Below are 57671 nucleotides of genomic sequence, written 5' to 3' on the forward strand. Positions count from 1 at the left end.
TGCACGTAGTTCCTGAGGAAGCAAAGGTAAATGAGCCATCGACAGAATCTGTCCAGCCGGTCTTCGTTTGCCCTGATTGTGGTGCGCCGATGATCATTGTCGAAATCCTGGCACGCAAACCGTTGATTCGCGCACCACCCCAGCAACGAGGTGCATCATGAACTTCAGCGTCTTTCGATATGCAAAGCATTCGCCAACGCTTCATCGGCCAGAGTCGATGCGGGAAGGCTTTGTCTGGTGGCGTAAAATCCCCTGTTTGTGCACGCCACTACAACGAAAAACCAGAGGCATCTGCTGCGTAATGGCTCGCCTAAACGATCTCATAGTCCATCTACACGGCTTGCTTGGCACGTCAAACACAGATCAAACACTCAAATCTCCATAGTTCATCGCCTGTCCTGACCAGCCTTGTTATATCCCGCGGTTTCCTCCCTCGAGGCTTGTCCGACGCCTGCCCTCAGCGTTCTGCCGACACCTGGCAGGCATGCGATTAAGGGCAGGCATCTGACAACCCTTAACATAAGCCGAAGTTCGGAGTTCGTAATTTGACCTTAAAAATATCAACACACTCAGGGAGGTGCCCGGTATTTAGGCTGGACTTTTTCACTACTAATCGGGGTAGGGCGTGCCGTGCACGCCTTTTTCAAAGAGGTAGGCCTATTTTTTCGGTTCCTAAGAAAGCAGCGAGGTTAATAAAGGCCGCAGATTAGGCAGCTGGCGTTGCCGGGTTAACCGATTGGCGATGATGATGCTTTTTAACTCAGTCAGCGCCAGCGCAAAGTCATCATTAACCACCAGATAATCGAATTCGTCATGATGGCGGATTTCGGTAACCGCATCGCGCATACGGCGGGCGATAATTTGCTCATCATCCTGACCTCGATTTCTAAGCCGTTGCAACAGCACTTCTGTCGATGGCGGCAGGATGAAAATGGACAGGCTGTCGGGCAGTAGTTTTTTGATTTGCTCGGCACCCTGCCAGTCGATCTCAAGAATCACATCCAGTCCCCGACGCAGATTTTCTGCTACTGTCTGCTGAGCCGTGCCGTAAAAATTGTCGAAAACCTGGGCATGTTCAAGAAACGCCTGTTGTGCCTGCATGGCTTGAAAGTCGGCGACAGGGACAAAGTAATAATCCTGGCCGTGTATTTCGCCCGGCCGCATCGGGCGGGTGGTATGGGAGACGGATACGCTCAGTTGGTCAAGGTCGGCAACCAGCTGTTTAACCAGACTGGTTTTACCGGCGCCGGAGGGAGCGGAAATAATATAGAGTTTGCCGATATTCATAAGACTAAGGTGAAAGGTTCAAGGCGAAAGGCGAAAGGCCGGATCTACGGCTTATACGCATCGCTATCAATATAAATATCGACAGGGTTTTCTGGGGTAATGCCGGCAACCGGCAAATCCTGACCTGAGCGCCACTGGTTGACGGCTTCCTGCTTATTTGCGCCGGTGATCAAGAAGATCAGTTCCCGAGTATTGCTTAATGCCTTGGCGCTGATCGAAACGCGTTCCGGCGGCGGTTTGGGCGAATTATAAACGGCATGCACCGGTTCATCTTGCGGGTGTTGATGGCCTGGAAACAGGCTGGCGGTATGGCCGTCCTCACCCATGCCCAGCAACACCATATCGAACATGCCGGCCTCGGCGACGGTTTGCCGATAGCGTTCGGCGGCAACTTCCGGCCCCAGTTCGGCGGGCATGGTAAAAATCTGCTTCGTCGGAATAGCCACTTTATCCAGTAAAACCCGGCTTGCCATCAGGCTGTTGCGGTCTTTATGATCGGCAGGCAAGCAGCGCTCATCACCGTAATAAATATGCCAGTTGGCCCAGTCCGCATTGGACCCGGCTAATAGTCGATAGACTTTTTCCGGGGTGCTGCCTCCGGCCAATACCAGCTTGAATTTGCGGCGTGCGGAAATGGCCGAGTCGGCGGCGTTAAGAATGTGCTGACAGGCAGCAAAAGCTACGTCTTCTGCGGTTTCAAGAGTATGCCAGCGGCTGTTTTGTTGCATTTAGTTACACTCCGGGATTAATGAGCTGCGCCAGGATTGGCTTTCTTTGTCGAATAAGCGGCGGCTGTCTTCGGGGCCCCAGGAACCGGCGGCATAGGTGACAATATGGTCACGTTCTATTGCCCAGGTTTGCAGGATCGGATCGATAATGCGCCACGCATATTCTACTTCATCAAAGCGCAGAAATAACGAGCGATCGCCTTTTAATACGTCCAGTAACAAGTCTTCATAGGCATCGATGGGTTTTTCATTCTCCTGGCGGAAACTGGCATCCAGGCTGGTGGAGCGGGTGCGCATCTCCAGGCCGGGCTCTTTTACGGTCATTTCAATGCGGATGCACTCTTCCGGCTGTATGCCTAGCAGCACCCAGTTGGGGTTCATGCACTGCACCTCGGTGCCGCGAAAAAACTGCAACGGTGGATGGCGGAAACAAATCGATATAGTCGATTGCGCCTTGGCCATGCGCTTGCCGGTGCGCAGGTAAAAAGGCACGCCGCGCCAGCGCCAGTTATCGATATACAGCTTCATCGCGGCATAGGTTTCGGTGATGCTGTTCGGCGGTATGCCGTCTTCCTGTAGATAGCCGTTGACCCGTTCGCCGCCGACGCTGCCTGTGGCATATTGGGCGCGAAAGGCATGGCCGTGCACCGCTTCCCTGGGAATGGGGCGGATGGATTTTAGGACTTTGACTTTTTCGTCGCGTAGCGATTCGGCTTCCATCGAAACCGGCGGTTCCATGGCGACCAGTGTCAGCAATTGCAGCAGATGGCTTTGCAGCATGTCGCGCATGGCTCCGGCCTTATCGTAGTAATCGGCGCGGCTGCCTATGCCCATCTCTTCGGAATGGGTGATCTGGATATGGTCGATATAATTGCGGTTCCATAGCGGCTCCAGCATCACATTGGCAAAACGAAACACCAGCACATTTTGCACCATGCCTTTGCCCAGATAATGATCGATCCGGTAAATCTGTTCTTCCGATAAATAGTGACTGATGCGTTTTTGCAAAGCCTGGGCGCTGTCCAGATCGTAACCGAACGGCTTTTCGATAATCACCCGTCGCCAGCCGTATTGTTCATCGAATAGGCTGGTATTGCTCAGCATCTCCATAACCGTGCCGAAGTCTGAGGGGCTTATCGACAGATAGAAGGCGATGTTTTTAGGAAATTGGTTTTCCCGGTTGAGCGTATCGACTAATTCCGTATAACACTGCGCTTGTTTTATATCGCCTTGATGATAATACAGTCGGGTGCTAAAGCGCTGGAACACGGTTTCATCAAAATCGCCCGGAGCTTTGTCCTCGATCATTTGCTTGACTTCCGCCAGCCATTTTTCCTGATCCCATGGCCTGCGACCGATTGCCAGAATGCGGGTGCCTTCAGGCAATCGGTTTGCGGCGTCCAGATGATACAGCGCGGGCATTAGCTTAATCCGGGACAGGTTTCCGGTGGCGCCAAAAATAACGTAGGTACAGTGTTCGGCTTTCAGCATTGGTAGCGCCTCGTGGTTTTTTAGGAAAGCCGTTAGCGTACCCGAAAAAACTTTATTTAAACAGTATAGGTCGTCGATGCGGTTTTGCCGCCTTGGCCGGTCCAGTCGGTATGGAAGAATTGGCCTCTGGGTTGATCGACCCGCTCATAAGTATGCGCACCGAAATAGTCCCGTTGGGCCTGTAGCAAATTAGCCGGTAATTTTTCACTGCGATAGCCGTCGTAATACGCCAGAGCCGAGGACAATGCCGGGGTCGGAATGCTGAGCTCGATGCCTAAAATAACGGCTCTACGCCAGCCTTCATCGGCTTGTTTCATCGCATCGACAAAGAAATCGGCCAGCAGCAGATTTTCCAAATCCGGGTTCGCATCATAAGCCTGTTTGATGTCGTTTAAAAACCGGCTGCGAATAATGCAGCCGCCGCGCCACATCAGCGCAATATCGCCATAATTGAGCGCCATGCCATATTCTTTCGAGGCTTCGCGCATCAAGCGAAAACCTTGTGCATAAGAAATAATCTTGGCCGCATACAACGCATCGCCAATGGCAGTAATCATGGCTTTCTTGTTGCCGATAAATTTCAGTGGCCGTTTAGGCAGTACCGATGCCGCTTTAAGCCGTTCCTCTTTTTGGGCGGATAAACAGCGGGCAAATACCGATTCGCCAATCAAGGTTAACGGGATACCCAAGTCCAGGGCATTGATACCGGTCCATTTACCGGTGCCTTTTTGCCCGGCAGTGTCGAGAATTTTTTTCAGCAACGGCTGACCATCGTTATCTTTGTAGGCCAAAATAGCGGCGGTAATTTCAATCAGATAGGAGCTTAAAGGCCCCCGATTCCACTCGGCGAATATCGACTGAATTTCATGAGTACTTAAGCCCAAGCCGTCGGACATCAGTTGATAGGCTTCGCAGATCAATTGCATGTCACCGTATTCAATACCGTTATGCACCATCTTGACGTAATGTCCGGCGCCGTTATCGCCAACCCATTCGCAGCAAGGCTCGCCATCAACCTGTGCACTGATGGACTGGAAAATGGTTTTAACGATAGGCCATGCGTCCTTGTTTCCGCCGGGCATGATGGACGGCCCGTGTCTTGCGCCTTCCTCGCCGCCGGAAACGCCGGCACCTATGTAAAGAAGTTTTTGTTCTTGCAGGGCAAGAGTACGACGTTGGGTGTCGGTAAACAGCGAATTGCCGCCGTCAACAATAATATCGCCGGGTGACAACAGCGGCGCTAACTTGTCGATAGTCTGATCGACCACCTCACCTGCTTTGACCATCAACATGATGATGCGCGGCGATTCCAGATTGTCGACCAATGCTTCCAGCGAGTGCGTGCCGATAATCTGTGTGTTTTTGCCTGGGCCAGCCAGGAATTCATCAACTGTGCTGGTCGTGCGATTAAATACCGCCACTTTAAAACCATGGTCGTTCATATTAAGTACCAGATTTTGTCCCATGACCCCGAGGCCGATTAAGCCGATGTTTGCTTTCATATTTGTCCTCTTAGAGAGTAATTTAGATTTGTCCACGAAAGACACGAAAAGCACGAAAAATCAGTATAATAACGCCGGACGGGTATTTACCCCGTCCGAAACGTTTTTAATTGCCGCCTCTTTGCAACGAACATAACAAACGTATGTGACGGGGTTGAAAACCCCGTCACGCTGGGAGTATGTTTTTTGTTCCAACGTAGCGAGTTGGAACGAGGACTCCGTTTAAATATTTTCGTGCTTTTCGTGTTTTTCGTGGACAATTGATTTTTCCAGGTTTAATCAATGCTTGCCCGGCTCCAGTTTTACTCCCGGTCTTTCATAAGTCACATAGGCCTGTAGCGCAGTCATTTTGGGATCGTCGGCGGCTAGCGGTTGCCCTTCCAGCGGATTTTTAAGGCACCAGTTGATCATTTGCCAAAGCGGGACGACTTTGCCTAGCTGTTTTTGAAATTTCGGATAGGTTTCCGGATGGGTATTGGCCGCATTGGGATGGCATTGGGCGCAGGCAACGCCGTGGGTGCCCAGCTTGGGGCTGATCCATAACTCGCGGCCTTCAGAGGCAACATCCATAAACTGCTGCTGCCAGCGTTGTATATCGGCATCGGTAAATTCATCCGCCAGCGCTGATCCGGTGGTCGCAAATGCCAAACACAATGCTAGGGTTATTTTTTGATAAGTCGATATGATCTTGCTCCGGTACGGTGGCTAATAGTGTGTTTGCGGAATAATCCGCGCTTTTTCGTCCTGATAGACAGCATCTTCCGGGCGTTTTTGTTTCTCGTTATAGCGGACAACCCGGCTGGTGTTGTCATACAGCGTAAAGTTCATATCCGCATTGCCATTGGCCATGTTGATAAATTGCCAGCCGGTGGCGTCGCGCTCGAAAAACGGGTCGGCCCGGTTCATCGGTACCGTCAGTTTCGGCAGGTACTGCTCCGCCTGGGCGTAAGCTTGCGGATAAGGCCACGGCCAGGCGGTCGCCATCACCGAATTGAAGCTGATATTGTCGATCTGGTTGTACTGGATCTGGTGGACGTGACCGTAGATGACCGAAACCTTTTTGAACGGTTCCAGCAAGGCCTGAACCTGATCGGCGTCTTCGGTCCAGAAATTCCAGCCTTTAAATATTTTTTGCAACGGCGAATGGGAGAACACCACCACCGGTGTATCTTTGTCGATTTTATCCAGATCATCTTTCAGCCACAGCCGTTGCTCATCGCCAACCATAAACGGTAAGCTGTTCGGGTTATCGAGTCCGGCCATTTCCAGCATCCGCTGTGCGGCGGTCGGCCAGCGTTTGAACGTCCAGTCGTCATAGGTTTTGATGCTGTTCAGCACCACGAAATGCACGCCTTTATGGTCGAAGCTGTAGTATTGCGGGCCGAATAGCTTCTCCCAATATTCGCCCAGATCCAGGTAATAATCATGCTCACCCATCACATAACGGACATCGCCATGTAATGCCGACAGGATTTGGGCACCATGATCCAGTTCGGCTTTGCTGCCCAGCTGCGCCAGATCGCCGCCAAACACCACAAAATCCGGTTTGGGTACCAGCAGATTGGTTTCTGCGACAGCGCGAATCAAGCCCCGGCCCCAGTTCCTGACGAAGCGATTGTCTTTAATATGCTGGATGTGCGCATCCGAAATATAGGCGAAGCTGAAGTTTTGGCTGCTTTCTGCAAAGGCCAGTTCAACCAGGCTGATCGGTAAGGTGCTGCCGATGGCTAAAGTGCCTGCGCTTTTGATGAAATTACGGCGGCTGTTATTGATGGTGTTCATAGTGAATTCCTCATTCAGTTGGCCGCTTGGGTCGGTGCAGGAATAACTTGTTTTGGGCTGATTCTTGAGCTAGTCAGGGCTTTCATAAAGTCCACTAGGTCATCCAGCTGCGGGTCGCTCAGATCCAGCGGACGAATGCCGCCGCTGAGAAAATCGTTGACCGGTTCGCCCGCTTTGTTCACGCCGCCGTTGTTGTAATGAACCATCACCTTTTTCAGGGTTTTCAGGCTGCCGTCGTGCATATAGGGCGCGGTCAGTTCGACATTGCGCAAGGTAGGCGTTTTGAATGCGCCGATTTGGCTTAATTCATCGGTCACTGCAAAGCGGCCCAATTCCGACGACTTTTTATCGGTCAACACCAGCACATCGACTTGGCCGCCTTTGAGTTTTGCTTCCAGAAAGGCTTCAGTCTGCCTGGGAATATCCTGTTGAATCCGGTTAATGCCGATGCCGATGTTATGAAAACGGCCATCAGTGAAAAGTGCGTGATCCTGCTCAATGGTATGACAGGAAACGCAGCGGCCCTGCCCGATGAACAGCTCGAATCCGCGAATCTGGGCCGCAGTCATCGCATCGGCCTGGTTGTTGAAATGATAACGGTCGAAAGCGGAGTTGCCCGAAACCAGGGTGCGCTCGAAGCTGGCAATCGCCGTGGCGACATGGTCGATGGACAACCTTTTACCGCTCACTTCAAACACGGTTTGGAAGGTAGCAAGATAATCGGGGTCGCTACGGACGATTTCTAGCACCTGTTTATGGTCGGCCAAGCCGTGCTCAACCGGATTGATCAGCGGCTGCTTGGCTTGGCCTTCCAGATCAGGTTCGCGCCCGTCCCAAAATTGCGACTGGTTGAATGCGGCGTTGAGTACGGTGGGGGCGTTGCGGGTTCCGGTCAGCCCGTGATGCCCGACCGAGACCGGCAGGCCGTCGGTAAATGCTTGTTTTTCGTCGTGGCAATTTGCGCAACTGACCGTGCCATCGACAGAAAAGCGTTTGTCATGAAACAGTTTATCGCCCAAGGTAATTTTTGCCGGGATGGGGACCGGCGGCAAACCTGACAGATCATTTTCGTCAGCCTGACTTTTTGCGTCGCCCGGTTGATCATTGACGGCGGCTGATACAGTCATGGGGTTGGTGCTGATCTGCTTATAGGCGAACAAAGCGGCAGGATAAGGGCTAGCAATACTGCATGTCGCATGACAGGCCTCCTGATGAATCGTAGAGAAGAGGACGTTGTTGTTATCATCCAACCCTGACTCCGGCGGCATGATAACAACAGCTAAACTTTGAGATTAGATGAAGCGTGTCATTCGTGCAATAAGTAGAATCACTTAATTTGATGGTTGGTAAGTCTTGAGATATGCATGACTTACCTTGATTGATCTGGGTGTGGCGGTATTAGCGCTTTTTAATCTACAGCGCGAATAAATTCACGCCCACATTATTATTCGGGGCTGGGATTATTCATCCGAACTCTGGCGCGTACCAAGGCGATAATCACCACTATCAACAACGCCGCCAGCGAAAGTTCCAGTACTGCGAACGCGGCAATTTTAAACCAGGCAAAGAGCGGATCGACAAACCTGACCAACCAGCCGCCGGCTTCATCGGCCAATGCGCCTCCGTAAGTCAAACAGCTCAGCCAGATCTTTAACCGTATCGAGAACTCGGTCATCAGCATTAAGTGAGTTAAGGTCAGCACCAGCATGCCCATTGAGAATAGATGAAAATGCGAGACTTCGAGCATGCCCTGATAGCTGCGCGGCTGGGTAAACTGTTGTTCTGAGCCCAGATAATAAGCAATCACCGAATCCGGCGTTAAGTCCATATGATTGAAATACATCATGCCGTTACTAAACCATAACAACGCTATGTACACTAAAAACATTAACACCAGCGTGTTTAACAAGGATTTACGATGCTGTTCTCCGGTAACAAAATAACGCATTAATTTTTACCCTGATCTTTGACCAGTACCTGAAAAATCGCCATCACTTTGCGGACACTGCTGACTGCTGCTCTGGTGCTTAGAGTCGCGCCGCTGATGCCGTCGATACCTTTATTAAAATCCATGTCGGCTAAAGGCCGTTTATATAATTGTTCAAACCAGCGTTGCGGCGGCATATATTCCGGCGGCTCATGAAAGGCGAGGGTAGTGACGTTACGCAATTCGCCATCCGGGCTCAGCACAATCATTAAAGTTTCCGGTTTAGTTCTGACTGTACCGGTTTCAATAGCGCCGTAACCGAGTACTTTGCCCTGATTTTTACTGACATAAAAAGTAAACAGGCCGGAATCGAGTTTAACCTTGGCCAGCTGCTCTATTTTGGCGACTTGTTGTTCATCAGGGAATAACGCTAACTGCTCGACTTGCGCATCTTTGCCGAACGCCAGTTCCAGCGCTTCATTCTTGCTGTAAAAAATGGTGGCGTAGCTCGGAGTTACTGCGCTGAGCAGCCATAAGAAGAGCATAAAAAAGCCCCCTTGCCTGATTGTTTTCATAGTGTGTCTCGTATGCGGAATTGATTAAACTTAAGAGGATGAAAAACAAATAGTTTAACACTACCTATAAACAGGCTACCAATTTAAGGTAACACAAATCAGGCCTACAGGCTTTGCCCGTTCGCAAGCACAAAGCTAAGGTATGAACAGGATTGTGGGGGCGACTTTAGTCGCCCAGTCAGCGTTCGATCGGCGACTCAAGTCGCCGCCATATCAGCCATTAAGTAGGTAGCCAAAAAAATTTTAACAAATTGAAAAGAATTTTTTACCACGAAGAACACGAAGAAAAATAATGACCTTCGTGTCCTTCGTGGTGAATAAAAGCGACTACTTATTGTTAGGGCGAAACTAGAAGATAAAACCGAAGCCCAGGTTGAAATCGTCCGGCACGCTGCCCCGTTTCGCGGTGAAATTGCGATAATCCGCTTTGATCACGACATTGGGAATGGGCTTGTATTGCAAGCCGAACTGGTAAATTTTTCTATCTTTGGTTTCATCGTCAGAAAAACCGACCGGTGCGCTGGCAACCGTATCCATTTGTTCATAACGGAAGAACGGGGCGAGATATTGCGTGGTGTTTTTAAACATTAACGGCAATACGTCATAACCGAGTTCTGAATACCAGCCGTAGTTTTCTTCGCCAATGGTTTGACCTTTGGCCGCACTAAGCACACCTGCATCGTCGATATGCCCCCACGAACCTAAGGTACGGAATTCCAGCCCTCGATATTTCCATTGCACATGGGCTTCATAAAGCTGGGTGAAGACATCGACTTGTTGATTTGCAAAAGTCTGATTTTGACCGGAGTTACCCAAATAGGCTGAGCCTCCAACGGTTACGCCCGGCAATGCCGTGGGCGTGTAATCCAACCGTCCGACAAAAGCCAAATCTTCAGCATAGGCTTGAGCGCCTTTTTGTCTGCCCGAGCGTATACCTGCACTACTAAAATCAGCTGCGTCCATGCCATTGACGACATAAGTCGTATAAGTCAATTCAGGTGTGATTGCACCGAACAGACCGACACCAATTTCACGCCAGGTGCTGGGAATAATCTGGCGTTCCACTTCAGGGCGATTGTTACCGAAATAAAATGGCGGTTCGTGTATCTGGTTGAGGAAGCCCATCGGCAATAGAACCATACCGGCACGGACATTAGCTATCGGATCAATAAAGAAATCCAGTGCCGCAAACTCAACCGACACATCACCATTGCCATTACCACTGCCTTCTACCGAGGCGTGTTCAAATTCAATCTCGCTGTTGAACAGGATATTGTCGGTAAATTTATAGCCCACATACAGAACTAAACGTTCCAGGTCGGCGTTGTCTGGATTTTTTAACTTGCCCTTGTTATCCCTTCCGCCTTGGTCATCAACACGAGCCTGATAATTAGCCTCGCCATAACCACCTATCGACAGACCTTTACCTACCTGATAGACCTTGGATGCCGCAGGCCCCAGGCCATACGCGCTTTTATACTGCACCTCGTCAGGAATACTCAGATTGGTACGCAGCTTTTCAACTTCCTGGCTTAACACATCGGTTTTTCGTTCTAAAGTTTTTACGTCGGCACCGGCAGTTTTGACTGGAGCCGTCGGCATTCCTGATTTCATTTCGTCAATTTGCTTTTGCTGCGCCTGAATTATTTTCCACATATCTTCCATAGTCTGCGGTTTTTCCAATGCGCTGACAGGCGCACTCAAAGCGGTCAGCGCTGTCAGTATGGCACCTTTTAATAAGGTTTTATTGTTGTTCATTGATACGATCTCTCACAAATAAGGGGTAAGAGAAGTATAAATCAAATAGACGCGCTAATACAAATGATTCTTATTTAAGGCTTAAAATAGGGTTTTGTTGCGTGGTTTTTTATGACGCCGCTATTGGATAAAAAGAGTGAGCAAGAAAACCGCAAATGTGGTCACACGAAGTATAGTGTGGGGGGAATTGAGTTGCCCTCAGTCAGGTGGACTTGATGGTTTGTAAAAACCGAAAACTTAAATGCTTTCTGGAGTCCAAAGCCAGCTTTGGACAGTTCAAAGTCGGTTTTATGATTTAATAAGGCACTGCCAGATTATGGTGGCAATGGGCGACCGCGGAAACTGCTCCTGCGTTGCTCTACCTCGTGCATAATCCACAGGGGTGTGGTGAATGCAGATATTGCAGGAGCAAATATCTGTCCGTGCAGTCGTGCTGGATTGCCCTATCCTTTATCCTAGAAAAATCATTTGATCCGCGAAAAACACAAAAAGCACGAAAATATTCAAAGAGATTCCAAGTTGTATATCGTCACCCAAAGGGTGAATGGCTGCGTAATACAATATACTGATTTCTTTCGTGTCTTTCGTGCTTTTCGCGGACTAACTGCGGTTTTCAGGTTTATCGCGACAACGGGCAAATAACTTGTGTAGATAGCTATGCCCTAACAGGAAACAACCTTGTTTTGTAACTGCGAGACCAGGCGCTTAATCGCCGGTTCCTGCGCGATGATGCTCTCGCATAAGCGGAATTGGCCGGCAGCGCGCTGTAAGTTTTGCTCGGGTTCGGCCACCTTGAAATACCGGTTCCCTTGCAGATAATCGGTATAAAAGCGGAGGCCTAATTCGAAAGGGATCAGACGGATGGCGGGGTACAAATAGTGATAATCGTGTTCGGTAAAGAATGCGCCGGCCTCGCTTAGGTAGCTTTTTAACAGCGCGGCGCAAATAGCCAGATCAAACCCGACCGGATCGGCGCTGTAGCAGCAAGAGCGCAGACAATCGCCAATATCGTAATGAACCAGTCCCGGTTTGACGGTGTCCAGATCGATAATGCTGATGACCTTTTTGCTGTGTTTATCAAACAGGAAATTGTTTAATTTGGGGTCGCCATGAATAACCCGCAAAGACAGCAAACCCTGCTGTTTTGCAGCTTCCAGATCATCGGCGATAGGCTGTAACCGGGTGATAAATTCGGCGCAATAACGGTTTTTGGGCTGATCCGATAACGGTAAAACCTGATGATAATGCTTCAAATATTGAGGCGTTATATGAAAGCCGGGCAGGGTATCATGCAAAAGCACAGGATCAAGGTCGCTGACTAAGCGATGAAAATGCCCCAGCGCAAATCCGGCCTGCTCCGCATCGCTGATAGTGCCTATGGTCTCTACACTTTCGCTATCGCTTATAAAGCTCAGCGCCCGCCAGCAGTCGCCGTTTTGATCCTGATAAAACGTGCGGTTATCGAGGGGTTTTAAAATTTCCGGGATTTGCAGCTTAACCGACGTGCCGGTTTTTTGCGCTATATGCCGATTAAGCGTTATCAGGTTGGCCATGATTTGCTCAGGCGCAGCAAAAACCGTGCGGTTTATGCGTTGCAGAACAAACGGAACTGATGGCGTTGCGACCAGGTAGGTATCATTGATCAGGCCATTGCCGAGCGGGGTTATTTCGGTAACGGTGCTGGCGAATTGCTTGGCGACGGGGAGTAATGTATTCATCAACTTAAAAAATTATTTGGCTTTGATTAATGCCGTTAAATGCCCCAAAGCCTGACCTCGGTGACTCAGCGTATTTTTAACCGCCGCCGGTAATTCTGCCGATGTGCAATTATGGCTGGGCACCCAGAATACCGGATCATAACCGAAACCGTTTTCGCCGACAGCATGATCCAAAATCCGGCCTTCCCAAACGCCTTGGGCGATCACAGGGCAGGGATCATTAGCGTGCTCCATAAACACCATCACACAGATAAATCGCGCGGTACGCAGTTCAGCAGGTACGCTTTCCAGCTCGCGCAACAGCTTGTTCAGATTGTCCCGGTCGCTGGCAAGCGCGCCGGCATACCGGGCGGAAATCACGCCGGGCGCACCGTTCAACGCATCAACCACCAGCCCCGAATCATCGGCTATCGCCGGCAGCTTGCAATGCAGCGCCGCATTTCTGGCTTTCAGAATGGCATTTTCTACAAAGGTAGCGCCGGTTTCTTCCGCGTCGACAACATTAAATGTAGATTGCGGAATAATGGGGTGTTCCGCAAGTATCGCCTGAATTTCCCTGATCTTGCCGGGATTGCCGCTGGCCAGGACGATTTTATTTAGGGTTGAAAAGGTCATTTATGATTTTCTATCGCGATGCGTTGTTTTTCCAGCAATTGCTTGATGCCTAAACCCGCCAGTTCCAGCATGGCATCCAGTTCTTCTTTTCTGAACGCATGACCCTCAGCTGTACCCTGCACTTCAATAAACGCAGCCGCATCGTTCATCACCACATTCATATCGGTTTCCGCATTGCTGTCTTCGGCATAATCCAGATCCAGCACCGGCACACCGTTATAAATACCCACGGAAACCGAGGCAACCTGGCCATGTAGCGGATTGGTCTTGATTTGTTTGCGTCTGAGCATCTTTTGCACCGCCAGCGACAGCGCGACAAAACCGCCGGTAATCGCCGCAGTACGGGTCCCGCCATCCGCCTGCAATACATCGCAATCGATCATGATGGTATGTTCGCCTAGCGCCTTTAAATCAATTGCTGCCCGTAAGGATCGGCCGATCAAACGCTGAATTTCCTGGGTGCGTCCGCCCTGTTTGCCGTTACTGGCTTCGCGTCCCATCCGGGTATGGGTCGAACGCGGCAACATGCCGTATTCGGCGGTAATCCAGCCTTCGCCTTTGCCTTTAAGAAAGCGCGGTACACTCCGGTCGACACTGGCAGTGCAAAGCACCCGGGTATCGCCGAATTCAACCAGGACAGAGCCTTCTGCGTGTTTGGTAAAACCGCAGGTGAATTTTATGTCTCTCAGTTGATCCGGGTTACGTCCGCTTGGTCTCATAGTTGTTCCGCTAAATTGAAAAACCGAACAGTATACCTGAACAGCGCGCTGCTCGGATTTTCAATTCACCAACGTCACTATTCAGACATCAATATAATAGAAATACTAGGGGGTGCTTATGCGTAACAATGCCTCATTGATCCTTTATCCAGTTTATAATTTTTTTTATTACCATGAAGTACATGAAGATAATGAAGAAAAACGCAGGGAGTAAATACAGTAAATTCTTCATGCCCTTCATGGTAAAAATAAATGGCATTCCCTGAAATCAATACCCCATTTTTCTAACGGCTGAGTCGTTATCAACCATCAGCAAGAGCTTGCTGCAACTCGGCAACCGATTGCGGACGATTTTCCGGCTGTAACTCCATAGCCCAGTCGATGGCTTTTAACAGATGTTCCGGAAATTTTCGCTTAAGCGCCTGGACTGCGGGAGTCAGCGTGTCCTGTCGCGCTCTATCCAATGCGGGAACCGGCGTTTTATGCTCCAGGCAATTGCGCATACTCGCACCCACTGCATAAATATCCGTCCACGGGCCTAGCTCGGAGCTCAGGTCATGCTGCTCTATCGGCGAGTAGCCTTTCGTCAAAACCTTGCTTTGCTTGTTAAGGGATGATTTCGGAAAGCCCTGAATCGCGCCAAAATCCAGCAATAACGCATCATTGCCGGGCCGCACCAGAATGTTGGCGGGTTTAATGTCCAGATGAATAAACTGATGACGATGAATATGGCTTAATCCTGCCAATAAGGTGTTGAACACGCTCAAGAAAAAATCTTCGGAAACAGGCAGTATTTTATTGCTTAGCAGCTTGTCCAGCGTCACCCCGTAGTCATAAGTCATGACCATATATACGGTAGAATGGGCTTTAAAAAAACCGATAACCTCGACAATATTGGGATGTTTTAAGGTCGACAACACCTTGGCTTCTTCAAAAAATAAAACCCTGCCGCGGGTGAATAAAGCCGCGGTTTCTTCGCTGTTGGCGACAACGGCATTGTTCCAGGTTCGGTGGGCAAACTTTCGAGGCAGATATTCTTTAATGGCAACCTGAATCTGATCGGCTGTTTGTCTGGCCAGATAAACGGAACTGAAACCGCCGTGCGCCAACTCCCTCTCAATGACATACTGGTCTATAATAGTGCCGGTTTGCAGGTAGTTCCATTCTTTGGGATAAGTATTCGGATCGTAATATTCAGCCATTGTGTTGTTTGTTGGTACCAGAATCCATCAATTATAGGTGAAAAATGATCAAAAGCATGACCGCATTTGCCGGCAATGAGATAGAAATCGGCGACTTAACCCTCAGCTGTGAATTGCGCTCAGTCAATCACCGCTATTGCGACATTAGCTTGAGACTGCCGGAGCGCCTGCGTTTTGTTGAAGCCGAGCTGCGTTCAGCCATCGCCGCAAAGATCAGTCGAGGTAAAGTTGAATGCTCATTGAGCTACAAAAAACAGGCTAAAAACGGCCCTAGCTTCATCATTAATATGGATGCGGTAGCCACACTACTTGCTGCGACCAATGCTATTGAGGAGCAAATTCTGGGTACTTTGTCATTTTCGGCGCTGGAGGTACTGGCATTCCCCGGCATCCAGCAGGAACCGGATATTGACAAAGAGCAGCTCGGTCTGGGTATCATCGCCCTGGTCGACCAAACACTGGCTCAACTGCTGGAAGCGCGGGAACGAGAAGGCGCTCAACTTAAAATTCTGCTCGAAGAGCGTTGTACCAAAATGCTGGGGTTTGTCGACTTAGCGGGCAAACGCATGCCGGAAGTCTTATTGCTGATTCGCAATAAACTCAAAGACCGGATCACCGAACTGGTCGCCGAGCCCGATTTTGACCGTCTGGAACAGGAACTGGTGCTGCTGGCTCAAAAACTGGATATTACCGAAGAACTCGACAGACTGGAAACCCATATCAATGAGGTGTTGCGGGTACTCAAGCAAAAAGATCCGGTCGGCAGGCGCCTGGACTTTTTAATGCAGGAATTGAACCGCGAAGCCAATACCCTGGGATCCAAATCGGCCGACAAGGAAATGACCCGGATAGCGATAGAACTTAAAGTGCTGATCGAGCAAATGCGCGAGCAGGTGCAAAATATAGAGTAGTGTTTCAACAAAAGGCCACTGAAGTGGTAGAGCGAGCCGATAGCGCTCTGCGCCGCCAAGGTCTTCACGGTTGAACTGATTGCGAAACCTTCGCAATATGACAGGTTGCATTGCAATTAATAGATTCTTTATGACGATTCACGAGAAACGAAGCGGCAAAGACATAATGACGCCTCCCAACAACTTGTCTCGATTTTCGCGCAGCCTCTGGCTGGCAGTGGGAATGTTTGTCGTTTTCGCCATGCTTTTTGTCATCTATGTCCGTTCGGAAAAGCAGATTAATCGTGCCAATGAGTTGCGGTTTCAATCCCGCTTGCTGGCTGACGAATTACGTCAGTCATCAGATGATCTTACCCGTATGGTGCGCAGTTATGTCGTCACCGGCAATCCTGTCTATAAACAACACTTTCAGAACATTCTCGATATCCGCGACGGCAAGATGTCCCGCCCGGTCAATTATCACGATATCTATTGGGATCTGGTACCGGCTGATGACCGGAGTCCGGACAGCGGGAAAAAGATTGCCTTGCTGGATCTGATGCGGCAAGCCGGTTTTACCGGGGAAGAATTTGCCAGACTGGCACAAGCCAAGACCAATTCGGATGGACTCACCGGCACTGAATTCGCCGCGATGAAGCTGGTCGAATCCACGGCCACACCTACCGGGGCCAACCGTCTGAAGGCAAGCCTGATGTTGCAAGACGCAGCCTATCATCAGGCCAAGGCCGACATCATGCAACCGATCAGCGAGGTCTACCGGCTGATGAATCAACGCACCCTGGATGGCGTCCACGCTGCGGAGCATGCGGCCACGCTTTTGCGTATGGTGTTCGCCTCATCCGGCTTGCTGTTGATATTGATGTTATGGCGCGCTTATCGGGCTTTGTATGTCACACTGGGTTCATCGGTGGGTGAGTTGTATCGGCGTATCGCCTGCATAGGGAGCGGAGATTTTTTATCCGCCATTCCTGTCGCAGCAGGCATGGAAAACAGTGTACTGGGCTGGCTGTCGGCAACGCAGGTCAACCTTGCCCGCTTTGATGCTCAGCGCAACGAGGCCGAAGCGAGAAATCAGCGCATGACCCAGCTTTATGCCGCTTTGAGCCAGTGCAACCAGGCCATTGTGCGCTGCACTAATGAAGAAGAGCTGTTTTCGCAAATTTGTTGCAATGCGGTAACTTTCGGCGGGATGAAGATGGCGTGGATAGGCTTGTTGGACGAACTAAGCCGGCAGCTTAAGCCGGTTGCGTCTTATGGCGGCGGCACGGAATATCTGGACGGGATTCAAATCTCGGTTGATGAAAACGAGCCAGCCGGGCGAGGTCCAACCGGAACAGCCATACGTGAAGATCAGCCTTTCTGGTGTCAGGATTTTCAGCATGATCCCGCCGCCGCACTATGGCACGAGCGCAGTGCAAAGTTCGGTTGGAGGGCTTCAGCCGCGCTGCCCTTGCACAGAAACGGCGTGGTCATCGGGGTTTTCACGCTATACGCCGCCGAAATCAATGCCTTTGATCAAGCTGCACGTGACCTGCTGGTGGAAATGGCGATGGACATCGACTATGCGCTGAACAGCTTTGAGCGCGAGGCGCAGCGCAGGCATGCCGAGAGTTCGCTGGCAGATTCACATCATCTGCTTAAAATGATCATCGACACGGCGCCTATACGTATTTTCTGGAAAGATCAGGAGCTACGTTATTTGGGTTGTAATCCCGCTTTTGCCAGGGATGCCGGAGAAGTCTCGGCGCAGGATATCATCGGCAAAGACGATTATCAGTTGGCCTGGAAAGAGCAGGCGGAACATTATCGGGCCGATGACCGGCGGGTAATGGATTCAAATATGCCTAAACTTGCCTTTGAAGAGCAGCAAACCACGCCTGATGGAACCAACATCTGGCTGCGTACCTCTAAAGTGCCGCTTCAGAATGAGGCTAACGAAACTATCGGTGTGCTGGGTATTTACGAAGATATAACCGAGCAAAAGCGTATCGAGGAACATATTCATTATCTGGCTAATTTCGATTCGCTGACCGGATTGCCGAACCGCACCCAGCTGGATGATCATCTTAAATACGCCCTCAGTTTGGCGAAGCGCAGCAACGGACACTTGGCATTGATGTTCCTCGATCTCGACCATTTCAAAGATATCAATGACTCGCTCGGCCATAGCATCGGTGATGCCTTGTTGATTGAACTGGCAAAACGCCTGCGCCTGGTGCTGCGAACAGAAGATACGGTGACGCGCATGGGTGGGGACGAATTCATTTTGTTATTGCCCGGCGTCGATGCCATCGGCGCCGCGCACGTGGCGCAAAAGTTACTGGATGCCATTGCGGAGTCTTATTGGATCGAGTTCTATGACCTGGCCTTGACCGCATCAATCGGTATTGCGCTCTATCCGGCAGATGGCGTGGATCTGGAAGCACTCTCCAAGAGCGCAGATGCCGCCATGTATCGTGCCAAACAGGAAGGACGCCATTGCTATCGTTTCTTTACCCAGGAAATGCAGGCGCGTTCGGCTCGCAATCTGCAATTGGTCAATGCGCTGCATCACGCGCTGGAACGCAAGCAATTACAGGTCTATTACCAGCCGCAAGTTTCGATGCGAGATGGGCGCATGATCGGAGCGGAGGCTTTGTTGCGCTGGCAGCATCCTGAATTGGGGATGGTGTCTCCGGCAGAATTCATTCCTGTCGCGGAAGGCAGCGGGCTGATCCTGCCGATCGGCGAGTGGGTATTAAGGTGTGCCGTGCGGCAGGCAAAAGTCTGGATGGAGGATGACTTAGGCCCGCTGATTATGGCAGTGAACCTGTCAGCGGTGCAGTTTCGTCATCCCGATTTGCCCGAACTGGTCACGCGCATACTCGACGAAGAAGGCTTGCCGCCCGAGTATCTGGAACTGGAGTTGACCGAAGGTGTGGCGATGCACAACCCGCAAGGCGCCATCGCGGTGATGAACAATCTGCACGAGCGCGGTATTCGTATGTCGATCGATGACTTCGGTACCGGCTATTCTTCATTGAGCTATCTGAAGAAATTCAAGGTGTACAAACTCAAGATCGACCAATCCTTTGTCCGTGACATCAGTACCGACCCGGAAGACAAGGCTATTGTCAGCGCCATTATCAACCTGGCGAAGAGCCTTGGCCTGCAAACCATTGCCGAAGGCGTGGAAACGCCAGGACAACTGGCGTTCCTCCGCGAACAGGGTTGTGATGAGATGCAGGGTTATCTGTTCAGCAAGCCGTTACCGATTGAGCAGTTTGAAGCATTATTGAAGCGGGACTTTGTTTTCTGAGGGGATGTCCTTCATCCTGAAAACCGCAGTTAGTCCACGAAAAGCACGAAAGCCAAAAGTAGGCGCCTCTAGGCGACACGAAAGAAACCAGTATGTTGTATTACGCAGTCATTCACCCTTTGGGTGACGATCTATAACTGGGTATCTCTTTGAATATTTTCGTGCTTTTTGTGTTTTTCGTGGATCAAATGATTTTTCTAGGTTCATAGTCATAAAAATAAGTTATAAACCGGATAAAGGATTATTAGACATTGTTACTCATCGCCCCTCTACATATCAACGCTACGCAGAGCAGGCGACAATATTATGTTGATCGCTAACCGACATGAAACCGCTGTAAGTGTGTTTTGCAGTTGCTTTGAAAGGATACTGAAAGGTTGCAATGGTAAACTGGCCGGTCGAAACCCTTTTGACGCGCGGGTGAAATAACAGCGTTAGTTTGCAAGGTTAATGCTTGCACTGCCTCGGCCTTAACGTACAATTGCTAACCCTTGAAACTACCAGACAACAGAGCATAAGGAAGACTAAAATCATGGGGATACTCAGTATACTGCTCTGGACTCCGGCTGCCGGGGTCTTGCTTCTGACCTTGACTCCCGGGCAGAACATTCAGCTAATCCGCTATATCGCGAACCTGTTTACCACTATCGCCTTTTTATTGGTCTGCTGGCTGCTTAGCATTTATAACGCGCACGATGCGGATTTACAGTTTAATGAATATTTCCCGCTTAACCCTAAGTTAGGCAGCGCTTATGCGTTGGGCATAGACGGTTTGTCGATGCCGATGTTGGTATTGGCGACATTGCTTACCTCGATAGCATTGCTGGCCTCATTCACCGTATCCAGCAGCGTTAAGGGCTATCACATTTGTATCTTGTTGCTTGAATTCGGTATGTTGGGTGTGTTTCTGGCTCAGGATTGGGCGTTGTTCTATATCTTTTGGGAAGTGACCTTAATCCCGCTGTTCTTCCTGATTGGCCGCTGGGGCGGCAAACGGAGACACACCGCCAGTCTTAACTTCGTGCTGTATACGATGGGCGGCTCGATTTTTATGCTGATCAGCTTGTTGGCGATCAGTCAGTACGATCTTGAACACGGCGGCTCTTTAATGTCCTCCATGCACCAGGCGGCACAAGACATGCCCAGGGTTGAGCAGGTCTTGGTGCTGCTCGGTTTTGTGATCGGCTTCGGCGTTAAGATGCCGATTTTCCCGCTGCACGGCTGGTTGCCGCTGGCGCATGTTGAAGCGCCCAGTCCGGTGAGTATTTTGCTGTCCGGTATTTTGCTGAAAATGGGCGCTTACGGCTTGATCAGGGCGGTAGTGATGCTGCCGGAAGCCGCCTTACTATTGCAACCCTTGTTGGTTTTTCTGGGGCTGTTCGGTATGCTTTACGGCGGACTGCTGGCCTGGCGGCAAAGCGATCTTAAAGCCATGGTGGCTTATTCGTCAGTCAGCCACATGGGTATAGTCTTGTTGGGTATCGCAACCTTGAACGAGGCGGGCATTACCGGCGCGGTGTTGCAAATGAGCGCTCACGGCCTGATTGCCGGTGCGTTGTTTCTGCTGGTCGGCCTGCTGTATGAGCGCACTCATACCCGCAATATTCAGGATTACAGTTCGCTGATTCGAGTGATGCCGCGTTTTACCTTGTTTATGACCTTAACCTTGTTGGCGGCGATGGGGCTGCCCGGTTCGGTTGGCTTTGTTGCCGAACTGCATACCTTGATCGGCGGTTTCAGCTTGTTCTCAAGTGTCGGCATGGGGTTGGGCTTGATGGTATTTTTCAGCATCAGCATATTAATCGGAGCCGCCTACGCGCTACGTACCATCAGCCTGTTATTTGCCGGCCCGGTAAAGTCGTCGATGCAGCAGCTTGAAGACTTGAGAACGCCGGAGTTATTGGCTGCCGGAATACTGGTGGCGGGTATTGTGTTGTTCGGTCTGCTGCCCGCGCCGCTGCTTGATTTGTCCGCAGCCACCATCAGCCAGATGAACGGCCTAATCAGTCAACGGATTTTGTAGGAATAACGATGCAAGACACGCCTTTAAAATTGCGCGATCAAATCATTACCGCGTTAAATCATTTGGATCACGTGTTGCCTGGGCAGGCGCCGATACTTGATTTTGTGCATCACAACACCTTGCATGGCTTCCAGCATCTGCCGTTTTCTCAGGCTTTAGCCGAGTTCGAAGCCTTGACCGGTATCGGCGGTTATGTCCCCGAAACGAAAAACCGCGATTTTTACCGGCAGGGGCGTATCAATGACGGCGATTTGTCCGCTGCATTTGCCCGGTGCCCGAATTTGCAGGCAGAACAAAGCGTTTTTAGCTTAAAAGATAAGGCCATTACCCGGCAGGCTATTTACCGGATAGCGCTGTTATTCGATCTACAGGCGGTCAGCGTCAGCCAGTTGAACTGGCAAATAGAAGAGTTGGGGGCGCTGGATGCGGTGCAAGCCGATGTGCCTGAGCCTATTCGCCAGCAATTGCTTGCAGCCGATGGCAAGGTTATCCGGCCTTTATGGGAAAGTATTTTAACCAAGCTCGGACTGGAGCAGGCGGCTTTGCATCCGGAAGCTATGCTGGATTTGTCGGTGGAACAGGCTGAAGAATGGCTGGAGCAAGTCAGCATTCCCACGCAGGAGCATGGGAACGAGACCAGTGGAACCGGAAGCACTCTGACAACGCACCAGCAAATGCAGCAACAGGCAGGCGCGGCATTGGAGCAGCTGCTGGACGAAATAGGCAATAACATCAGTTTGCGCGGTGTCATCCTGGCATTGAGCGGCATAGACATCCTCGATTCGGTTAGGCCCCAGCTGATACGTTTTTGCGCATCAGGCCTGGATGAAGGCGTAGCGGCATGGCAGTTGCCTGAGCGCAGCCGCTTAGGTCTTTATGCCGCCTGGCGGGCAACGGCTCAGTATGACGCCAATCCGTTTTTGCATGAGTTGCTTGACTGGCAACAGATTATCGCCGAATTGCCTGAAGATGCGGTCGATACCATCATCCTGCAACTGACTCATCTGGAAATACCGCAAAGCCAATGGAACCCCTATCTTCGCCGACTGGCGCTGGAAATACCCGGCTGGTCGGGCCTGATCAACTGGCGGCAGCAGCACCCCAATTATCAGTCCGCCAATGACGCCGCACCGACGTTGGCCGATTATCTGGCGATACGCCTGACCCTGGATCGACTGTGGTTGAATCAGGTCTGCCGTGATACCTGGAAAATAGAAGCCAAGCTCAGCGCCATACGCGGTTATTTCTGTAAGAACCTGTCGGAATTCATGGTACGCAGCCGCCTGTATCAGGGCGACCTGCCTGAATATCTGGTTCACCGTGCCGAAGCCTTGACCTTACATGCCGGTTCCGAGCGTTACGACCGCAGCGATTGGCAGCAACTCGCCGACCTGATTTGGACTTGGCAATGCAGTCCGGCGGCAACTCATTCGGAACAACATACGGCACACAACAGCGGCTGGCGTTTGTTCCGTTTATGCCAGCATTTGGGGCTTAGCGCTTCCGACATGCAACAGTTGGACACCCAAGATTTACAGGCCATGTTGGCGGTGCTTGATGAGTTCACGCTGTGCGAGCGCAGTAAAGTCTGGCTGATAGCTTACGAGCATCATTATCGGGAAGGCTTTTTCCAGGCGCTGCATGCCAATCATCAGCGTGGCGGTTGGTTCAAGCGCATTAAGCGCTCCGAAGCGCAGATTATCGTCTGCATGGATGAGCGAGAGGAAAGCTTTCGCCGCCATGTGGAAGAGCTGAATCCGGCTATCGAAACCTTGGGGGCAGCCGGATTTTTTGGCGTTGCGATGAATTATAAAGGTCTGGATGACAGCAAGGCGACGTCGTTGTGTCCGGTGGTGGTGACGCCGGCTCATGAGGTTCAGGAACTGCCACAATCCGGTAGCGGACCGGCGTTACTCAAGCATAACCGTGGCCGTAAGTTAAGCCTGTGGCTTGCCAGGCAGGTGCATCAGGACTTGCGCCATAATCTGCTGTTGTCGCATGTGGTGATTGATGCGATTTCGCCGCTTACCTTCGCCGGATTATTGGCTAAATCGCTGTTTCCCAAGCTGCAGAAAAAGCTGATTTCCTCTATCGCTCAGCGGGTTACGCCCGAGGTTAAAACGCAACTGCTGTTTACCGCTACGGATGAGACGGTTGCCGTTCCGGAACGTCCAAAACTGGGATTTACCGATAGCGAACAAGTCGAACGGGTAGCGGCGTTGCTGCGTGTTTTAGGGCTCACCGCCGGTTTTGCGCGGATTGTCGCGTTAGCAGGTCATGGCTCGACCAGTCATAACAACCCGCATGAAGCCGCGCATAATTGCGGCGCCTGCGGCGGTGGCAAGGGCGGACCTAATGCGCGGGTAGTCGCGGCCATGGCCAACCGGCCTGAAGTGCGTGCATCGCTGGCGCTGCAAGGTATTGTTATTCCTGACGACTGCTGGTTCGTTGCTATGCAACACGATACCTGTAGCGATGCCATGATCTGGTACGATCTGGACGCGATACCGGCTTTGCTGCGTGAGGATTTCGAGCGTTTCAGGGACTGTATCAGTCGAGCGCAACAATTATCCGCGCATGAGCGTTGCCGACGATTTTTCTCGGCCGAGCGCTCGGCCTCGCCAGCGGAAGCTTTTCAGCATGTGACGCTGAGAGCGCAAGATTTAAGTCAGGTTCGTCCCGAGTTTGGTCATGCGACCAATGCGGCGGCCGTGATCGGTCGGCGCGCCTTGACCCAGGGATTGTTTCTGGATCGGCGTGTATTCCTGATTTCTTACGATCCGAGTCAAGACCCTGACGGCAGCATCCTCGAGTCGATTTTACTGAGCGCAGGCCCAGTCGGCGCCGGCATCAATCTGGAATATTATTTTTCCTCGATCGACAACGAACGTTTCGGTTGCGGCACCAAAGTACCGCATAACGTAACCGGTTTGTTCGGGGTTATGGAGGGCACTGCCAGTGATTTGCGCACAGGTCTGCCTAAGCAGATGGTTGAAACGCACGAAGCGATGCGCTTGCAGATGCTGGTTGAGGCGAAAACATCGGTGCTGGAACACATTTATCAGCGCCAGCCAAGCATACGGGAGCTGGTAGGAGGCGGCTGGGTGCATCTGAGCGCTCAAGACCCCGATAGCGGTGAGATTTTCTTGTTCCAACCTGGCGAGGGCTTTGTCCGTTGGCAAGCTCAGACAAAGGACTTGCCGGTTGGCGATAACTCCCCGGCTTGTTATCAGGATCAAACGTTACCGATAGCGCCGATGTTGATCAAACAGCCTGAACGCTTTGGAGCTTACTAAATGGATGCATTAGTCATTCTGATTCCCTTAATGCCCTTGTCCGCCGCTGCGGTTGTCGGCTTGGGACATCTATTCGGTTTCATCGACGGCGAAACCGGTGAAAGCCTAACCGCCGATATTGTGGGCTGGGCGATTACCATGTCTTGCCTGTTGGCTTTGGCCTTGCTGGGTGCCGATTTACTGGGTAAAAATACCGGCACATACACGCTGGGACATTGGCTGAACAGCGACACGCTGGACATACCGGTAAACTTTATCACTACCGGTTTTCATGTGCGTTTGGCGGCGCTGTTTGCAGTACTGCTAGCCATTGTCGTTCGTTTTTCAATGAACTACATGCACCGGGAAGTGGGTTATCACCGCTTCTTTTTTATGCTGAGCCTGTTTTCTTCGGCGATGCTGCTGCTGGTGTTATCGGGTAATGCAGTCGGCACTTTTATCGGCTGGGAAATTGCCGGTTTAAGTTCCTATTTTTTGATCGCCTATGCTTACGATCGCCCGGTTGCCGCCGCTAATGCGACGCGTGTTTTCGTGACCAATCGTATCGGCGATGCCGGATTTATTCTGGGGATCGGCTTAACGTATGCCTGGGTTGGCAGCATTAACTGGAATGATTTGAATGCTGCTGCGGCTCAGTTGAGCTCAGGTGAAGTGACCGCGATTGCGCTGTGTTTTTCGGTTGCCGCCTTTGCCAAATCGGCGCAACTGCCTTTCACTTCCTGGCTGGGTCGTGCGATGGAAGGGCCTACGCCGTCGAGTGCGGTATTTTACGGCGCAGTCATGGTGCATGCCGGTGTCTATCTGATTATTTTGTTACGGCCGGTTTTTGAATATTCAACCCTGGCAATGGCGGTGCTCGCTGTCGTAGGTTTGATCACCGCTGTGTACAGTTTTGTGGTTGGGCTGACCCAGACCGACGTTAAAAGTTCGTTAATTTTTGCCACCTCCGGCCAACTGGGCCTGATGTTTCTGGAATGCGGATTGGGGTTTTGGCAACTGGCCGGTTGGCATCTTTGTGCCCATGCGGTGGTGCGTGGTTATCTGTTTCTGACTGCGCCATCGCTGATGCATAATGTGCACGGTCTGAGCGTAGACAGTTCGCCTCGCCTAGATCCTGTAGGCGATACCCCTGCCTGGAGGTATGTGGCCTCGGTGCAGCGTTTCTGGCTGGATCCGATTACCGATTGGGCGCTGGTCAAACCGGTGCGCGGCTTGGCGCATGACCTGAGCTATTTTGACGATCATATCGTTGACCGGATTATGGGCGGAGCTGCTCCCGCCATCCAGGCGATATCGTCACTGGCGCAACTGGAAGAACGGATGATTGGCGCGCAACTGGACAAAGCTTCCGCTCCTGCTCACGCCCCTTACCTACGTCCTGTAGGCAATGACTCCGATAAATTTGCCCGAGGCAGCGGGCTGGCAGGAAAACTCACCGAATGGACGGCAGCAATCCTGCACTGGTTCGAAGACCGTTTTGTGTTGCGCGGCATAGGTAAAGATACGATTAATTATGGCCGCCAGCTTGGACATATCGCCAATAAATTTGAACAATCAGTGCTTAGACCCCGCTATCTGGTGTTGTTTGTGTTTATAACATTGCTAGTTGCATTTTGAGGCGATGTTACGCACCGCCAATAGGGATGATGCGATTCACAAAAAATAGTCCATGAAAAGCACGAAAGAAGGGCGCAGGGCAAAGGACGAAAGGCGAAAGTATGCCCTCCCTCTGATGCACTGCGCCACAGCATTACTTGTATGTTTTTTCGTGTTTTTCGTGCCTTTCGTGGACGATAAATAGCTTCAATCATTAATGAGAATTTAGCTCTGATGGATATTACTGTGACTCCCTGGTCGGAATCTGTGGCCTTTCCGCTGCTCACTACACTGACAGCGGTTCCTCTGCTGGCCATGATTGCTATCCTGTTTTCGCGCTCACCGAGGATTGCGTTGCGTTTTGGTTTTGCCGGAGCGCTGTTGACGGTATTGCTTAGCCTCTATCTGCTGACTGTTTTCGATTCTAGTCTTCCCGGTATTCATCTGGTTGAACAGCTGCATTTTGCCGGTCTCAGTTATCGTGTCGGCGTTGATGGGACCAATATTTTATTTATCCCGCTGACCGCCATTTTAACCTTGCTGGCGTTGATTTATACGCTGATTACCCGTCATGTGACCGACCGGCTGTTTATTGCCTGCCTGCTGGGTTATGAAACGATATTGATCGGCGCTTTTGTCGCGTTGAATGTTTTGCAGTTCTGGTTTTGGTGTGTGCTGGAATTGATTCCCGTAGTGCTGTTGACGGTGCATGCCGGAACCGGACAAAAACGGCGCTGGGTTGTGGTCTTATTGCTGCAATATTGGGTCAGCGGTTTGTTGTTGACCCTGGCCGGTTTTTTGCTGCTGGCTTTCGGCTTAATCGATTCCAGCCATGCATTGACCTTCGACTGGGTGACGCTAAAACAGAATAACGCCTATTTGCATGATGAAGTGTTGATTTTTATCCTGCTGTTTTTCGGCTTTGCGATCCGTATGCCGTTATTTCCGTTTCACGGCTGGTTGCCGGTATTGGCCGAACAAGGCACGGTCGCCAGTGCTGTGGTGTTTCTGGTCGGCTTGAAGCTGGGCATTTATGCAGCCATTCGCTTCATCTTACCGATGGTGCCCGGGGTCGTCGAACAATGGGCCGGATTTGTGGTGACGCTGGGCCTGATCAGCATTTTTTACGGCGCCTTGCTGGCATTGATGCAGATCAATATTCGGCGGTTGCTGGCTTTTGCGGTCATCAGCCAAACAGGGATGCTGGTCATTGGCGCCTTCTGCTTTAATGCGAACGGCCTGGAAGGTAGTCTATTGCTGTCGGTGGCATACGGTCTGGCGATGGCGGGTATGTTGTTCAGCATCGGTCTGATTTACGAGCGTACCCGCACCGCTTTTATTCCTCGACTGGGCGGGTTATTTAACACCAACGGTACGCTGGCCTTGCTGTTTTTGCTGTCCGCACTGAGTACGATGGTGATGCCCGGTACCACCGGTTTTGATGCGGCACATTTGCTCGTTGAAGGCATTATTGAGGAATATGGCTGGTTACTGGCCATTGCTATTTTGGTCGGCAACCTGTTGTCCGCCGCGTTCTTGTTATGGGCTTTTCAGCGAATTTTTATGGCGGCGTCCAAACGTGCTGTACAGCCCTACAGCTGTACGCACCATCCAGTCAAGACCGAGCGCATTATCGCCGCAATGATCTGTCTGCTGCTGATCGGCACCGGATTTTACACGACCCCGTGGCTGAATTTTATCGACCAGGACGCGGCTGAAATCGGCAAGCAATATCCGATGCACGGCGTACCCTCCACCGACGACAACGACCAACATGAATAATGCCAGTTTCCCCCTGTTAAGCCTGCTTATTTTGCTGCCTTTATCAGGCGCGATTGCGGTAACGTTTATTCGCAATAGCCAACTGGCCAAAAATATTGCGTTATGGGTTGCCGTGCTGGAATTGATCGCAACGCTGATGGTGGTGCAGCTGTTTAATGCCGACCTAGGCGATGGTTTCCAACTGGTCGAGCGGTATGCCTGGATACCCGGCCTGAATATTGAATATCTGCTTGGCGTAGACGGCATTTCCGTGCTGTTTTTGCCGATGTCCGCCTTGTTAACCTTCATGGTGATCGTGGCGTCATGGAACTCGGTGCAAACGATGCCCCGACTTCATTTAGCCTTGTTGCTGGCGCTGGAAGGCGTGACTATCGGCGTATTTTCGGCGCTGGATATGGCGCTGTTCTTTTTGTTCTGGGAACTGACCCTGCCGCCTATTTTCTTTTTAATCGGTTTATGGGGCATAGGTTCGGAACGGCGTAGCGCAGCAATCAAATACACGCTGTTTATGCTGTTTGGCGGCGTGCCGTTATTGTTTGCGATTATCATCCTGGCGATGAATCACGCCACGGCGGTGGGCGGCAGTATTCCGCAGGACTTGTCCTTCAGCTTGCCGGTATTGTTGGCAACGGCCTTGCCGGATAACTTGCAGACGCTGGTATTTATTTTATTACTGCTCGGCTTTGCCGTTAAAGCGCCCTTAGTGCCTTTCCATACCTGGCTGCCGACTGTCGCTATGGAAGGTCCGACGCAAATGACAGCCTTATTGATCGGCTTGAAACTCGGCGCTTTCGGCATCATTCGTTTTACCATGCCGCTGGCGCCGTCCGCTGCGGTTGAATACAGCTGGGTGTTGGGCATACTCGGCGCGATTACGCTGGTTTACAGCGCACTGATCGCCCTGCAACAAACCAATTTGCGCCGCTTGCTGGCGTATGCCAGCGTCAGCCATGTGGGACTGGTTATCGTCGGTATTGCCTCCTTGAATATGCAGGGCATACAGGGGGCGATTTTCCAGTTGCTGAATTTCACGATGGTCGCCGGTTCGCTGATGCTGGTGGCCGGTTTTATCCAGCATCGCCTGGGCAGTACCGAGGTTATCCATCTGGGCGGCCTGGCTAAAGTCATGCCCCGACTGACCTGTTTTTATTTTTTATTTGCGCTGGCCAGCATGGGCTTGCCCGGCACCAGCGGTTTTCCGGCCGAATTGTTGCTGATAGTCAGCACCATGCTGGCACATCCCAGCATCAGCATCGCGGCCCTGATCGGCGCGGTGCTCAGCGCGGCTTATATGCTGTCCTTCACCCGTCGCGCCTTCTTCGGTCCGATCACACAGTCTAGCGTCAAGCAGGTGCAGGATTTGCGTCCCCGAGAACTGACATTATTGTGCGTGTCGGCATTGCTGATATTGGGAATTGGCTTCTTTCCGAATAGTGTGCTGAAAATCAATAAAACAACGGCAGAGGCCTGGCTGAGTCGGCTGATGGATCAGTCGGTATTGACAAGCAATGCTGAGCAGGATTAAAAGGCGTGCAGTACTGTGTTGACAGCAGATACTTTTAACATGAAATTAGTTAATTGGCATTAAAAGCTATAAGAACAGAACACACACCCGCAGAAGTAAATATTCACTTGCGCGCGAAAGCACATGACAGGTTGCTTATTGACCAGGCCGCCGAGTTGCTTGGTTCAAATCGTTCGCAATTTATGCTGGCGTCGGCACTCAAGGAAGCCAAGAATGTGATCCTTGACCAAGCCTCTATTTATGTCGACAACAAGAACATTCCAAAACGTACTGGAATGGCTGGACACACCGGTAACACGAGATCAGATCGACGGCATGAACCGATTGCGGACAATCAAATCCCCTTGGTCGGATGAGTGAAAATAAGGAAATTTGTTCGCCTGTTCATTTAACCGTACAGCCTGATACAGAGAGCTTCCGCTCGGGCGAGGAAAAGCTGGATACTTGGTTGCGTAAGCGGGCATTCGCCAATATGAAAGCATCAGCAAGCAGAACTTATATTTGCATTACGGTTTTACCCATCTTCCAATCGAAACACCAACCTACGCCCTAGACCTTATCAAGTTTGCCAAGCTTACAGAATAACCCCGGCAGGTTTGACAGACTGATCTAAGAATGGAAATATGGAGTCTTGTATTGTGAATAATAAGGTATGCACAATGTAAGCCTCCATCCTATGCACTCCCCTCATCCATGTAGATGACCAACCCAGAATCAGAAAGCCGCTCCTTCTTGTCTGTGCGTACAATTGTACATATAATAAAACCATGAAAATTGAATTCGATCCTGCCAAAGCTGCTGCTAATCCTTTGAATCACGAGGGCGTGACCTTTGATGAAGCTCAAGCAGTCTTGCTAGACCCTTATGCCCTGACACGAGAGAATGGTGATGCAGACAATGAGCATCGTTTTATAACGTTGGGCATGGGTGCAAAAGGTCGAATATTAATAGTGGTTTGGACGCAACGCGAAGAGACGGTGCGTCTTATTTCTGCCTGGAAAGCCAACCAACCTCAAAGGAGGCGTTATGAGCAACAATTCTGATCCCCTGTTTGACCGTTATGCCGAGATGGATTTTAACGATGCCAAGCCTGTCGCTGAAATTCCGGCATTGGCAAAACTGCAAGCCGAACACGGCGGCAAGTCGCGGATAACCATGCGTGTAGATAATGACACCTTGGCGATTTTTAAAGCCCGCGCCGAAATGAGCGGCGGCAACTATCAAACCTTGATGAACGAGGCGTTACGGCAGTTTGCCCAAGGCATAACGCTGGCCGATGTCGTGCGCGAGACCATTCGCAAGGAATTGCATCAGGCCTGAGTGGCTGCAATTATTGAGAGGCGGATTGTTGTGTTCGCTGGCTGACAAGCTCCAGCTTCACGAAATTCGCAGTACAGGGAGCTGGGCTTCCAAGACCGCGTTCCCAATCTGGAGATTGGGAATGAGCGTAATTCATGCAGTCCGCGCTACGGAGACTATCCCTAACCAATAGTAGGCGTTTTACAACTGCATGGATGCAGGAGGTAGAGCAATGCAGGAGCAATTTTGCCGAGGTGGCGTAGCGCGTTGATGCTGCATTCTTTCACGGTCTCTTGGAATTACGCAACCTCACGCGCCGCCTCTTCAATAATACTATCCGGCACGCCAAGCTTTTTTAGCGCCGCAATCAACTTGGCTTCCTTACTTAAGGCAAACTGCGCTTCATCGCGGCGCAAGCACTCGCTAATGTACGACTTTAATAAGGCTTGATAGCCGGAAAAACCTTTGCAGGGTGCAATAACCTTCATGGACTCCACCACATCGACCGGTATGCGTAAGGTGATCGAAGTCATGGGACGGTCTTTAGTTAAGCGTTTTTTAACTGTGTCAGAAATCATAAGCATTGCGCTCCGTTAGTGTGGCTTTGCGGGCCGAAATAAGCCGGATAAACTCATCTTCAACCTCAATATGCACAACAAACAGCAACCGGCCTTTTTCATCGTAGCCGATAACCGCATCGCGCGATTCATGATTGCGGCCAGCATCGACCAGCTTCAAAAACGGGTCGAAGAAAGCTTCGGCAGCTTGGTCGAAGGTAATCCCGTCATGTTTGATCGGGTTTGCCGCAGCTTTGCGGGCATTCCAAACAAAGCTGACGCCGTTTTTCTCGTAGTGAATATCCATATAAGCAAGACTAATATAATGTATTGTCTTTGTAAATACAAATGATGGGTGGTTTGCTTGATTTACCGAATTATGGAAATGATGGGATCAACCAAGTCCAGACAATAGCTTTTCGTTATCTGATTCTTTGGTGTTCTGTGATGGGCTGGAATGGGAAAGTTCGGAAGTCATAGCTTTATTGAGGCTTGCAAATGTCAGGCATAAAAAGCATGCCTGACCTACAGGACTACGCTATTTGCATGGGACAGATTTTTAGCCAAGAAGTTATTGGTTCCATGCGCCGGAATATGCCCCGCCAGATTCCAGCGGTAATACTTGGACGCTTAGCCATTGATCAGAGATGGCAAGACCAAGGATTAGGCAAAGCATTACTTCAAGATGCAGTGCAAAGGTCAGCCCGTGCGGCTAAAGAAGTATCCGCCCGTCTTTTGATTGCACATGCCATTTCTCCTGAAGCGGAAGCCTTCTACTTGCATTACGGTTTTACCCGCCTTCCAACCGAAACGCCAACCTACGCCCTAGACCTTATCAAGTTTGCCAGCCTTACAGGATAATCTCCGTTAGTTTGGCTGGCTGATACAAAAATTGACAATGTTTGTATTCTTAGTGCATCCTAAATTCAGGAGGCGTTTCTCATGCATATTTCATTAACACCAGAACTCGAAGCCATCATCAAAGAAAAAGTCACTTCCGGTTTATATAACAATGCCAGCGAAGTTATCCGTGAAGCACTGCGATTTATGAAAACAAACGAAGAGCTGATCAATCAGATGAAGCTGGATCACTTGCGGTCGAAACTGGCGGAGGGTGGGCGGGATCTTGCTGAAGGTCGGTATACCGAACTCAAACCGCAAGAGCTGAGCGATCATTTCCAACGCATAAGAAATCGCGCAATTGACCGCATTAACCAGGACAAGAAAACCTTGTGCTGAAAATCAGATTAACTCAAGCAGCAGAACAGCATCTTGAGGACATCTGGTTTTATACACTCAGCGAATGGAGCGAAGCGCAAGCGGGTCAATATGTCAGCATGATCGAACAGGGCATCATGCAACTACTGGACAATCCCTATATTGGCAAAGCCAGACCAGAGATCAAAAAGGATTTGAGATCACTGCAAATACAGAAACACTTGGTTTTTTATCGTGCCGGTACCGAATACATTGACATTATTGGCATTCTCCACAGCCGCATGGATACCGGAAAGTGGCTAGATGAAAAATAAAAAGGACTAGCGAGAACCTGCTCTCTACTTTACCCGTGTTTCTGTATACAGTGCGATAGGATGGGCTGAGGTACGAAGCCTATCAATCATAGTCCATGATAGATGGGCCGCACGATGTTTGGCCCATCCTATGCACTGACTTGTTAGTCAAAATTAATAATAAGTGAATTATTGTTAATCTCAAGCCACGTATCAACAATTAATGAACTTTCATATCCATGAGCCTGGTCACTGGATAGTGACCAGGCTCCAATTTCTAAATTCTCGCCCATAATCTTTGAAATAGATTGGCACCGAGATAACATGTGATTTGCCTTAGTATTGTTGCCATTAGTTGCGGCAATATCGCCATTTTCTAATTGCTGACTTGTCAATGTGTTGAGAATATCTTTACTAATTCGCCCTTTTTTATTCGCAAAACTCCATTTTTCTGATGGCATAATTAAGGTTGATGCAATTGAAGATACACGAGGAAATCCTGCTGAACTTGCATACCCGTATTCGCTAATGTTCCCTCCACATAGAACTCCACGAAACCACGACAAATCGTTCTGAACACCAGAAGGAGCAATTCTAAAAATTAATGCCTCATCATCATCCAGAATATTAGCTACTGTTATTGGATCCATGAGCTGTGGTTCTAAAGCGTTTACGAAATATAGAGTCTTAACTTCAAGTCCAGTTAATACATTTGGCGCTGCTAGAAAAATACCATCAGAAGTCGCGCAAACTCTTGAAACTATGCCCTGATACCGGACATCGCGACATTCAACTAACTCGACACAAAGTTTATAAAAGCCTGCGATGGTACCTGATGATCCTGCATTTTTAATAATATTTCGTAAATGTACGCCAAGTATAGCTTTGGCCATTGACAAATCCATTCCCATGCGGTCAAAAGAGATAGCACTGCGCTGCAAATTTATTGGGCATATTCCTGATGGATCAAATATTGCCATTGAAGGCCTTTTTATAGAGTAAGTAGGCCCTTTATTAAAGTAATTATCTGACAAATATAGTGATGATGGTCTGCCATAGTTAGTGATCTCCTCAACACGAATACCATTTACAGTCGCTTCATCGTTAGGATAATGTTTCCAAGTTGATCCTCCATTATTCTGTTTCTCTTCAGGAGTATATCTCCAATAAATATCCTTGTAAGGCCCTGGATCGGACAGTCTCTGCCATGAGGATGTTGATGTACCTTGAAAAGGAATTAGTTTATTAACTTTTGGTGAAAATGTGGCTGAAACTCTAAAACGAGAACCAGATGATATATTTGCTCTCATGGTCCAATTAAAGCCATTCCATCTGTACTCTATTCTCGGCTCTGTTTGAACGAACCAATCTACTTCGGGCCACGAATCAAGCAAAATCTCACTATCCCTATCTTTATTGTCCCGCAATTGATATGGGCGAAATGCGTCGAAAACTTTTGAATCAGAAACCCATATTTTTACTGATGTGCCGACTGGTGCAACACAACGTCTAAGTTCAATAATAGGTTCATCAATTCTAGCCTTAAACTCGATCCCTTCAGTCTCAGGTCTATCAAAAGCACGTGTTGTTACTTCTATCTCTTCACCTAATAAAAACGATGCTAGTGCACCAACTCCAAACCTTCCCCCACGCATCACTCTTGTTTGGCCTGATTCATCGGTATGCTGTCTTTTCCAAAGATCACTATTTCGAAAGGATGCTCCTGCAATCAGAAAATATTTTGTAATTGTATCGAGCGTCATACCGACGCCTTTGTCAGTAATAGTAATCCACCCAGCCCCATCATTATTTTCATGAATACTCAATATAATGTCTGGTTCTTGATGACTTTGTGTGTTGATTGAAGATTGATGGCTTGCTAGGTCAGATAACTCTTTGCAGGCATCCACAGCATTCTGAATCAATTCCCGTACACCAACTGCAGGCTTATAGTCATATAAAGGCCCTACTAGAAGCTTAAGTAAATCTGGCCCAGATGAGTTAAAGCCTGCTTCTATGGGTATATATGGAACTCTTTTAGCAAATTTTTCAGCTGAATCTAAACTCGACCTAATACGTCGCATTGTGAGCCCAAGTGAAGCAAGTTTACCTCGGCGTCCATAGATTTCACCAATCGTTGCCCAACTTTCGTCCAATTCACGTTGAATGTCTTTAAATAGGCCGACAAGTCTTAAATAAGTCTTAACATCCTTTGGTTCAGTATTAACAAAAAAAGCCTCAGGATCGTCGTTGTAATATGAAATATCCTTTACTGCAAAATGATTTCTCCATTCCTGCCGTGAAATAGGACTACGCAGTTCTTTTATGCTCAATAGGGATCGGATTGCTCGTTCGCTTTGAACCTGAACGTAATCAGCAATTCTTAAAACCGCCATCAGGTATGGCCCTTTGACTTTACGCTGCTCATGGATCAAATCGTATCTTTCTTCAAGGTAAGAAAAAGTATTTCTTATTGACATACCATGACTTCTAGCAATAAGACCTGCAATGTCTTTTAAATCCGCATCAAATCCAATCAGTTCTAACTTCTCTTTACTACGGCTTGGAACGCCTTTAATGGCTATTTCGTGTGCTAATCTTGTATGGTGTCGCCTAACAAACTCACCGATTAATAAGTCGTCTCTTTCAGATAAGTTGTCATAGTCTATTTCTCCAGTTAATAGTGGTTCACTATCACCAAATATTGCTAAAAGCTTATCTTGACCAAACCTTCCAGCTTCAGCAGTAAAGTCCCGCCACAATTGTGGCCATGGCTTGTCTCCAAAGCCAGAAACAATAGGTTGACCAGAGTCTTCTATTAGAGCTCTGAAGCCATCCCGAGTTAAATGCATAGCGCAATCATGCAGTAATATTGCTATACATAGTACTGCTACATCTTCCGCCGTTATTAATTTTTGGCTTTCATCTGAAATTAAAGATGCGGCTGTATCTAAGACGTCTGAAATATGTCTTGGACTGTGATCAGTGAACCCTGGAAAGAAAGGCGTACCACTACTGTCAAGCCATGGTTCAAATTGAATGAAACTATTGCTCACTGCTGCCCGAAGTTCATCTGAATTTGCTAATTTCTCTTGAAATAACTTTGGTATTTTTATCATTATCAAATAATTAATATGTTGTCCCGTTTATGAAGTAAGGGAGACTATATAAATATAGGAATTCACAATATCAGAACAGTAGGACGCGCTGTGCTTTTTGCCACCTATTCTACATGATAGTGACAACATTGAAATCGGCTTTTAGACTCTATTCCGGTGATGGTAATGGTGTTGGTCGTTTGCCGGTTGATTTAGTTTGGAAGCGTCATGGTCTTGGCAAATTATTATTGCGCGATGCAATTTTACTCACGATTCAGGCTTCCGGAATTGTTGGCATAAAGGCGCTTCTTGTTCATGCGCTTTCTGGTTTAGCACGTAGGATGGGGTAGACCACGGTTATTTTGAGGACAGCCCTCTAGCTTGTAAACACCGGCGGTTAGTTTAAGTTACCAACAGCAACCAAGCTACAAAAACAACATTTGACGTATTACGTTAAGCGTAATACTATTTGACTTATGATTAAATCGTTTCGTTGCAAAGATACTCAAGCCTTGTTTGCAGGTCAATCGCCCAAACGATTCCGTGCATTTCAAAATGTGGCAGAGCGTAAGCTGGTGCAATTACATAGCGCGGCGACTTTGGCGTTTTTGCAAAGTCCGCCCGGCAATCGGTTTGAGGCATTGAAAGGCGACCGGGCTGGGCAATACAGCATTCGCATCAACGACCAATGGCGTGTCTGTTTCCGCTGGGCGGACGGCGATGCTTTTGATGTTGAGATTGTCGATTACCATTGAGGAGAAAAAACATGATAAAGAACGGTATGCGCTCCATTCACCCTGGCGAAATCCTGCGGGAAGACTACCTGATTCCGATAGGTCTGAGCGTAAACGCATTGGCGAATGCCCTGCACGTTCCTGCTACTCGCCTGCACGAAATTGTCAAAGAACGCCGTTCCATTACGCCTGATACTGCGCTACGCTTGGCGCGATATTTCGGCGGCGATGCTCAATCTTGGCTGAATTTGCAAGTCGCTTATGATTTGCGCGTGGCGGAGCGACAAGCTTTGGCCGCAATTGAGCGTGAGGTTTTGCCGCGTGAGGCGGCTTAACCTTAGGCTCAGGCGGGACGGGGTTTGCAACCCCGTCCCTAACGTTTCTGCGATGTCCGAGCTAAGCAGCTATAATTAATTAACGCAAAGCATTTCGAACGGGCAACATGCCCGTCCGGCTGTAAGAGTGAGGCAATTTATTACAGCCTCGTTTGCTTTGGCGTTTTTGCAAAGTCCGCCCGGCAATCGGTTTGAAGCATTGAAAGGCGCCCGTGCTGGGCAATACAGCATTCGCATCAACGACCAATGGCGTGTCTGTTTCCGCTGGGCGGACGGCGATGCTTTTGATGTTGAGATTGTCGATTACCATTGAGGAGAAAAAACATGATACATAACGGTATGCGGCCCATTCACCCCAAGCGGGACGGGGTTTGCAACCCCGTCCCTAACGTTTCTGCGATATCCGAGCTAAGCAGCTATAATTAACCAACGCAAAACATTTCGAACGGGGCAACATGCCCCGTCCGGCTGTAAGCAATGTGTCCCGCCTTAAGTGAAAAGCCTCCGGGTATACCGCTAATAATTACGAATTATCAACCTGATCGGCCAGCGCGGTCAGTTTCTTGATCAACTCCGATAATTGTTGCTGATTTTCCGCGCGTACCGTGGCATGAGCCACTTTACGGCCTTTGCGCGGGGATTTGTCGTACAGATGCAAATGCGCATGGGGAATTGCCAGTAGTTCTTCAGTCTCAGGCAGGCCGCCGATGAAGTTGACCATGGCCGCGTTGCCTACCGGCGCTGTCGAGCCTAACGGCAGATCCAGGATCGCCCGCAGGTGATTTTCAAACTGGCTGGTTTCCGCACCTTCAATCGTCCAGTGGCCGGAGTTATGCACCCGTGGCGCGAACTCATTGACCAGCAGTTTTCCGTCTACTTCGAATAATTCCAGGGCCAGTACGCCGACATAATCCAACGCCTCCAGCAAGCAGGAAACATAAGTTTCGGCCTGTTTTTGCATCGCGTCATCGGCGCGGCATTCGGAAACGCGCAGTATGCCGTCGCGATGCAGGTTCTCCGATAACGGGTAAAAAACAATCTCCCCTGAAACGCTGCGCACTGCAATGATGGACACTTCGCGGGTAAACGGGACGAAGGCTTCAACGACAGCCGGTACGCCCTGCAACAGCAGCCAAGCGCCGGTTAAATCGTCCGGCGACTTGAGCAGCGACTGGCCTTTGCCGTCGTAGCCTTGGGTGCAGCTTTTTAAAATAGCGGGATAGCCGAGGGTGATCATGGCTTGTTCCAGGCTTTCGAAGCTGTCTACGGCCGCATAATCCGGCGTAGGGATGCCGAGGTCGCGAAAAAAGCTTTTTTCGACTAACCGGTCCTGGGCAACGGCCAGGGCTTTCGGGCAGGGATGCACCTGGGTGTGAGAGGCCAGAAACTCGGCGACTTCAGCCGGAACGTTCTCGAATTCGTAAGTGACCACATCGGCGCGTTCCGCCAGTTGCGCCAATAATTTCGGATCGTTGTAGTCGCCGATCAAAGGTTCGCCCAGCCTGTTGGCGCAGGCATCGGCGGAAGGGTCGAGAAAGATAAAGTCCAGCCCCAAAGGTATGCCTGCCAATGCGATCATTCTGGCAAGCTGGCCTGCGCCCAATACACCAACTATCATAAATCGTCCTCTGCCCGTGGATCCGAGTGCGCAAGTACCGATTCGGTTTGCTCACTCCTGAAATTTTGTAATGCGTCCTTATACTGGACATGTTTGTTGCTGATGATGGCCGCGGCCAGCAAGGCCGCGTTGATTGCCCCCGCCTTGCCTATCGCCAAGGTGCCGACCGGAATACCGGCGGGCATTTGTACGATCGACAATAAGGAATCCATGCCATTCAGGGCCTTGGACTGCACCGGTACGCCCAACACAGGCACGGCGGTTTTGGCCGCCGTCATGCCGGGTAAATGCGCGGCTCCGCCCGCTCCGGCGATGATCACTTCCAGGCCTTTGGTCTCGGCCGTTTCGGCATAATGGAACAGTTTATCCGGCGTACGGTGCGCCGAGACCACTTCAACTTCGTGCGGAATGCCGAGTCGTTCCAGCGTTTCCGCTGCAAAGCGCATGGTTTCCCAGTCAGAGGTCGAGCCCATGATGATGCCAACCAGTGCGGTCATGTGTTACTCCTAATTAAGCAGGTAATCATAAATGTCTAATAGTGCCGTAGGGCGGTTTCGCGATCAGCAACCCGCCAATCAACGCACAACATCAAAAATAATCGAGCATCCTCCCGCTTGGAAAAGTCCAAGTGGAAGGCTGGTCTAAGGCTCCGTTGGCGGCGGATTGCCTGACGGCGAATCCGCCTACAGACGTATTAAAAAAACCGGACAACAAAACCGCGTAGTATCGCATAAATATTGGGGAAATGTTTCTTAAGATGCCGGTAAAAGCCGATAGTTTCTAGCTCTCGTCGCTATCGAGCCCCGCCCGTTCGGTGATAGTCTTAGGAAAGGCCTTTTTGACTTTAACGCCCAGCTCGACGAAGCTGCCGGCTTGGCGGATCAGGTTGCCGTTGCCTTGGGTTAATTTATTCATCACGCCGTCATAAGTACTGTTGACGGTGCTTAACTGTTTGCCCAGTTTATCCAGGTTATCGACAAAGCCCCGTATTTTGTCGTAAACGATTCCTGCCTTATCGGCGATAGCGCGGGCATTTTCGTTTTGGCGTTCGTAGCGCCAGATGTTTTCGATAGTGCGTAGCGTCGCCAGTAAGGTGGTCGGGGTGACCACGATGATCTTATGCTCAAAGGCATCGGTAAATAAGCGTTCATCCGCCTGAAAAGCGGCGATGAAAGCTGATTCAATCGGCATGAATAACAGTACAAAATCCAGCGATCTTAGACCTTTTAAAGCGGAATAATCCTTGTTGCTCAAACCCTTGATATGCTCCCGCACCGCTTCGGTATGTTGTCTTAATGCGGTGACACGCTCCTGGTCGTCTTCGGTTGAGCAATAACGCTCATACGCCAGCAAGGAGACTTTGGAGTCAATCACCACATCCTTGTCCTCGGGCAGGCGGACGATTACATCCGGCTTGAACAGCCGGTTGTCCTCATCCCGGAACGCGCCCTGCGTTTCATACTCGATGCCTTTGCGCAGTCCCGATTTTTCCAGTACTGTTTCCAGGATCATTTCGCCCCAGTTGCCCTGGGTTTTCTTGTCGCCTTTTAACGCGCGGGTCAGGTTAAGGGCTTCCTGGTTCATCTGCGCGGTATCGCGGCGCAATGAGACGATTTCCTCGCGCAGGGAAATGCGGTCCTTGTTCTCGTTGTCGTAAACCGTTTCTATGCGCTGTTTGAACTCGCCGAGCTGTTCCCGTAGCGGCGTGACGATATGATCCAGGCTGGTTTTATGGTGTTCGGTGAATTGTTTGCTGCGGTCATCGAAAATCTTGCCTGCCAGATTTTCAAACTGGGTGTTCAGGCGCAGTTCCGCATCGAGCAACAACTTTAACTTTTCGGCGGTATTTTTCGCCTGTTCATCTATGCGGGTTTGCAATTCGGCATTTTGGGTTTTGGTATCTATAAACAGCTGTTGCAACCGTTTAAATTCGGTTTCGCGGTTTTGAAATTGCTTTAGTTTTTCCTCCAAAACCGCCAGATCGGTTGAGAGTTGCCGGATCAGGACTTTATCCTTGCCGTTCAACAAACGCACCGTAAATGCGCCGATCAGAAGACCTATTAACGCCCATATCAGCGGAGGAATGTTATTGATAAAATTCATATGTATTTAGTTCAGGGCTGCATCAGTTGGAAGTAAACAAAAGATAGCCAGCTAACACAATTCCCAAGGCCGCTACCAACAAGGACAGAATGATGGCAATCTTTTTAGAATATGTCGGCGGCAAGTCATGAGGCGTAAGCGTCGCAATGAAGCGGCTGTGCTGTATCGCAGCCAGGAAGATAGCCAATGAGCCAACGATAACAAAGGCAATGCCTAATCCAGCTGAGAGCGACAGAGTGTCGAGCTGATGTGGTTGAACTTGCAATGACATTAGCCGAACGAAGAGACCGAAGCGCGCAACCATAAAGCCGATGGCAATGATTGTCAGGCCAGTGCGCAGCCACGCAAGGAGCGTACGCTCGGCAGCGAAGAAGACGCGTGGATCGGAGTCAGAGATTGCCATAGATTGCCATAGACTGGAAAGGCTTAACGAGATATACAGGATATACATTATCTTATAAAAATCTAACTTGTCGTATAGCCCTCAAAATCATCTAATTAATTGTTTTAATTGAATCAAGTTTAAATCAATAGGATATGGCGCACAAACAAATACGCCACTGTCTCATTTCCTGAAAAGTCTAATAAAATTCGCTTGTTTTTTGCTCCAGCAACAAAAAGGCCTTTCATATTTGCCGAAACGTTGCTGCCAGCTATTTCTGCCTAAAGATTACAAGCGCTTGAATATCGCTTCGGCGATATCCAGGGTTTTATCCAGATCCTCGTCACTGTGCGCGGCCGAAACAAAACCGGCTTCAAACGCTGAAGGCGCTAAATAAACACCCTGTTCCAGCATGGCATGAAAAAAGCGTTTAAACAGGTTTTGGTCGCACTGCATGACCTGGGCGAAGCCGGTCACTTGCTGTTCTGTGCTGAAAAACAGCCCGAACATGCCGCCAACGCTGTTGGTGGTCATCGCGATACCGGCCTGAGCGGCGCGAGCTTTCAGGCCTGAAGTCAGTTTTTCGGTTTTTGCGGTTAACGCCTCGTAAAAACCGGGCCGGGCTATCAATTCCAGGGTTTTTAAACCGGCGGCCATCGCGACCGGGTTGCCGGACAGCGTGCCGGCCTGATAGACCGGGCCGAGCGGCGCAAGACATTCCATGATTTTGCGCGAGCCGCCGAATGCGCCGACCGGCATGCCGCCGCCGATGATTTTACCTAGTGTGGTTAAATCGGGCTTAATATTATAAAGTCCCTGTGCGCCGGTTAAGTCAACCCTAAAGCCGGTCATCACTTCATCGAAAATCAGCACACTATTATATTGGTCGCAAACCTCGCGCAAGCTTTCCAGAAATCCCGGTACAGGCGGAATGCAGTTCATGTTGCCGGCGACCGGCTCGACGATAATGCAGGCGATTTGCTCGCCGCATTCTGCAAACAACGCCTTGACCGAGTCGCTGTCATTGTAGGTCAGGGTGATGGTGTTTTCGGCAACCGAGACCGGTACGCCGGGCGAGCTGGGTACGCCAAAGGTCAACGCGCCGGAACCGGCCTTGACCAATAAGGCATCGGAATGGCCGTGATAACAGCCTTCGAATTTAACGATTTTGTCGCGGCCGGTATAGCCTCTGGCTAGGCGAATGGCGCTCATGGTCGCCTCGGTGCCGGAACTGACCATTCTGACCAGTTCGATCGACGGCATCAGCTCGCAAACCCGTTTGGCCATCAGTGTTTCAATTTCGGTCGGCGCGCCGAAGCTCAGGCCTTTGTCGCATGCCTGCTTGACCGCCGCAATGACTTCCGGGTGGGCATGGCCTAAAATCATCGGCCCCCAGGAGCCGACATAATCGATGTAGCTGTTACCGGAGCTGTCGTAGATATAAGCGCCCAGGGCATGGTCGATAAAAACCGGTGTGCCGCCCACGCCGCTAAAGGATCGTACCGGCGAATTCACGCCGCCTGGAATGACAAGTTTTGCATCGGAAAATAACGTGGTTGCTTCAGTCATGATTTGTTTTTTTTATCGCCAAGGAGGGTGTATGCCGTAAGCCTGCCGGGAGCAGATGCGGCGAAAGTTACATTTAATGGCGTAAAGGATAGGATAACTTTGCTCTGATTGAAAGCTTATCGTTGCTTATTCAATAATACCCTTGAAACATGGCTGTTTTAAAGCTACGCTCTAGCATGGATAATGGGAAATATGAGAAAGTTGAATCATCTGACCATTTTCGATGACTGCCGAAATGATGCATGCTCTACAATGCGTAGGATGGGTAGAACGCAGTGAAATCCATTAATAGTTGTCCGGTTTGATGGGTTTCGGCTATTGCCTCTACCCATCCTACAGCGTGATAAACAGATAAAACCAGAAGAGATTCATGTCAATTCCATTGTCGCCGCCGCAATACTCGAAACATAATTTTTTCTATTCACTAGGCATCATCATTGCAGTCATTAGCCTTTCCGAAACGTTGGTCATGTTGCTGCTTGATGCGACCCAACAATGGGGAATCGACTTAGCGTCGACACAAAATGGTGTTCTGGGCACCATTTTACTGACGGCATTGAGTACACCGCTGTTGTGGTTTCTGGCGTTGCGACCGCTGACCTTGCAGATCGCTCAGGAACAGACGACATCCAATAGAGAGCTGCTGGAAACTTTGGAGAATCATGTGCTGATCAGCATCTCCGACGTTCAGGGACGCATCGTCTATGCTAACGACATGTTCTGTAAAGTTTCCGGTTATACCCAGAATGAACTTATCGGCCAGGATCATCGCCTCGTCAATTCCGGCCATCACGATCAGGATCACATCCGCAACATGTGGCGTACTATCGCCGGGGGACATGTATGGCGCGGGGAATTTTGCAATCGGCGCAAAGACGGGGAATTGTACTGGGTGGATAGCACGATCGCGCCTGTGCCGGATAAAACCGGCAAGCTTAAGCAATATATTTCGATACGCCGGGATACTAGCACCCGAAAAGCCAATGAACTAAAGCTGACGGCGTTAAAGCGTGCGCTGGACGCCAGCAGCGAGATGATACTGATCACCAATGCCGAGGGACTCATCCAATACGCCAATCCGGCGCTTTGTCAGTTCACCGGCTGGACTGAGGATGCGCTGATGAGACAAAAACCCTTTGTGCTGGACAGCCCTGCCGCCGATCAGCAAGTTTTGTCCGAGATGCAAAACAGGCTCCGTTGTAGCCAAGCCTGGTCAGGCAGACTGCTATGCCGACGCCGCGAAACGACACACTTAAGCCCAAAAAAATTTGAGAAGACCCTCGGTGGGGGGGGAATTATTAGGGGTGAGACGCCGAATAATAAGAGCCCCCACACTATAAATTGGAGGCGCCCCGCTGGACAAGCCTCTCTGGACAAGCTGGAATACTGGGCCAAGACCCATATTACGCCGATTCTGATGGAAAACGGCACACTGTCCGGTTATGTACAGATTCAGCATGACGTCAGCAAGCTGGTCGCAGAGGAGGCGGCCTTGCAAATTGAGACTGACGATACCGCCGCTCGTCTGGCGATTTCCGAGGTGCTTCATCAGAACTTGTCACTGGAACAACGCTTTGTTCAGGTTCTGGATATTCTCTTCAGTCTCAAGACTATAAACCTGCAACGCCAAGGCGGTGTGTTGTTACGGGCGCAGGATGGTGATGTTCTGGAAATGTTCGTTGAACACTGCAGGGGCGAATTCATTCGCTCTGGGCGAATGAATTCGCCCCTACATGAGGGCCTGTGCGGACAAGTCGCTGTGTCAAGAAAGCTGGCCGTTGTCGATGATTGCTTCTGCGATGACCTGCCGTCTCACGGTCATTACATCGTGCCCATAGCTTCCGGCGGGGAAATTCTAGGCATATTATTTGTTTTTACCGATCCCTATCCCGTACAGAGCAAGTCCCGCATCGCCATGCTTGAGCAGGTAGGCGAAATGATAGCGCTAACGCTGCTTCAGCATCAGGCCAATGCCTCGTTGAAAAGGGTGCGTGATGCCGCCTTGCAGGTTGCCCATTCCAAGACTGAGTTCTTGGCCAATATGAGTCATGAGATTCGCACGCCGATGAACGGCGTATTGGGCATGCTGGATCTTTTGCAGGACACCCAACTGTCTCGCGAGCAATGGGATTTGATACATATCGCAGCAAATTCGGCAGAATCCTTGTTGACCATCATCAACGATATTCTGGATTTTTCCAAATTGGAGGCGGGTAAAGTTGAGTTGGAGCAAATTGAGTTTAATTTGCCGGATTTGGTCGAAGAAGTTTGCACACTGCTGTCTGGCCGCGCCCACGCCCATGGCCTGGAATTAAACTGCTTTCTGCCGGCGAATGTACCGCTACGTTGGCAGGGCGATCCCACGCGCATCCGTCAAGTGTTGACCAACCTGATCGGCAATGCCGTTAAATTTACCGAACAGGGTGAAGTCTCGGTAAAGGTCTCGGCGTCGTCTGTGGCTGAGACTTTAGACCCGACAAGCGCGGCTAAAGCCGCACCCACATTACGTTTTGAGATAGTGGATACCGGTATCGGCATTACTGCAGAGACGCAAAAGCGCCTGTTTCTTGCTTTTTCCCAGGCTGACAGCTCCACTTCCCGGCGTTATGGCGGCACGGGATTGGGTCTATCGATCAGCAAGGATCTGGTTGAGCTTATGAATGGCGAAATTGGCGTTGAGAGCACTCTGGGGCAGGGCTCGACTTTTTGGTTTACTCTGCCATTGGTGGCGATGGATAGCGATGCTCCGTCCCCGCAAGCTGACTTTGCCGGCAAGCGTGCGATGATAGTGGATAATAACGCCACCAACCGTATGGTTTTGACGCATTACCTAAGCAACTGGGGTTTTACTTTAAGCGAAGCAAACAACGGGCCCGCGGCCCTCGTTGAACTTGAAGCTGCGGTGCTGCGAAACGAACCCTATGATTTACTGCTGTCGGATAGGCAAATGCCGGACATGGATGGCTTCGCTCTGGCTCGCGCCATGATCGAACAACCCGCCATTGCCGATATGCCGCGTATCCTTTTATCCTCAGGCAGCATAGGCGCACAAGTCGAAAGACTGGCGTTGGGGTATGCACAAAGCCTGTTAAAACCGGTGCGGCAATCGCAGCTTTTTGATGCCGTTATCGATGCATTACAGCTTCCCGGTCAGAAAACCGCTCCAGCAGCCAAGGTAACAGAGGTTCTGCTTAATTACCGCGGCAAACGGATACTGGTGGTCGAAGATAATAAGGTTAACCAAAAAGTGATACTTTCCCAGCTTGCCAAGTTCCAGCTTAAGCCAGATCTGGCCGATAACGGGCAAGCGGCGCTTGAGCTGCTGGGACGGCAGACTTACGACCTGGTGCTGATGGATTGCCAGATGCCCATCATGGATGGTTATGAAGCCACGCGCACTTTGCGCGAACGGGAAATAACCGTAGGAGGCAATTCACCTACGCCAATCGCTGCGCTTACCGCCCATGCATTGGCAGAAGAGCGTGAAAAGTGCCTGTCCGCAGGTATGGACGATTATCTGAGTAAACCTGTCAGCCGAACCGAGCTGGCAGCGGTTTTAGAGCGCTGGCTGGGGATGCCGTGTGCTGCGCCGATACTTGATAATACGATTGAAAGCGAAATCCCCTTGAGTCCCTGTTTGACAAAAGAGGAAACCGAAGGCGGGGTGACGTTAGCAGCTTGTTGGGATGAATCTTCAGCACTCAAACGGCTGGATGGCGATAATGATTTACTGGTCGAGATGATAGATTTATTTCTCGAAGAGGCGCCAGTACAATTAGCGGACTTGGACGCCGCCCTGTCCAGCTTCGATCTCCTTGCATTGGCCGACGCGGCTCATGCTATGAAAGGCATGGCCGGACATTTTTGCGCTGAAAAAGTTATCAATTTTGCGGTAAATCTGGAGCGTGCTGCCCATAAAGCTTCCGCTCCTCGGCAATTGCTCCTGCATGGCTCTACCTCCTGCGTCCATGGCAGTCGTGCTCACGCCCCTCGCCTACGTCCTGTAGGCGATACCGTAGACGCTGATTTGCAGTTGATGACCCGTGACTTGACCCAGGCCACGGTGGAGCTAGTTAAGAATCTGCAGGTAAGAAAAGAGCACAAGCAATGAATGTTGAATTCAACCTTAATGAACTAAAAGCCGCCGACCGCCTGCCTTCGCCGTCGGGTACGGCATTGGCTATCATGCAACTCGTCCAGCAAAGCGATGCCACCGTGCACCAAGTCAGCCAACTGATTAAAGTCGATCCCGCTTTAAGCGGGCGTATCTTGCGTTTCGCCAATTCGGCGGCCTTCGGGGCTAGGCGGCCTATTGCCGATGTGGAAACGGCTGTCATCATGATGGGGATGCAGACAGTGCGCAACTTCGCGTTGAGTCTTTCGCTGATTGGCAGCAACAGCAAGGGACATTGTCCGGGGTTTGATTACGAGGCGTACTGGTCGAGATCCTTGGCGATGTCGGTGGCCATCTCGGCGATCACCGCCCGGGAAGTCACCGTGGTGCCTGCAGAGTCGTTTACCTTGGGACTGCTTGGCGAAATCGGCAGCCTGGCTTTGGCAACCGCTTGGTCCGAGATCTATGGCGAATGCCTTGGCGCGGCAGAGGGCAGGCGGCTTCTTGAGCTGGAGCGTGAGCATTTTGCCATCGACCATAACGCGTTAAGCCTGCTATTGCTGGCAGACTGGGGATTTCCGGTGATATTTCTGGATGCCCTGAAACTGAGCTTTGAGACGAAAGTACCCGGCATTAATCGAACTGATCAATTTGCCAAGCAACTCATTTTTGCCCGATTGATCGGAAACTACTGTGTGGCTGATGAGGCCCATCAAGCCAGGTTGCTGCCCGAGTTAACAGCGGAGGCCAGTTTTCATGCTCTGGACGAAGCTGAGCTGCTCACGTTTGTCGATGAAATAATCGAGCTTTGGCACGACTTGGGGAAAGTGTGTGATGTGAAAACGGATGCGCGCCAGTCATGGCAAAAAACTGTCGCTACTCTGAGATCGGCGTTGTCTGGCTTGGAGTTGTTGCTGGTCGATGACGACCCGATGATGCTGGCACGTCTTTCCAAGCAGCTTGCAGCGGCGGGGCATCAGGTTGCGGTGTGTCGCAACGGTGAATCCGCGCTAAAGCATGTGATTGAGCACAGGCCGCAATTGGTGATCACCGATTGGCGCATGAAACCCATGGATGGTTTGGCCCTTTGCAAAGCATTACGCGCATCGGCCTTTGGCAAAAACATTTACTTGATTATGCTTTCCTCCACGGAAGATGAGGATGCTCTGGTTGAAGCCTTCGATGCCGGTATCGACGACTATGTGACCAAACCGGTCAGCCTGCGTGTGCTGCTGGCGCGCCTACGGGCCGGTCAGCGTATCATTATGTTGCAACATGAACTGGAAAAAGAGAGTCGGGACATCCAGCGCTATACGGCCGAGCTGGCGGCAGCTAACCGTCGTCTTAAGCTTATGGCGAACACGGACATTCTGACTAACTTACCCAATCGGCGTTATGCATTGAGCCGCCTGGAACAGGAGTCGGCGGGCGCGTTACGCGCCAAGCAACCGTTGAGTGTGTTAATGCTGGATTTGGACCATTTTAAGTCGGTCAATGATACGCTGGGTCATGATGTCGGCGATCAGGTGCTGACCCATGCTGCCAAACTGATGCGGGCAACCGCACGCAGCAACGACATTGTCTGCCGGTTGGGTGGAGAAGAGTTTCTGGTCATCGCCCCTAATACAGACGGCACCACGGCCCTGTTGTTGGCCGAACGCATCCGTAGCGCCATCGAAAAAAATCAGCTCCAGGGGCCGGTATTAGCCCGTCCGGTCACTGTCAGTATTGGTGTGGCAGGCTCTTTGGGAGCCAAGCCAGACTGGAAAGAATTGATGAAATGGGCGGATGATGCCTTATATCGGGTCAAACAAGGCAATCGCAACGGTGTACAGCTGGCTAAGATGGGGTGAATTTGCGCTCACTCCCCACGCCTTGCCAATAGCAGTGGTTGTGTTATCGTGTTCCAATTTTATCAGTATACGTATGAGACTATATAATGAATGTATTAGCCGTCTATAGTATCAAGGGAGGTGTTGGCAAAACCTCAAGCGCAGTCAATCTGGCCTACACAGCCGCTCGCAACGGTTACCGTACCTTGGTTTGGGATCTTGATCCGCAGGGAGCCAGCAGTTATTATTTTCGTATCAAGCCCAAGATCAAAGGCGGCAGCAAAGACCTAATCGCCGGGAAACGCGAACTGGACGGCCTGATTAAAGGCACTGATTTTGAAAATCTGGATTTATTACCGGCCGATTTTTCTTTCAGAAATCTGGATTTGGTTCTGGATGCCAAAAAAAAGCCAACCCGGCAACTTAAAAAACTCCTGAAGCCCTTGGCAGAAGAATACGATTTTATTTTTCTGGATTGTCCGCCCAACATTTCATTATTATCCGAAGCCGTTTTTGAGGCCGCAGATATAGTGTTGTCACCGATAATTCCTACCACGTTATCGTTAAGAACACTGGAACAACTGGAAAAATTTATCGAAGATAATGACTTGAATAAGCTGGCGCTGATTCCGTTTTTCTCGATGGCCGACCGGCGCAAAAAAATGCACAGGGATATCATGGCGAACCTGAGTGAGAGTTATCCTGAGACTTTAACAACCGCCATTCCTTATGCCAGCGATATTGAACGCATGGGCCTGGAACGTATGCCGCTGGGAGGCTATATCAAGAAAAGCCAATCTCTGGCCGCTTACGACGCCTTGTGGCAAGAAATTCTGGCTCGCGTCACCAACAAACAATAAAAGATCGTACTTAATTAATAACTTATTCGCTCAAGTTCTTGGAGTAAACCATGCCTAATAAGCGCTTTGTTACGAGCAAGCCTATATCTTCCATTACAGATGTCCCTGAATTGGGAGTAAAAAAAGAGGATTTTATTAACGACTTTAAACGCTATTACGTCCACTCTCTGGGGCGGAATGAGGGTTTTCGATCATCGCCGTTCTATGCTTGCGAGGCGTTGTCGCTGTCAATTCGCGACCGGTTGGTGGAGCGCTGGAAAGCCACGTATAAAACCTACATGAAAACGGATAGTAAGCGAGTATTTTATCTGTCCATGGAATTTTTGATGGGTAGAACCTTGAGCAATGCGATGCTGAATCTTGGCGTAACCGATGAAGCCACCCAGGCCATGCATGATTTGGGCATTGAAATCGAAGAACTGATTGACAGAGAGCTCGATGCCGGTTTGGGTAATGGCGGTCTGGGGCGATTGGCCGCCTGTTTTATCGACAGTTGCGCGACACTGCAATTGCCGGTCGTAGGTTACGGTTTGCGTTATGAATACGGCATGTTCACCCAAACCATCGTCAATGGCGAACAGATCGAAAAGCCCGATCACTGGCTGCGCTACGGCAATGTTTGGGAAATTGAGCGGATGGAATATGCACTACGCATTAAGCTTGGCGGTCATACCGAAACACAGACCGACGAACAAGGCAAGCAGCGGATATGCTGGATCAGCACCCAAGACGTGCTGGCCGTCCCCTTTGATACGCCGATACCCGGGTTTAAAAACAATACCGTTAATACCTTGCGTTTATGGAAAGCCGTGGCGACTGAGGAGTTTGATCTGGATGACTTTAACGCGGGCGATTATGCCGAATCGGTGGCTTCTAAAGTCATCGCCGAGCACATTACCATGGTGCTGTATCCGAATGATGCCAATGAAAACGGCAAGGAGTTGAGGCTGCGTCAGCAGTATTTTCTGGCCTCTGCCAGCTTGCAGGATGTGCTCTCATATTGGGTCAGGCAACACGGGCATGATTTTAGCAGCTTTGCCAACAAAAACTGTTTTCAGTTAAACGACACCCATCCGAGCATTGCCATTGCCGAATTAATGCGCCTGTTAATGGATATGCACGGCCTGTCATGGGCTAAGGCCTGGGAAATTACCCGGCAGACCATGGCTTATACCAATCATACCCTGCTGCCTGAGGCACTGGAAAAATGGTCGGTTAAACTGATGCAACAATTGTTGCCCAGATTGATGGAGATTATCTTTGAAATCAATGCTCATTTTATGTCGGAAGTCGCAGCGCATTGGCCCGGCGATAAAGCCAGATTGAGTAGAATGTCGATCATCGAGGAAGGCGCCGAGCAACAGGTGCGCATGGCTTATCTTGCGATAGTTGGCAGTTTTTCGATCAATGGCGTCGCCCAATTGCATTCTCAGTTACTGCAACAGGGCTTGTTTCGCGACTTTTACGATTTATGGCCGCACAAGTTTAACAACAAGACCAACGGCGTAACCCCGCGTCGCTGGCTGGCCTCGTGCAATCCTGAGTTAGCCGCATTAATAACCGAAACCATCGGCGACGGCTGGATAACCCATCTGGACGAATTAAAAAAACTGGAGCCTTTTGCCGAAGATGCCGAGTTTAGAAATCGTTGGCGCGAGATAAAACAAAGCGCAAAGCAGCGCCTGGTTGAACACAAAAAACAATATCAGGAGATCCATTTAAATCCCGATGCGTTGTTTGATATACAGGTTAAGCGCATTCATGAATACAAGCGGCAGATTTTAAATGTGCTGCATGTGATTCATCTTTACGACCGCATTAAACGCGGCGAGACCACCAACTGGGTTGCGCGCTGCGTGTTGATCGGCGGCAAGGCTGCCCCCGGTTATGCCATGGCAAAAAGAACCATTAAGCTGATTAATAATGTCGCCAATGTCATCAATTCGGATCCCGATTTCGACGACAAGTTGACCCTGCTTTTTCTGCCCGATTATCGGGTGTCGGGGATGGAAATGATCTGCCCGGCTGCCGACCTTTCTGAGCAGATTTCTACCGCAGGCAAAGAGGCTTCCGGCACCGGTAATATGAAGCTGATGATGAATGGCGCGCTGACTATCGGAACGTTGGACGGCGCTAATATTGAAATAAGGGAAGAAGTCGGCGATGAAAACTTTTTCCTGTTCGGCCTGACCGAAGAACAGGTCGAAGTAAGACGGGAACATTACGATCCTGCTGCGATTATTGAACAGGATGAAGATTTGCATCGGGTGATGAATCTCCTCGAAAGCGGGCATTTTAATCAGTTTGAGCCGGGGATATTCGACGACCTGATCGCATCCGTTAAAAGCAGGTATGACCCGTGGATGACGGTTGCGGATTTTAGAAGCTATATCGATACGCAAAAACGTGTGGAAGCCGCCTATCAGGACAAAGAGCACTGGACCCGGATGAGCATATTAAATTGCGCAAACAGCGGCAAATTTTCCACGGACAGAACCATCAGCGAATATAACCGGGATATCTGGAAGCTGGAGCCTGTGCCGGTGCAATATCCATAAACCAAGAAAAAACATTTCATCCACGAAAAGCACGAAAAGCACGAAAATTTTCAAAAGAGGTACTAAGTTGTAGACCGTTGCCCAAAGGGTGAATAGATAAATACAACAGACTGATTTATGTGGTGCCTTTCGTGGACTAGCCGCGGTTTTTAGAATTGTTGTTGATGACCGCCAAGCTTGCGCTGTACTATGCAGTTCCCGATTAACTATCCGAAACCATTATGAAGCCAGACAGTGCCGTGATTAGAAAACGATATGACCGGATCGCCCCGTATTTTGAGGGCATGGAGGCGGTGATGGAAGGGCTTGTTTTTAAAAGCTGGCGGAAAAAATTATGGGCTAAGGTTGAAGGCCATCATATTCTTGAAGTCGGTGTAGGGACGGGCAAAAATTTTGACTATTACCCCAAGGATGCCAGAATAACGGCGATCGATTTTAGCGAACAAATGCTAAAACGGGCGGCGGACAAGCGCGACAGGAAAAATATTCATGTTGAGCTGGAACTGATGGATATTCAGTCGTTAAGCTTTGCCGACAACAGTTTCGATACGGTTATTTGTTCCTTCGTTTTTTGTTCGGTGCCGTCGGCAGTAAAGGGCTTAAAAGAGCTTTACCGGGTATGCAAACCGGGCGGACAGGTCTTATTGCTGGAACATGTCGTCAGTTCAAATCCGGTGATTGCCGCCGTCATGAACCTGCTTAACCCGGTTGTTGTCGGGCTGTTTGGGGCAAACATTAACCGGAATACCGTTAAAAACGTTAAAGCCTGCGCATTTACCTCGGTGCATGTCGACGAACGTAGTGGCGATATTATCAAGCTGATTGAAGCCAGAAAGTAGCGGCTTGATAGGTTCTCACACTCCAAAATTCAGTGACTTTATCGATCCTCTCCGTCGACGTAGCTACTAGAGCAATGCAGGAACAATCGCCAAGAGCACCAGGGAAAGGAGAATTATTTAACGGCTTAGCCGTTGAATTGGGTAAAATAGAATGAATTTTTGGATTAGTTATTTACGTGAAGCCACAATTAGAAAATCTGGTACAGACGCCGATCCCGACCAAACACGGCGAATTTATCCTGCATTACTACAGCAATACTATCGATGAAAAGGAGCATGTCGCCCTAGTCAAAGGCGATGTTGCGGACAAAGAAAATGTGCCGGTACGCATTCATTCTGAGTGTTTTACCGGCGACGTCTTAGGTTCAAGGCGTTGTGATTGCGGCGAACAGCTGGATATGGCGCTGCAACTTATCAATAAAGCCGGTTTCGGTGTATTGATTTATCTGCGCCAGGAAGGACGAGGTATCGGCTTGTTGAAAAAACTACAGGCTTATAACCTGCAGGATCAGGGCATGGATACCGTTGATGCCAATATCCATCTGGGGCATCTTGCCGACGAAAGAGAGTACAGCATTGCCGCTTTAATGTTGGAAAACCTGCACATAAAGTCCATAGAGTTGATAACCAATAATCCCAATAAAATCGAAGAGTTAAAAAAACTCGGCATTAACGTGGCAGGCCGAATTCCGGTTGAGTCCGTGGCTCACGATGACAACGTCGGTTATTTAAAAACCAAAGCAAAAAAAATGGCGCACATGCTGTTTGAGTCAAAAGAATAGTCCCCCTTTTATTCCTGGAGTTAAATCATGAATTATTGGTTAGTTCGCGCAAAATGGGGCGGAGAAAATAAAAAAGCGGATTTTATCAATAACGATGAATGGATAAACGGCTACGATGACAAATATTTGGACATCGTTAATCGGGTTGAGGTTGAAGATATTTTATTGTTGGCCGAAGATTCAACCGTTACCCATTACGGTGTATGCAGTGGAAATGAGAAAGACGGCAGGCATTTGGCTGTTGATAAATGGATACTTTTAAAAGTACCTGTTTTATTTCCGGCAAAAGGTTCCTATATAAAAACAATTGTAAAGGTAAATGACGATAATTTAATAGACACCATTACGCTTGGAATTGAGACAACGAATATAAGTAACGATATAATAATTAAGAGTATTTTTATAGGAAATTTTACCGTTTTTAAAAATGAACGCTTAGAGTTTTCTGATGGCTTGAATGTAGTTATTGGTGAAAATGGTACGGGAAAAAGCCATTTACTTAAACTGCTTTATTCTATAATTATGAGTATAAATCACGTTGTTTACTTTTATGCTGACTATTATGAAAGGAAAATGTTTGTTGAGCAAGCCATATCCGAAGCCATTGAGATAAGTTTAATGGGTATTTTTAAGCCCGATGAATTGGATAACTTAATTAGTCGCCATGAAGATAAATGTTCCATTAATATAAATTTAGAAAAATATTCTATTCCATTTAATTTAGTTAAATCTTATTCTTCCGATTACAATCAAATTGGTGTTGAAGAAGAAAGCCTATTAATAGATTTTTTTGAAAAAAGTTGCATATTTATTCCAGCTAAAGAGATGCTTTCTTTCTATGAAGGATTTATTTCTTTATATGAGACGAGAGAAACATCTTTTGATCAAATATATTACAATCTAGCAAAATCATTAGGATTATCCGCTTTAAAAAATATTGAATCTTACCCAGTAGAAAGCAAGCTTCTATCTATGTTAGAAGAAATATTAGAAGGGAAAATTTTATTAGAACGTGGCAGGTTTTATTTGGCGTCCACCAATGGGCATAAAACGGAAATCGCTTTAATTGCAGAAGGTTTGAGAAAAATAGCCACGATTGCCCAACTTATAGCCAATGGCTCATTGAATAAAAACAGCATTATTTTTTGGGATGAGCCGGAAGCAAACTTGAATCCTAAGTTAATCAGAAAAATGGCCGAGGTTTTAGTCGAACTTAGCCGCGCTGGAATGCAAGTCTTTATTGCAACTCATAGTTTATTTTTGGTTAAAGAGTTGGAAATACTACGAAGCAAAGAAGATAAGGTTAAGTATTTTAGTTTAGGTTTTGAAGGGTACGATATTAAAGTAAGCCAAAGCGAAGACTTTGAATATTTGGACGATATAGTTATTCTGGATGAAGAGCTAGAGCAGGATGACAGATTTTTAAGCAAGAAGGAAGCTTAGATGTCGATTGTTATTCAGGAAGGAAATCTGTCTTTTAGTTTTGATTTTGAAGCCATAAAATTTGATGATACGCCGTATTACAGAAATCATTTTATCAAGATTAAAAATGGCATTAGTGCAGTTGATATTTTAGCGGTTGATAATAATACGGGGTATTTAATAGAAATAAAGGATTACACATATCAAGATACAGAAAATTTGAAATTAAATGACTTAGTTGAAGCTATTGTGAATAAGGTTATTTCAACTTTGTCCGCAATATTACCCATGAAAAATAATTCTAATAACACAGCAGAGAAAAATATTGCGCATTCATTTTCCAGCGCTAATGAAATAAAGGTTTTCTTGCATCTTGAATTATCGCCTCCTACATCTAAACTGGAGCAATCAACGTGGAGTTTTCAGAAAATTCAAATGAAGTTAAAAAACAGATTAAAACCCATTGATGCTCATCCGAAAATAGTTTCTATGAAATATCCAAATCATTTTTCCTGGATAGTCACCAAAATTTAAGTACGGCTAGAGTAGCGATTCAATCTAGAAGACATAGTTGAGCATTCCAAAATCCCGTTCGGTCTGAGCCTGTCGAAGGGTGGCGGGATTTTGGAATGCCTACCAAGGGTAGGTCTGAGCCAGTCTATAAAGCTAACAACAGCAAGGGGTCACAGACAAGGGGTCAGGCCTTACATTTGATATTTTATTCATGTTGTTGTGTGATTTTAGTGCGCCCTAAAATAAATTTAGCTAGGAGCACATAAAAGTCACGGGAAAGTTAAGCATATCCACTCACAACAGCCGTTGATAATAAACTCAAACGCTAGATACCGCAAACGCGTGTCTTCTCAACCAAAAACCCGCAATTATTTACAAACCATGGGTTTCGCTCGCGCTCTACCCATCCTACGATGTACAATACGTGGTTATTTTTACTGGTTATAAGGTGTGGTCTATGAAAATTCTTCAGGAAGCGCTGACGTTTGATGACGTTTTATTAGTGCCTGCGCACTCGACGGTGCTGCCACGCGACGTAGAGATGAAGACTCAGCTGACGCGGGGCATTACGCTTAATATCCCGTTGGTCGCTGCCGCGATGGATACGGTTACCGAAGCCCGACTGGCAATTGCGATTGCCCAGGAAGGCGGTATCGGCATTATTCATAAGAATATGACGGCCGAGCAACAGGCGCGTGAGGTTCGCAGCGTTAAAAAATACGAGAGCGGGGTGATTAAAGACCCGATCACTGTGACGCCGGATGTAAGTATCCGCGACGTTATCAAGCTGACCCGCTCCAAAAATATTTCCGGCGTACCGGTGGTTGATGGCGCTGAGTTGGTCGGCATTGTGACCAGTCGCGATTTACGCTTTGAGACGCGCTTTGATGAGCCGGTTTCAAAGGTGATGACACCTAAAGAGCGTTTGATCACGGTTACTGAAAGCGCCGATCGTAAAGAAGTGATTGCGCTGCTGCATAAGCATCGCATTGAAAAAGTGCTGGTGGTCAATGATGCCTTTCATTTGTGCGGTTTGATTACGGTAAAAGATATACAAAAAGCCAAAGATTACCCGTTGGCCTGTAAAGATGAACAGGAACAGTTACGGGTCGGTGCAGCAATCGGTACCGGACAGGGCACCGAAGAACGGGTCGCAGCTTTAGTGGCGGCCGGTGTGGATGTCATTATCGTCGATACGGCGCATGGTCATTCTCAAGGTGTGCTGGACAGGGTTCGTTGGGTAAAGCAGAACTATCCGCAGGTGCAGGTCATCGGCGGCAATATTGCTACCGCAGCGGCGGCACTGGCCATGGTTGAGGCGGGCGCCGATGGCGTTAAGGTTGGCATAGGCCCCGGATCTATTTGCACGACGCGGATTATTGCCGGTGTCGGTGTGCCGCAAATTACTGCAGTCAGTAATGTCGCCGATGCGTTAAAGGGAACCGGTGTGCCGGTAATTGCTGATGGCGGTATACGCTATTCCGGCGATGTCGCTAAAGCGCTGGCTGCCGGTGCGAATGCGGTGATGTTGGGCGGCCTGTTTGCCGGAACCGAAGAAGCGCCCGGTGAGGTTGAGTTGTTTCAGGGCAGGTCTTACAAATCCTATCGCGGCATGGGCTCTTTGGGTGCAATGTCGCAGCAGCAAGGTTCCAGCGATCGCTATTTTCAGGAAGAAACCGATTCGGTTGAAAAATTGGTGCCGGAAGGCATAGAAGGCCGGGTGCCGTATAAAGGCAGTTTGTTGGCGGTTATCCATCAGTTGCTGGGCGGCATTCGCGCCAGCATGGGCTACACCGGCAGTCAAACGATA

At 49.5% G+C, this 57671-nt stretch carries 48 protein-coding genes and 1 pseudogene (1 of these 49 running past the window's edge); 27 read left to right on the forward strand and 22 right to left on the reverse strand.

The window, feature by feature from the left end; genetic code table 11:
- A pseudogene (locus tag RW114_RS20960) lies at positions 1 to 161 on the forward strand (IS91 family transposase); the annotation flags it as partial.
- A gap of 511 nt (positions 162 to 672) precedes the next feature.
- Here RW114_RS20960 and gmk read toward each other — a convergent pair.
- The 14 genes from gmk to RW114_RS08405 form a co-directional block, all read right to left on the reverse strand.
- On the reverse strand, positions 673 to 1287 hold the full coding sequence (gene gmk, locus RW114_RS08340; protein WP_340122290.1) for a guanylate kinase: 615 nt from the start codon (positions 1285 to 1287) through the stop codon (positions 673 to 675).
- A gap of 44 nt (positions 1288 to 1331) precedes the next feature.
- Positions 1332 to 2015 carry a 6-phosphogluconolactonase gene (gene pgl, locus RW114_RS08345; protein ID WP_340122291.1) on the reverse strand — a complete coding sequence of 228 codons (684 nt, stop codon included), beginning with the start codon at positions 2013 to 2015 and terminating at the stop codon, positions 1332 to 1334.
- Positions 2016 to 3503, reverse strand: a complete 1488-nt coding sequence (zwf, locus tag RW114_RS08350) for a glucose-6-phosphate dehydrogenase (protein ID WP_340122353.1) — start codon at positions 3501 to 3503, stop codon at positions 2016 to 2018.
- 59 nt (positions 3504 to 3562) lie between these two features.
- Positions 3563 to 5008 carry a decarboxylating NADP(+)-dependent phosphogluconate dehydrogenase gene (gnd, locus tag RW114_RS08355; RefSeq protein WP_340122292.1) on the reverse strand — a complete coding sequence of 482 codons (1446 nt, stop codon included), beginning with the start codon at positions 5006 to 5008 and terminating at the stop codon, positions 3563 to 3565.
- A gap of 279 nt (positions 5009 to 5287) precedes the next feature.
- Entirely contained in the window at positions 5288 to 5656 is a 369-nt protein-coding gene (locus RW114_RS08360; RefSeq protein WP_340122293.1) for a cytochrome C, read from the reverse strand.
- A gap of 57 nt (positions 5657 to 5713) precedes the next feature.
- On the reverse strand, positions 5714 to 6790 hold the full coding sequence (locus RW114_RS08365; protein ID WP_340122294.1) for a metallophosphoesterase family protein: 1077 nt from the start codon (positions 6788 to 6790) through the stop codon (positions 5714 to 5716).
- Positions 6791 to 6804: 14 nt separating this feature from the next.
- Positions 6805 to 8058 (reverse strand): cytochrome-c peroxidase, encoded by a 1254-nt coding sequence (locus tag RW114_RS08370; RefSeq protein WP_340122295.1) that lies wholly within the window; start codon positions 8056 to 8058, stop codon positions 6805 to 6807.
- A gap of 176 nt (positions 8059 to 8234) precedes the next feature.
- Complete coding sequence (locus tag RW114_RS08375) at positions 8235 to 8738, reverse strand: hypothetical protein (RefSeq protein ID WP_340122296.1); 504 nt, start codon at positions 8736 to 8738, stop codon at positions 8235 to 8237.
- Entirely contained in the window at positions 8738 to 9292 is a 555-nt protein-coding gene (locus tag RW114_RS08380; protein ID WP_340122297.1) for an FMN-binding protein, read from the reverse strand. The genes RW114_RS08375 and RW114_RS08380 overlap by 1 nt, the downstream gene beginning before the upstream one ends.
- A gap of 348 nt (positions 9293 to 9640) precedes the next feature.
- Complete coding sequence (locus RW114_RS08385; protein ID WP_340122298.1) at positions 9641 to 11050, reverse strand: hypothetical protein; 1410 nt, start codon at positions 11048 to 11050, stop codon at positions 9641 to 9643.
- A 662-nt stretch (positions 11051 to 11712) separates the two neighbouring features.
- Positions 11713 to 12768 carry a phosphotransferase enzyme family protein gene (locus RW114_RS08390; RefSeq protein ID WP_340122299.1) on the reverse strand — a complete coding sequence of 352 codons (1056 nt, stop codon included), beginning with the start codon at positions 12766 to 12768 and terminating at the stop codon, positions 11713 to 11715.
- 12 nt (positions 12769 to 12780) lie between these two features.
- The gene (rdgB, locus tag RW114_RS08395) at positions 12781 to 13383 is read right to left on the reverse strand and encodes an RdgB/HAM1 family non-canonical purine NTP pyrophosphatase (RefSeq protein ID WP_340122300.1); all 603 of its coding nucleotides are present in this window, start codon (positions 13381 to 13383) and stop codon (positions 12781 to 12783) included.
- Positions 13380 to 14102 carry a ribonuclease PH gene (rph, locus tag RW114_RS08400; RefSeq protein ID WP_340122301.1) on the reverse strand — a complete coding sequence of 241 codons (723 nt, stop codon included), beginning with the start codon at positions 14100 to 14102 and terminating at the stop codon, positions 13380 to 13382. Before rph ends, rdgB begins: the two co-directional genes overlap by 4 nt.
- 302 nt (positions 14103 to 14404) lie before the next feature.
- Positions 14405 to 15304 (reverse strand): serine/threonine protein kinase, encoded by a 900-nt coding sequence (locus RW114_RS08405; RefSeq protein ID WP_340122302.1) that lies wholly within the window; start codon positions 15302 to 15304, stop codon positions 14405 to 14407.
- 44 nt (positions 15305 to 15348) lie between these two features.
- On the opposite strand from RW114_RS08405, the gene RW114_RS08410 reads away from it, so the two are divergent.
- The 10 genes from RW114_RS08410 (at position 15349) to RW114_RS08455 (ending at position 31055) form a co-directional block, all read left to right on the forward strand.
- Positions 15349 to 16215, forward strand: coding sequence for a YicC/YloC family endoribonuclease (locus tag RW114_RS08410; RefSeq protein ID WP_340122303.1), 867 nt, complete (start codon positions 15349 to 15351; stop codon positions 16213 to 16215).
- 166 nt (positions 16216 to 16381) lie between these two features.
- On the forward strand, positions 16382 to 19513 hold the full coding sequence (locus RW114_RS08415) for a bifunctional diguanylate cyclase/phosphodiesterase (RefSeq protein ID WP_340122304.1): 3132 nt from the start codon (positions 16382 to 16384) through the stop codon (positions 19511 to 19513).
- Between the two features lie 532 nt (positions 19514 to 20045).
- Positions 20046 to 21536 carry a complex I subunit 4 family protein gene (locus RW114_RS08420; protein WP_340122305.1) on the forward strand — a complete coding sequence of 497 codons (1491 nt, stop codon included), beginning with the start codon at positions 20046 to 20048 and terminating at the stop codon, positions 21534 to 21536.
- A gap of 8 nt (positions 21537 to 21544) precedes the next feature.
- Complete coding sequence (locus RW114_RS08425) at positions 21545 to 24832, forward strand: DUF2309 domain-containing protein (RefSeq protein WP_340122306.1); 3288 nt, start codon at positions 21545 to 21547, stop codon at positions 24830 to 24832.
- Positions 24833 to 26449, forward strand: a complete 1617-nt coding sequence (locus RW114_RS08430) for an NADH-quinone oxidoreductase subunit 5 family protein (protein WP_340122307.1) — start codon at positions 24833 to 24835, stop codon at positions 26447 to 26449.
- 213 nt (positions 26450 to 26662) lie between these two features.
- Positions 26663 to 28210: a complex I subunit 4 family protein gene (locus RW114_RS08435; RefSeq protein WP_340122308.1), complete on the forward strand. Its 1548-nt coding sequence runs from the start codon at positions 26663 to 26665 to the stop codon at positions 28208 to 28210.
- Positions 28203 to 29735, forward strand: coding sequence for a complex I subunit 4 family protein (locus tag RW114_RS08440; RefSeq protein WP_340122309.1), 1533 nt, complete (start codon positions 28203 to 28205; stop codon positions 29733 to 29735). Before RW114_RS08435 ends, RW114_RS08440 begins: the two co-directional genes overlap by 8 nt.
- Positions 29736 to 29788: 53 nt before the next feature.
- Entirely contained in the window at positions 29789 to 30091 is a 303-nt protein-coding gene (locus tag RW114_RS08445) for a type II toxin-antitoxin system TacA family antitoxin (RefSeq protein WP_340122310.1), read from the forward strand.
- A 411-nt stretch (positions 30092 to 30502) separates the two neighbouring features.
- The gene (locus RW114_RS08450; RefSeq protein WP_340122311.1) at positions 30503 to 30778 is read left to right on the forward strand and encodes a BrnT family toxin; all 276 of its coding nucleotides are present in this window, start codon (positions 30503 to 30505) and stop codon (positions 30776 to 30778) included.
- Positions 30762 to 31055, forward strand: a complete 294-nt coding sequence (locus tag RW114_RS08455; protein WP_340122312.1) for a BrnA antitoxin family protein — start codon at positions 30762 to 30764, stop codon at positions 31053 to 31055. The genes RW114_RS08450 and RW114_RS08455 overlap by 17 nt, the downstream gene beginning before the upstream one ends.
- 278 nt (positions 31056 to 31333) lie before the next feature.
- On the opposite strand, the gene RW114_RS08460 is transcribed toward RW114_RS08455, so the two are convergent.
- Both RW114_RS08460 and RW114_RS08465 read right to left on the reverse strand, forming a co-directional pair.
- The gene (locus RW114_RS08460; RefSeq protein ID WP_027148587.1) at positions 31334 to 31612 is read right to left on the reverse strand and encodes a hypothetical protein; all 279 of its coding nucleotides are present in this window, start codon (positions 31610 to 31612) and stop codon (positions 31334 to 31336) included.
- Positions 31602 to 31898, reverse strand: coding sequence for a BrnT family toxin (locus RW114_RS08465; RefSeq protein ID WP_340122313.1), 297 nt, complete (start codon positions 31896 to 31898; stop codon positions 31602 to 31604). The genes RW114_RS08460 and RW114_RS08465 overlap by 11 nt, the downstream gene beginning before the upstream one ends.
- Before the next feature lie 191 nt (positions 31899 to 32089).
- Here RW114_RS08465 and RW114_RS08470 point away from each other — a divergent pair, with 191 nt between their 5' ends.
- The 3 genes from RW114_RS08470 to RW114_RS08480 all read left to right on the forward strand — a co-directional run bounded on the left by RW114_RS08470 (position 32090) and on the right by RW114_RS08480 (position 33123).
- On the forward strand, positions 32090 to 32452 hold the full coding sequence (locus tag RW114_RS08470; RefSeq protein ID WP_340122314.1) for a GNAT family N-acetyltransferase: 363 nt from the start codon (positions 32090 to 32092) through the stop codon (positions 32450 to 32452).
- A gap of 81 nt (positions 32453 to 32533) precedes the next feature.
- Complete coding sequence (locus tag RW114_RS08475) at positions 32534 to 32830, forward strand: type II toxin-antitoxin system ParD family antitoxin (RefSeq protein WP_340122315.1); 297 nt, start codon at positions 32534 to 32536, stop codon at positions 32828 to 32830.
- Positions 32824 to 33123: a type II toxin-antitoxin system RelE/ParE family toxin gene (locus RW114_RS08480; protein WP_340122316.1), complete on the forward strand. Its 300-nt coding sequence runs from the start codon at positions 32824 to 32826 to the stop codon at positions 33121 to 33123. The genes RW114_RS08475 and RW114_RS08480 overlap by 7 nt, the downstream gene beginning before the upstream one ends.
- 143 nt (positions 33124 to 33266) lie before the next feature.
- Here the strand turns inward: RW114_RS08480 and RW114_RS08485 are convergent, their stop codons facing one another.
- On the reverse strand, positions 33267 to 36221 hold the full coding sequence (locus tag RW114_RS08485; protein ID WP_340122317.1) for an HD domain-containing protein: 2955 nt from the start codon (positions 36219 to 36221) through the stop codon (positions 33267 to 33269).
- Positions 36222 to 36340: 119 nt separating this feature from the next.
- Here RW114_RS08485 and RW114_RS08490 point away from each other — a divergent pair, with 119 nt between their 5' ends.
- The 4 genes from RW114_RS08490 (at position 36341) to RW114_RS08505 (ending at position 37582) form a co-directional block, all read left to right on the forward strand.
- Entirely contained in the window at positions 36341 to 36550 is a 210-nt protein-coding gene (locus RW114_RS08490; protein ID WP_340122318.1) for a hypothetical protein, read from the forward strand.
- Positions 36551 to 36676: 126 nt separating this feature from the next.
- Complete coding sequence (locus tag RW114_RS08495) at positions 36677 to 36955, forward strand: type II toxin-antitoxin system RelE/ParE family toxin (protein ID WP_340122319.1); 279 nt, start codon at positions 36677 to 36679, stop codon at positions 36953 to 36955.
- Positions 36956 to 36966: 11 nt separating this feature from the next.
- The gene (locus RW114_RS08500) at positions 36967 to 37269 is read left to right on the forward strand and encodes a HigA family addiction module antitoxin (RefSeq protein WP_340122320.1); all 303 of its coding nucleotides are present in this window, start codon (positions 36967 to 36969) and stop codon (positions 37267 to 37269) included.
- A gap of 91 nt (positions 37270 to 37360) precedes the next feature.
- Positions 37361 to 37582: a type II toxin-antitoxin system RelE/ParE family toxin gene (locus tag RW114_RS08505; protein WP_422614797.1), complete on the forward strand. Its 222-nt coding sequence runs from the start codon at positions 37361 to 37363 to the stop codon at positions 37580 to 37582.
- A gap of 210 nt (positions 37583 to 37792) precedes the next feature.
- On the opposite strand, the gene RW114_RS08510 is transcribed toward RW114_RS08505, so the two are convergent.
- From RW114_RS08510 to hemL, 5 genes are all read right to left on the reverse strand, one after another.
- Positions 37793 to 38887: a 5-(carboxyamino)imidazole ribonucleotide synthase gene (locus tag RW114_RS08510; RefSeq protein WP_340122322.1), complete on the reverse strand. Its 1095-nt coding sequence runs from the start codon at positions 38885 to 38887 to the stop codon at positions 37793 to 37795.
- Positions 38884 to 39384 (reverse strand): 5-(carboxyamino)imidazole ribonucleotide mutase, encoded by a 501-nt coding sequence (gene purE / locus RW114_RS08515; RefSeq protein WP_027148592.1) that lies wholly within the window; start codon positions 39382 to 39384, stop codon positions 38884 to 38886. Before purE ends, RW114_RS08510 begins: the two co-directional genes overlap by 4 nt.
- A gap of 283 nt (positions 39385 to 39667) precedes the next feature.
- Positions 39668 to 40990, reverse strand: a complete 1323-nt coding sequence (locus RW114_RS08520; RefSeq protein WP_340122323.1) for a DNA recombination protein RmuC — start codon at positions 40988 to 40990, stop codon at positions 39668 to 39670.
- 22 nt (positions 40991 to 41012) lie between these two features.
- Positions 41013 to 41393, reverse strand: a complete 381-nt coding sequence (locus tag RW114_RS08525) for a YidH family protein (RefSeq protein WP_340122324.1) — start codon at positions 41391 to 41393, stop codon at positions 41013 to 41015.
- A 267-nt stretch (positions 41394 to 41660) separates the two neighbouring features.
- Positions 41661 to 42941 (reverse strand): glutamate-1-semialdehyde 2,1-aminomutase, encoded by a 1281-nt coding sequence (gene hemL, locus RW114_RS08530; protein WP_340122325.1) that lies wholly within the window; start codon positions 42939 to 42941, stop codon positions 41661 to 41663.
- A gap of 370 nt (positions 42942 to 43311) precedes the next feature.
- Between hemL and RW114_RS08535 the strand changes: the two genes are divergently transcribed.
- From RW114_RS08535 to guaB, 9 genes are all read left to right on the forward strand, one after another.
- Positions 43312 to 47052 carry a response regulator gene (locus tag RW114_RS08535; RefSeq protein WP_340122326.1) on the forward strand — a complete coding sequence of 1247 codons (3741 nt, stop codon included), beginning with the start codon at positions 43312 to 43314 and terminating at the stop codon, positions 47050 to 47052.
- Positions 47049 to 48908, forward strand: coding sequence for a diguanylate cyclase (locus RW114_RS08540; RefSeq protein WP_340122327.1), 1860 nt, complete (start codon positions 47049 to 47051; stop codon positions 48906 to 48908). Before RW114_RS08535 ends, RW114_RS08540 begins: the two co-directional genes overlap by 4 nt.
- Before the next feature lie 86 nt (positions 48909 to 48994).
- Positions 48995 to 49747 carry a ParA family protein gene (locus RW114_RS08545; protein ID WP_340122328.1) on the forward strand — a complete coding sequence of 251 codons (753 nt, stop codon included), beginning with the start codon at positions 48995 to 48997 and terminating at the stop codon, positions 49745 to 49747.
- A gap of 50 nt (positions 49748 to 49797) precedes the next feature.
- Complete coding sequence (locus tag RW114_RS08550; RefSeq protein WP_340122329.1) at positions 49798 to 52305, forward strand: glycogen/starch/alpha-glucan phosphorylase; 2508 nt, start codon at positions 49798 to 49800, stop codon at positions 52303 to 52305.
- A gap of 221 nt (positions 52306 to 52526) precedes the next feature.
- The gene (locus RW114_RS08555; protein WP_340122330.1) at positions 52527 to 53144 is read left to right on the forward strand and encodes a class I SAM-dependent methyltransferase; all 618 of its coding nucleotides are present in this window, start codon (positions 52527 to 52529) and stop codon (positions 53142 to 53144) included.
- Between the two features lie 176 nt (positions 53145 to 53320).
- Positions 53321 to 53926, forward strand: coding sequence for a GTP cyclohydrolase II (gene ribA / locus RW114_RS08560; RefSeq protein ID WP_340122331.1), 606 nt, complete (start codon positions 53321 to 53323; stop codon positions 53924 to 53926).
- A gap of 27 nt (positions 53927 to 53953) precedes the next feature.
- The gene (locus tag RW114_RS08565) at positions 53954 to 55369 is read left to right on the forward strand and encodes an AAA family ATPase (RefSeq protein ID WP_340122332.1); all 1416 of its coding nucleotides are present in this window, start codon (positions 53954 to 53956) and stop codon (positions 55367 to 55369) included.
- Positions 55370 to 55882, forward strand: a complete 513-nt coding sequence (locus RW114_RS08570; RefSeq protein ID WP_340122333.1) for a hypothetical protein — start codon at positions 55370 to 55372, stop codon at positions 55880 to 55882.
- Between the two features lie 436 nt (positions 55883 to 56318).
- A protein-coding gene (guaB, locus tag RW114_RS08575; protein WP_340122334.1) for an IMP dehydrogenase crosses the window boundary here: on the forward strand, positions 56319 to 57671 show its 5' portion. The gene runs 114 nt beyond the window's last position; 1353 of the gene's 1467 nt are visible here — the first part of the coding sequence; the start codon lies at positions 56319 to 56321; its stop codon lies beyond the right edge, outside the window.

The sequence above is a fragment of the Methylobacter svalbardensis genome, assembly GCF_037671525.1.
Classification (GTDB): Bacteria; Pseudomonadota; Gammaproteobacteria; order Methylococcales; family Methylomonadaceae; genus Methylobacter_A; species Methylobacter_A svalbardensis.

What these genes read in the sequence shown, in the direction of transcription:
- RW114_RS08455 (WP_340122312.1), top strand. Translation starts at nt 30,762, where the DNA reads ATGAGCAACAATTCTGATCCCCTGTTTGACCGTTATGCCGAGATGGAT.
- RW114_RS08495 (WP_340122319.1), top strand. Translation starts at nt 36,677, where the DNA reads ATGATTAAATCGTTTCGTTGCAAAGATACTCAAGCCTTGTTTGCAGGT.
- RW114_RS08420 (WP_340122305.1), top strand. Translation starts at nt 20,046, where the DNA reads ATGGGGATACTCAGTATACTGCTCTGGACTCCGGCTGCCGGGGTCTTG.
- RW114_RS08500 (WP_340122320.1), top strand. Translation starts at nt 36,967, where the DNA reads ATGATAAAGAACGGTATGCGCTCCATTCACCCTGGCGAAATCCTGCGG.
- RW114_RS08485 (WP_340122317.1), bottom strand. Translation starts at nt 36,221, where the DNA reads ATGATAAAAATACCAAAGTTATTTCAAGAGAAATTAGCAAATTCAGAT.
- RW114_RS08415 (WP_340122304.1), top strand. Translation starts at nt 16,382, where the DNA reads ATGACGCCTCCCAACAACTTGTCTCGATTTTCGCGCAGCCTCTGGCTG.
- gmk (WP_340122290.1), bottom strand. Translation starts at nt 1,287, where the DNA reads ATGAATATCGGCAAACTCTATATTATTTCCGCTCCCTCCGGCGCCGGT.
- rdgB (WP_340122300.1), bottom strand. Translation starts at nt 13,383, where the DNA reads ATGACCTTTTCAACCCTAAATAAAATCGTCCTGGCCAGCGGCAATCCC.
- RW114_RS08385 (WP_340122298.1), bottom strand. Translation starts at nt 11,050, where the DNA reads ATGAACAACAATAAAACCTTATTAAAAGGTGCCATACTGACAGCGCTG.
- RW114_RS08550 (WP_340122329.1), top strand. Translation starts at nt 49,798, where the DNA reads ATGCCTAATAAGCGCTTTGTTACGAGCAAGCCTATATCTTCCATTACA.
- RW114_RS08540 (WP_340122327.1), top strand. Translation starts at nt 47,049, where the DNA reads ATGAATGTTGAATTCAACCTTAATGAACTAAAAGCCGCCGACCGCCTG.
- gnd (WP_340122292.1), bottom strand. Translation starts at nt 5,008, where the DNA reads ATGAAAGCAAACATCGGCTTAATCGGCCTCGGGGTCATGGGACAAAAT.
- RW114_RS08365 (WP_340122294.1), bottom strand. Translation starts at nt 6,790, where the DNA reads ATGAACACCATCAATAACAGCCGCCGTAATTTCATCAAAAGCGCAGGC.
- RW114_RS08470 (WP_340122314.1), top strand. Translation starts at nt 32,090, where the DNA reads ATGTCAGGCATAAAAAGCATGCCTGACCTACAGGACTACGCTATTTGC.
- RW114_RS08510 (WP_340122322.1), bottom strand. Translation starts at nt 38,887, where the DNA reads ATGATAGTTGGTGTATTGGGCGCAGGCCAGCTTGCCAGAATGATCGCA.
- RW114_RS08390 (WP_340122299.1), bottom strand. Translation starts at nt 12,768, where the DNA reads ATGAATACATTACTCCCCGTCGCCAAGCAATTCGCCAGCACCGTTACC.
- RW114_RS08430 (WP_340122307.1), top strand. Translation starts at nt 24,833, where the DNA reads ATGGATGCATTAGTCATTCTGATTCCCTTAATGCCCTTGTCCGCCGCT.
- RW114_RS08450 (WP_340122311.1), top strand. Translation starts at nt 30,503, where the DNA reads ATGAAAATTGAATTCGATCCTGCCAAAGCTGCTGCTAATCCTTTGAAT.
- purE (WP_027148592.1), bottom strand. Translation starts at nt 39,384, where the DNA reads ATGACCGCACTGGTTGGCATCATCATGGGCTCGACCTCTGACTGGGAA.
- RW114_RS08425 (WP_340122306.1), top strand. Translation starts at nt 21,545, where the DNA reads ATGCAAGACACGCCTTTAAAATTGCGCGATCAAATCATTACCGCGTTA.
- RW114_RS08570 (WP_340122333.1), top strand. Translation starts at nt 55,370, where the DNA reads ATGTCGATTGTTATTCAGGAAGGAAATCTGTCTTTTAGTTTTGATTTT.
- RW114_RS08555 (WP_340122330.1), top strand. Translation starts at nt 52,527, where the DNA reads ATGAAGCCAGACAGTGCCGTGATTAGAAAACGATATGACCGGATCGCC.
- pgl (WP_340122291.1), bottom strand. Translation starts at nt 2,015, where the DNA reads ATGCAACAAAACAGCCGCTGGCATACTCTTGAAACCGCAGAAGACGTA.
- RW114_RS08475 (WP_340122315.1), top strand. Translation starts at nt 32,534, where the DNA reads ATGCATATTTCATTAACACCAGAACTCGAAGCCATCATCAAAGAAAAA.
- RW114_RS08370 (WP_340122295.1), bottom strand. Translation starts at nt 8,058, where the DNA reads ATGCCGCCGGAGTCAGGGTTGGATGATAACAACAACGTCCTCTTCTCT.
- RW114_RS08520 (WP_340122323.1), bottom strand. Translation starts at nt 40,990, where the DNA reads ATGAATTTTATCAATAACATTCCTCCGCTGATATGGGCGTTAATAGGT.
- RW114_RS08525 (WP_340122324.1), bottom strand. Translation starts at nt 41,393, where the DNA reads ATGGCAATCTCTGACTCCGATCCACGCGTCTTCTTCGCTGCCGAGCGT.
- RW114_RS08460 (WP_027148587.1), bottom strand. Translation starts at nt 31,612, where the DNA reads ATGATTTCTGACACAGTTAAAAAACGCTTAACTAAAGACCGTCCCATG.
- RW114_RS08565 (WP_340122332.1), top strand. Translation starts at nt 53,954, where the DNA reads ATGAATTATTGGTTAGTTCGCGCAAAATGGGGCGGAGAAAATAAAAAA.
- RW114_RS08545 (WP_340122328.1), top strand. Translation starts at nt 48,995, where the DNA reads ATGAATGTATTAGCCGTCTATAGTATCAAGGGAGGTGTTGGCAAAACC.
- RW114_RS08535 (WP_340122326.1), top strand. Translation starts at nt 43,312, where the DNA reads ATGTCAATTCCATTGTCGCCGCCGCAATACTCGAAACATAATTTTTTC.
- RW114_RS08405 (WP_340122302.1), bottom strand. Translation starts at nt 15,304, where the DNA reads ATGGCTGAATATTACGATCCGAATACTTATCCCAAAGAATGGAACTAC.
- RW114_RS08440 (WP_340122309.1), top strand. Translation starts at nt 28,203, where the DNA reads ATGAATAATGCCAGTTTCCCCCTGTTAAGCCTGCTTATTTTGCTGCCT.
- rph (WP_340122301.1), bottom strand. Translation starts at nt 14,102, where the DNA reads ATGAGACCAAGCGGACGTAACCCGGATCAACTGAGAGACATAAAATTC.
- RW114_RS08465 (WP_340122313.1), bottom strand. Translation starts at nt 31,898, where the DNA reads ATGGATATTCACTACGAGAAAAACGGCGTCAGCTTTGTTTGGAATGCC.
- hemL (WP_340122325.1), bottom strand. Translation starts at nt 42,941, where the DNA reads ATGACTGAAGCAACCACGTTATTTTCCGATGCAAAACTTGTCATTCCA.
- RW114_RS08375 (WP_340122296.1), bottom strand. Translation starts at nt 8,738, where the DNA reads ATGCGTTATTTTGTTACCGGAGAACAGCATCGTAAATCCTTGTTAAAC.
- RW114_RS08435 (WP_340122308.1), top strand. Translation starts at nt 26,663, where the DNA reads ATGGATATTACTGTGACTCCCTGGTCGGAATCTGTGGCCTTTCCGCTG.
- RW114_RS08410 (WP_340122303.1), top strand. Translation starts at nt 15,349, where the DNA reads ATGATCAAAAGCATGACCGCATTTGCCGGCAATGAGATAGAAATCGGC.
- RW114_RS08380 (WP_340122297.1), bottom strand. Translation starts at nt 9,292, where the DNA reads ATGAAAACAATCAGGCAAGGGGGCTTTTTTATGCTCTTCTTATGGCTG.